This window comes from Micromonospora sp. CV4 (genome assembly GCF_003667455.1).
In the GTDB taxonomy this organism is placed as follows: Bacteria; Actinomycetota; Actinomycetes; order Mycobacteriales; family Micromonosporaceae; genus Micromonospora.
Genome location: NZ_RCVI01000265.1, coordinates 1 through 57671 on the forward strand (window position 1 = coordinate 1; position 57671 = coordinate 57671).

Consider the following 57671-nt stretch of genomic DNA (forward strand, 5'->3'; position numbering starts at 1 on the left):
CCACCGGGCGGGCCGGGCTGCGGCGCCCCGGGCGCGGGCGCGGCGAGCACGCGGGCGGCCAGGGGCACGGGCACCGGCGCGGCGTGTGCGGGGGCGGCGGCCAGTAGGGGGCCGGCAAGTATGGCCACCACCGACAGGGTCACGCCGCCGCGGGTCACTGTCACGATGCCCCCTCTCGACGCCGTGCGGCCGTGCCGGGAAGCGGACCACCCGGTCTGCCGTACCAGTTGGATCCTCTCATTCCCGGTCGCACATCACATCCGATCCGCCGACCGGGTCGCGTACGCTCGGGTCGCTGTGACCGCCACTGACCATGACCCCGCCGCCCCGCCCACGAGCCGGCCGATCCGCACCTTCCACCCCCGTCGGGGCCGGATGAGCGGTCGGCAGACCGATGCGCTGGATCGACTCTGGCCCGCGTACGGCCTGGACGTCTCGGACGAGCCCGTCGACCTGGCCGAGCTGTTCGGCCGCCGGGCGCCGGTGGTGCTGGAGATCGGCTCCGGCATGGGCGACAGCACCGCCGCGATGGCCGCCGCCGACCCGGACCGAGATTATCTGGCGGTGGAGGTGCACACGCCGGGAATCGCGAACCTGCTCGACCTGGTGGACCGGGGCGGCCTGAGCAACGTTCGGGTGGCTCAGGGCGATGCGTTGGACCTGGTCCGTGGCCTGCCCGACGGCGTCCTGGACGCCGTGCACGTCTTCTTCCCGGACCCGTGGCCGAAGGCCCGCCACCACAAGCGGCGGATCATCCAGCCGGCGCACGTGGCGCTGCTGCGCTCCCGCCTGGCCCCGGGCGGCACGCTGCACTGCGCGACCGACTGGGCCGAGTACGCCGAGGCGATGCGGCAGACCCTGGACGCGGACCCGGGGCTGGTGGACACGTACGGCGGGATCGCGCCGCGTCCGGCGCACCGCCCGGTGACGAAGTTCGAGCGACGGGCGCTCACGGCCGGTCGGCCGGTGGCCGACCTGATCTACCGCCGACGGTGATCCGGGCGTCCGCGGCGCCCGGACGGGGTCCCGGCGGGCGGCGGGTTGGCGCGCAGGGGCATGATCCAGGCACCATGGACGGGATATGACGCTCACCGCCGCGCTGCCGACCAGCGCCGACCCCGACACCCTCTTCGACGCGTTCGCCGGCTGGGCGAAGGAGCGCGGCCTCGACCTCTATCCCCATCAGGAGGAGGCGGTCATCGAGATCGTCTCCGGCGCCAACCTGATCATGAACACGCCCACCGGCTCGGGCAAGAGCCTGGTGGCGGTCGCCGCGCACTTCGCGGCACTGGCGGACAGCCGGACGACCTTCTACACCGCGCCGATCAAGGCGCTGGTGTCGGAGAAGTTCTTCGCCCTCTGCGAGGTGTTCGGGGCCGAGAACGTCGGCATGCTGACCGGCGACGCCAGCGTCAACGCCGACGCCCCGATCATCTGCTGCACGGCGGAGATCCTGGCCAACCTGGCGCTGCGCGAGGGCGACCGGGCCGACGTCGGCCAGGTGATCATGGACGAGTTCCACTTCTACGCCGAGCCCGACCGGGGCTGGGCGTGGCAGGTGCCGATCATCGAGTTGCCGCAGGCCCAGTTCATCCTGATGTCCGCCACCCTGGGGGACACCACCCGGTTCGTCGACGACCTGACCCGGCGTACCGGGCGGCCGACCGCCGTCGTCCGCTCGGCCGAGCGGCCCGTCCCGCTGATCTTCTCGTACGCCATGACGCCGCTGCACGAGACGCTCGAGGAGCTGCTGGAGACCAAGCAGGCCCCGGTGTACGTGGTGCACTTCACCCAGGCCGCCGCGCTGGAGCGGGCCCAGGCGCTGATGAGCGTCAACGTCTGCACCCGCGCCGAGAAGGACATGATCGCCCAGGCGATCGGCGGCTTCCGCTTCACCTCCGGCTTCGGCAAGACGCTGTCCCGGTTGGTCCGGCACGGCATCGGCGTCCACCACGCGGGCATGCTGCCCAAGTACCGCCGGCTGGTCGAGACCCTCGCCCAGGCCGGCCTGCTCAAGGTCATCTGCGGCACCGACACCCTCGGCGTCGGCATCAACGTGCCGATCCGCACCGTGCTGTTCACCGGCCTGTCGAAGTACGACGGGGTCCGTACCCGGCTGCTCAAGAACCGCGAGTTCCACCAGATCGCCGGGCGGGCCGGCCGGGCCGGCTTCGACACCATCGGTCGGGTGGTCGTACAGGCCCCCGAGCATGTGATCGACAACGAGAAGGCCCTCGCCAAGGCCGGCGACGACCCGAAGAAGCGGCGCAAGGTGGTCCGCAAGAAGCCGCCGGAGGGCTCGATCGGCTGGGGCCAACCCACCTTCGACCGGCTGGTCGACGCCGAGCCGGAGCCGCTGACCTCCAGCTTCCAGGTCAGCCACTCGATGCTGCTGAACGTCATCGGCCGACCCGGCGACGCGTTCACCGCGATGCGTCACCTGCTCACCGACAACCATGAGGACGCCGCCGCGCGGCGCCGGCACATCCGCCGGGCGATCGCCATCTACCGCGCGTTGCGGGCCGGCGGGGTGGTCGAGGAACTGCCCGAGCCGGACGAGACGGGCCGCCGGATCCGGCTCACCGTCGACCTCCAGCTCGACTTCGCGCTCAACCAGCCGCTCTCCCCCCTGGCCCTGGCCACCATCGAGCTGCTCGACGCCGAGTCCCCGTCGTACGCCCTCGACGTGCTGAGCGTGATCGAGTCGATCCTCGACGACCCCCGGCAGATCCTCTCCGCGCAGCAGTTCAAGGCGCGCGGCGAGGCGGTCGCCGCGATGAAGGCCGAGGGCATCGAGTACGAGGCCCGCCTCGAACTGCTCGACGAGGTGACCCACCCGAAGCCCCTCGCGGAGCTGCTCGAGGCCGCGTACGAGATGTACCGGCAGGGGCACCCCTGGGTCGCCGACCACCAGCTCTCCCCCAAGGCCGTGGTCCGCGACATGTACGAGCGCGCCATGACCTTCACCGAGTACGTGCAGTTCTACGGGCTGACCCGTTCGGAAGGTCTCGTCCTGCGCTACCTGGCCGACGCGTACAAGACGCTGCGGCAGACGGTGCCGGAGGACGCCAAGACCGAGGAGCTGATCGACCTCATCGAGTGGCTGGGCGAGCTGGTCCGCCAGGTCGACTCCAGCCTCATCGACGAGTGGGAGCGGCTGCGCAACCCGTCGGACGTGGCCGAGGTGGCCCAGGCGCACGCCGCCCTGACCGACCGGCCGCCGGCGGTGACCCGCAACGCGCGCGCGTTCCGGGTGCTGGTGCGCAACGCGCTGTTCCGCCGCGTCGAGCTGGCCGCGCTGCGCCGCTGGGACCTGCTCGCCGAGTTGGACGCCGAGGACGGCTGGGACTACGACGCGTGGGCCGACGCGCTGCGGCCGTACTTCGAGGCGTACGACTCGATCGGCGTCGGGCCGGACGCGCGTGGACCGGCGCTGCTCATGATCGAGCAGGGCCGGGACCGGTGGACCGTCCGGCAGATCTTCGACGATCCGGACGGCGACCACGACTGGGGTATCAGCGCCGAGGTCGACCTGATCGCGTCGGACGAGGTCGGCGCCGCCGTCATCCGGGTCACCGACGTCGGCCAGCTCTGACTCGACACCGAGCCGGAACTCCACTCATCGGGCCTCCGCCACCGCCTTGATCCGGCGTACCGCCTCGTGGACGTCTCCGTTCCACGGGGCGCCGTGGCCGGGGAGGATCCACGTCGCCCGCAGGTCCTCGATGCGGGCGAGGGAGGCGAGCGCCAGCGCCGGATCGTCGGTGAACGGCGCCGGCTGCGGACCCTGTCGGCCGGTCAGCACGTTCCGCGTGGTGAGCGCGTCCCCGACGAACACCGCGTCGGCGACCGGCACGTGCACGGCGATGCTGCCCGGCGAGTGGCCGGGCATCCCGATCACGCGCGGAGCGCCGGGCAGATCGAGCACCTGACCGTCCTCCACGGTGGTCACCTCGGTGAGGTGGGTCGTACGCAGTCCGCCCTTGCGGCTCGCGTACCAGAGGAAGCGCGCCGTCGCACCCACCTTGAACTTCCCGAAGGACGCCTCGGGCTTGACCTCGCCGCGGGCGCGGGCGGCGTCCGCGCTGTGCACGAAGACCGGCACGCCGTGGTCGCGTCGGAGCCGCTCGGCGAACCCGATGTGGTCGGTGTCGCCGTGGGTGAGGATGAGGCCGCGGATGTCGGCGAGCGAGCGGCCCATGCCGGACAGCTCGGCCACCAGTTCCGACCAGTGGCCGGAGAGCCCGGCGTCGACGACGGTCACACCCTCCTCAGTCTCGATCAGGTAGACGGCGACGATGTCGTTGCCGATGCGGTGCAGGTGTGGCCCGAGCTTCATGAGTGCCTCCCGAAGTGGCGTCGCGTTCTGATGGCTACGGTACATAGCCATGATGGCTAAAAGCTATAGCTATCATGGTGACGACCGTCGCCCTTCCCCAAAAGGAGCCCGCATGCCGACCCCCGACCGGACGTCCCTCGCCGACATCGTCGAGGCCGCCCGCGCCATCCTGGAGTCGGACGGACTCCCGCGCCTGACCATGCAGGCGGTCGCCGAGCGGGTCGGTGTGCGCGCCCCGTCGCTCTACAAGCGGGTCCGCAACCGCGACGCCCTGATCCGGCTCGTCGCCGAGGCCACCGTCCACGACCTGGGCGAGCAACTCAGCGCCGTCGCCAGCAGCAGCGACCCCGGCAGGGACCTCGGCGAGCTGGCCCGCGCCTTCCGCGCGTTCGCCCACGCACACCCGGCCGGCTATCAGCTGATCTTCGCCAACGGCCGCGAGGAGACCCGACCCAGCCTCGACGCCCTCACCCGGGCCAGCGCCCCCGCCCTGCGCGTCGCCGCAGACCTCGCCGGGCCCGAGCACGCCCTGGAAGCCGCCCGCATGTTCACCGCCTGGGCCAACGGCTTCGTCAGCATGGAGTTCGCGGGCGCCTTCAACCTCGGCGGCGACCTCGACGAGGCCTTCGAGTTCGGCATCAGCCGCCTGACTGCCGCCTTCACGGCCCCGGAACCGTCCCGGGCCGACTGACCGCCGGCAGCCGCATCCGGGCGCCCAAGGCGGCTCCTTCCGGTCCGGTCCGCAGATAGGTGGCCATCGGCCGTGGCGTCGGGTAGGACCGAGACAAAAGGGCGCCAACGACTTCGGCCCGTCCGTCCGGATCTAGTTGGCCTTTCCCTCGTCGGGCTTGCCCGGCGGAGGCCGCTTCCAGAACTGCCGTGCCGCGAACCCTTCGCGCCGCAGCCAGTGCTCGGTATAGACGATCCGGTTCGGCTCGATCACGACGAGTGTGTCGCTTGGCGGTTCGGCGAGTGGGCGGCCTCGTTCGGCGTGCTCGTTCTCCCACCGGAATGCGTCCCAGTAGTGGTCCCGTTCGGGATGGTCGGGAGGCAGCACCCGGGCTTCGCCGAACAGTTGAGCTCCTCGGCTGCTCGCCAGCCCGACCAACGGGGAGAAGATGCCCACGGAGACCCGTGGATCTGCGGCGATGTTGCGCATCTTCGGTGACCGGGGCGCGGCGGTGAACATGACCGCGAAGTCGAGCGAGTAGTAGCGGACCGGTGTTGCCAACGGGCCTTCGGGTCCGGTGGTGGCCAGCACGCACATGTTCTGCGAGGACAGCAGGTTGAGGACGCGCTCATCAAGCCGTTGTCGCGGCAGCCGGTTGGCCGGCATTGGCTCCGAGAGCCAGGGGTTCGTCAGTGGCATTCTGCTCCGCCCACGAGGTCACCGCTTCACTGCGAGGATCTGCAGCGCATTCGCCGAGTTGGCGTTCATCGTCTCGACCGTGACCTGCCGGGTGGTGTCGATGTTGAACCCGTCAAGCAGCAGGTTCTGCAGCCAGTCGGCAGTGTGGTGTCGGCAGATCGCGCCGTCGTCGGTCTCGAAGACGCCGTAGGTTCCGTAGGTTTCGGCATGCTGTTGGTATCGAGCCTGGTTGCGCTGGTCGGTTTGCAGGAGCAGGTCGCTGACATAGAGCAGCCCGCCTGGGCGGAGCACCCGAGTGAGCTCGGCGACGAGCTGCTGCTGCCCGGTGTCTGTCGGAATGCACGTGAGAACGGCGAAGAGAAGCACCGCGTCGACGCTGGCGTCCGAGTAGGGCAGCGTAGGCGGGTTGAGTAGCACTCGGAAGCTGACTGTGGGATGACTTTGACGGGCTCTGTCGATGAGCCGGGCGGACGTGTCGACGCCTTCGACGCTGGCGAAGCCCTGCTGCTGCGCCAGCCCCGTGATCCGCCCGTAGCCGCAGCCGTAGTCGATGATGCGGGCCGTGGAGGCCAGCCGCGACAACCATGCGAAGTCGATCGGATGGGTGAAGGTCTTCGCGGCGCCGGCGGTGTCCCAGAAGTGCCGCTGATTGTCCAGCTTCGACATGGTCTTGATCGTCTCACGCTCAGGCGGACCACCAGAGCTTGGCACCGCGCGCAGCATCCCGGCACGCTACCGCTGACCATCCTCAAACGGCCGCGGCCGCGGCCGCGGCCGTGCCGCCCGCCGTTGCTGGCACGCTCCAATGCGCCTGATGATGATCAAATGCTCGACCTGGCGGAGTTGACCAAAGCGTGGGCCCACGGCTGGTCTGTGTCCCGTGGCACAACGCCGCCCGTCGCGATCAGCGGTGGCCTGAAGATCGATATCGACCAGACCCGCAACACAGCCCGGTACATCCTCGAACCGTACGACTGGCAGCGAGCGGCCGACTTGGGACGCGAGCTGACCACCACTGGCACGGAAATCAAGATCGTTGGGGCTGCCGACTCCTTAAGAGAAGCGCTGAAGATCGGCTGGACGATGTACGACGTGCATCACCTGATGACCGTCGCCTTCACTCACGGCGTTGCCGAGACGCCGCCATCCTGCACCGCTCGGATAGTCAACGACGGTGCCGCGCTACTCGGGACGATCTGCGACAGCAACGGTGACATCGTCTCGCGAGCACGATTGGCCGCGAGCGGACGATACGGCGTTATCGACAGAGTCCGGACCCGTGCAGCCGATCAGCGACGAGGCATGGGTCGCGCCGTGATGACCATGCTCGGCAATCGAGCGCTCGACGAGGGCCTGACGACGGGCTGCTATCCGCCACCGCCGACGGGCGGGGGCTCTACTCCGCCCTGGGTTGGAGCATCCGCGGCGAAATGGCGGGAGCGTTCCGATCGAAATGATCAGCTCGGACAACGCCCATGCCAGCGAGCCAGCTTCCGCCGGTGCCGATCTTGAAGTCGGCTCTTACTTGAGCATCGCGCGCAGCATCCCGGGACGCTGCCGCTGGCCACCTTCAAGCGGACGCGGCCACGCCGCTGGCCACTTCGATCGGACTGGCCATCTGTCGGCGGACGGGACACTTCACGCCCCCGGTTTCGCTGGGCAATGTCAGACCCGTCGATTAGAATGTATGTACTAATCGAGATCCTGACCTGGGAGGACGCCCGTGACCGCGCCCGCCTCCACGCCCCTCACCCCCTACGCCACGCTGCTCGGCTTCACCCGCTACGTCGACCGCAACGGGCCCACCAAGGCGACCTTCGTGGGCGGCCTGCGCAAGCAGCGGGCCAGCCGCTCCGGCTTCAACCCGCACAGCCAGTTCGTCAAGGCCCTCAAGGCCGACATCGCCTTCCACACCGGCGGCACCCACCTCACCGGCGTGGTCGACGTGGTCAAGCCACGCTGGCGCCCGCTCTACCAGGCGCTGGTGCCCGGCGCCACGGCCTGGCTGCACTCCCTGGGCGAGCCGTCCGCCGTCGACCTGGCCCAGACCCGCGACGCCCTGGCCATGCTGGGCGACCTACCCGTCAAGATCAACCCTCATTTCGGGGTACGGCACGCCGACGGCCGGGCCGAGGCGATCCGGCTGCACTTCGACGAGACCCCGCCGAGTGCCGAGTCGGTGCTCGCCACCCTGCACCTGATGGCACGGCACATGGACGCCGTCCTGCCGCACGCCGAGCCGGTCCTGGTCGACGTCCGGCGCGGCCAGGCCCACCACATGCCCACCGACGCCAAGCCCGACCAGATCGAACGCTGGCTGGCCGGCGAAGCCGCCGCCTTCCGCGCCATCTGGTCCACCGCCGCCTGACAAACCCACCCACCCGCCTCCAACACAAGATCCGCGCAACTTCACTGTTCTTGCTGCCTTCGAACGATCGAAGGCAACAGCATCAGCGAAGTTGCGCGGATCTTGGGCGTCGCGCCGCGCGGGGCGCGGGGCGGGTCAGGCGGCGGGGAGGTACTTTGCCAGGTCGTCGAGGATCTTGTTGGCGGCGCCGACGCCGATGCCGGTCATCCAGACCTCGTCGGCGACCGGGTAGGCCTTGCCGGCCTTGACCGCGCCGAGGCCCTTCCAGAGGGTGCCGGCGGTCATCTTGGTCTGCTCGGCGGCGGCCTTGTCGCCGTAGGCGGTCACGAAGATGACGTCACCGTCGACCTCGTTGATCCGCTCGGGGCTGACCAGGTCGAAGCGCTTGTCCTCCTTGTTGGCGAGCAGCTGCCGCTCGGGGCGGCCCAGGCCGGTGTCGCCGATGACGATGCCGGAGAACGAGTCCGGCCCGTACACGCGGATGTTGCCGGGGAGGAACCGCACGATCGACACCTTGCGGGCGGCGGCGTCGCCGAGCGTCGTGCCGAAGTCCTTGGCCCGCTTCTCGTACGCGGCGAGCAGATCCTTGGCCTGCTGCTCCTGGCCGAGCGCCTTGCCATCGAGGAGGAAGTTCTCCTTCCAGGTGATGCCCACCTTGTCGGTGAACACCGTCGGCGCGATGGCGGCCAGCTCGTCGTAGAACTTCTCCTGGCGGAACTTGCTGCCGAGGATGAGGTCCGGCTTCAGGGCGTTGATCGCCTCCAGGTCGGGCTCGGTGAGCACCCCGACCTCCTTGATGCTGGCGAGCTTGTCCGCGCCGAAGTAGGTCGGCCAGCTCTTGGCCTCACCGGCGGTGGCGGCGCCGACCGGCGTGACGCCGAGCGAGAGCGCTGTGTCGATCTTGTCGGTGTCGAGCACGACGACGCGCTTGGGCTCCGCCGGGACCTTGGTGGTGCCCATGGCGTGGGTGATCTCCCGGGTCTCCCCGGTGGTGGAGCCGGCGACCGGGTCGCTCTCACCGCAGGCGGTGAGGCCGACGCCGAGGGCGACGGCCGCGGCGAGGGCGGCGACGAGACGACGCATCAGAGTCCTTTCGAAGGGTACGAGCCGGCGAGCGGGATGGTCCCGTCGTCGGCGGGTTGGGTCGAGGGGGTGACCGGGCGGGCGGTGGCGCCGCCGGTGTGCGCGGGCACCACCAGGGGCGCTCCGGTCACCGGGCAGGGCACGACCACGCAGGCCAGCCCGAAGACGTCACGGACCAGGTCCGCGGTGAGGATCTCCCGGGGCGGCCCCGCGGCCACCACGGTGCCGGCGCGCATGGCGACCAGGTGGTCGGCGTAGCGGGCGGCCTGGTTCAGGTCGTGCAGCACGGCGACCACGGTGCGGCCACGCTCGACGCGCAGCCGGTGCAGCAGGTCCAGCACCTCCACCTGGTGGGCCAGGTCAAGGAAGGTGGTCGGCTCGTCCAGCAGCAGGGCGTCGGTGTCCTGCGCGAGGGTCATGGCGATCCACACCCGTTGCCGCTGACCGCCGGAGAGGCTGTCGACCGGCCGGTCGGCCAGGCCGGCCACGTCGGCCAGGGTCATCGCCCGGTCCACCGCCGCGCCGTCCTCCGGTGACCACTGCCGCCACCACCGCTGGTACGGCTGCCGGCCGCGACCCACCAGGTCGGCCACGGTGACGCCCTCGGGCACCAGCGGGCTCTGCGGCAGCACGCCGAGCCGGCGGGCCACCTCCCGGGTCGGCAGGTCGCGGATCGCGCTGCCGTCCAGCAGCACCGTGCCGCGGCGGGGGGTGAGGAGCCGGGCCATGGTGCGCAGCAGGGTGGACTTGCCGCACGCGTTCGGCCCGACGATCACGGTGAACGCGTCGGTCGGCAGGTCCAGGTCGAGGCCGTCGAGCACCGTCCGCTCGTCGTAGCCGGCGACCAGGTCGCGGGTGGAGAGCATCACACGACTCCTTGAGGCGTCACGAGGACCGCCGCCGTCCGCGCAGCAGCAGGAAGATCAGGTACGGCCCGCCGATCGCGGCGGTCAGCACGCCGGCCGGCAGTTGGGTGGGTGCGAACAGGCGTCGACCGGCCAGGTCGGCCAGCACCAGCAGCAGCGCGCCGAGCAGCGCCGCGCAGACCAGCGGTGGCCGTTCGGCGCGTACCAGTCGCCGGGCCACCTGGGGCGCGACCAGGGCCACGAAGTCGACGGCGCCGACCTGGGCGGTGACCATCGCGGCGACGAGCACTCCGGTGCCGGCGAGGCCGATGCGGCGGGCCACCGGGCGCAGCCCGACCCCGCGTGCGGTGTCGTCGTCCAGCGCGGTGCTGTTGAGCGCCCAACCGGCCCAGGCCAGCACCGGCAGCAGCACCAGCAGGGTGCCGGCGATCCAGGCGGCCTCGGTCCAGCCCTTGCCGGCCAGGGTGCCGATCAGCCAGATCTGGGCGCGTAGCCCGTCGATCGGGTCGGCGGTGAGCATGACCACCTCGGTCAACGCCCGGAAGGCGAAGGCGACCGCCACGCCGGCGAGCACGAACCGCTGGGCGGCCAGGCCGTGCCGAGCACCGAGGGCGAACAGCAGCACCGCCGCGAGCAGCCCGCCCACCAGCGCGGTGGGGGCCACCAGCACCGCCGCGGCCCCGCTGGTCAGTGCCACCGTCGCGGCGAGCCCGGCGCCCTGGGTGATGCCGATGACGTCCGGGCTGGCCAGGGGGTTGCGCGCGACGCTCTGGATCAGCGTGCCGGCCACGCCGAAGGCCGCGCCGGCCACCGCGGCCAGCACGATCCGGGGCAACCGAAGATCAAAGACGACCAGGTCGTACGGGGTGCCCGCCCCGGAGAGCGCGCGCAGCACGTCCGCCGGGGCGACGTACGGGGTGCCCAGGGAGAGACTGAGCACCACGGCCAGCAGGAGCAGCACGGTCAGCACGACGGCCACCAGCACCGCGCGACGGCGGACCTGCAGACTGACCGGGCCGATCCGCAGCAGCGACCGTCCGGGCAGCCGCGCGGCACCCGGCGACCCGTCGGCTGGGATGGTGGCGGAGTCGGGGCGGCCGTCGACGGTGGTCACGCGGTCACCACCCGGGCGCGGCGGACCAGCACGGCCAGCAGCGGGGCGCCGATCAGGGCGGTGACGATCCCGGCCGGTATCTCGCCGGGCGGGGCGACGAGCCGGCCGACGACGTCGGCGCCGAGCAGCAGAGCCGGCCCGAGCAGGGCGGAGACGGCGAGGGTCCAGCGGTGGTCGGCGCCGACCAGGGCGCGTGCCAGGTGCGGCACGGCCAGTCCGACGAAGGCGACCGGCCCGGCCGCCGCCACCGCGGCCCCGGTCAGCAGCACCGCGGCGAGGCCGCCGCCGAGCCGGACCAGGCCGACCCGGTTGCCGAGGCCGCGAGCCACGTCGTCGCCGAGGGCCAACGCGTCCAGACCCCGGGCCACCAGGGCGGCCAGCAGCAGCCCGGCGAGGACGAAGGGCACCACCTGAGCGGTGACCGACAGGTCCCGCCCGGCCAGCCCGCCGACCACCCAGAACCGGTACTCCTCGAAGGTGCGGGCGTCGATGCTGAGCAGCGCGTACACCCCGGAGGCGAGGCTGGCGTCGAGCGCCGCGCCGACCAGCGCGAGGGTGACCGGGCTGGCGCCCTCGCGGGCCCGGCTGGCGATGGCGAAGACCAGCAGCCCGGCGAGCAGCGCGCCGGCGATGCCGAACCAGACGTACCCGGCGAGCGTGCCGACACCGAAGACGGAGATGGCCAGCACCACGCCGAACGACGCGCCGGCGCTGATGCCGAGGATGCGCGGCTCGGCGAGGGGATTTCGGGTGAGTGCCTGGAACAGCACGCCGGCCACGGCGAGCGCGAGCCCGACGGCGAGGCCGAGCGCGGTGCGCGGCACCCGCAGCTCGCGGACGATGGTGGTGGCGTCGCCGCCGTCCGGCGCGACGAGGGCGTGCCAGACCTGGTCGACGCCGAGTTGCCGGCTGCCGAGCGCGAAGCTGGCCAGCACGGTGAGCAGCAGCACCAGCGCGGCGGCGACGGTGACGGCCACCCGGCGGCCGGTGCGCGTGCCGGACCGGTTGCGGGCCGGAGCCGGCCGGGTGGCGAGGGTGGTCACGAGTCTCCTGCACGTTCGCGCTTAGGTTCGCCTTACCTTAGCCGACGTGCTGAGGGTCGCCTAACTCGCGCTCGTCGATCCCGGGGCGGATGACCAGGGCGGACGCCCGCGCCGAGGGGGCGGCGCGCCTAGGGTGGGAGGATGCGATTCGACCAGCACACGGTCGTGCTTCTGGTCCGGCCCGAGGACGCCCCGGAGCTGCCGCAGGACGCGATCGACCGGTTGCAGGACGCGCACCTGGCCCACCAGGCGGGGCTCGTGGAGCAGGGACTGGTGCTCGCGGCCGGTCCGTTCCTGCACGCCGACGACGACCGGCTGCGGGGCTTCGTGGTGCTCTCCATCGCCCCGGACGAGGCCCGCGAGCTGTATCACAACGATCCGGCGGTGCGGGCCGGGCGGCTGGCCGTACAGGTGATGAGCTGGCTGGTGCCGGAGGGCAACGTACGGTTCGAGAGCGTGCCGATGCCCCGGTCGATGCTGGAGTCGGCGGCCGGCGACTGATCCGGCGCCGACGGGCTCAGCCGGTGGCGCCGGTCCGGGCCACGGGCACCCCGCCGCCGGTCGTCGCCGCGTCGACCTGCTGGTCGGCCCGGACGTACGTCTCCGGCAGCAGGTCGGAGACCTCGACCACCCGCAGGGCGTCCGCCGGACCGACGATCACCCGCAGAGCGGGGAAGTAGTCCCGCAGCACCTGACGGCACCGTCCACACGGCGGAATGACGCCACGTCCCCGGTCCCCCACCGCGACGATGGTCTCCAGCTCGGTCACGCCCTGGGTCGCGGCGGCGCCGACCGCGACGATCTCGGCGCACGGGCCGCCGGTGAAGTGGTAGACGTTCACCCCGGTGAAGACCCGCCCGTCGGCGGTCCGAGCGGCGGCCGCGACGGTGTGGTTCGCGCTGCGGCAGCGCAGCTTCGCGACCGCTGTGGCGGCCTGTACCAGCGCGCGGTCGGTGTCCCGCAGCTCCATCCCGGCCCCCCAGCGCTCGACGTCGGCCGCCAACTCTAGACGCCGCGCGGCACCCGGAGAGCGGCGGCGCGGTAACCCAGGGGCGGTACGCGGCCGGGCTGCCTATCCTTGGGCACGACATGCAGAATCCAGCCGCCTCCGCCGCGACCGATCCCGTCCGCGAGCTGCACCGCCGCCTCACTCCCCTGATGTTCCGCGACCAACGCCGGCTCCAGCGACGACTGGACGGCGCCCGCAAGCTGCGCGACCCGCAGCGCCGGGACGCGGCGCTGGCCGAGATCACCACCGACCTGGTCCGGGCCGAGCAGCGGGTCGCCGCCCGGCGGGCGGCCGTACCCGTGATCACCTACCCCGCCGGGTTGCCGGTCAGCGAGCGCAAGGACGACATCGCCGCCGCCATCCGCGACCACCAGGTGGTGATCGTGGCCGGCGAGACCGGCTCCGGCAAGACCACCCAGATCCCGAAGATCTGTCTGGAGCTGGGGCGGGGGGTGCACGGGCTGATCGGGCACACGCAGCCCCGGCGGCTGGCCGCCCGGACGGTGGCCGATCGGATCGCCGACGAGCTGGGCACCGAGCTGGGTGACGTGGTCGGCTACAAGGTGCGTTTCACCGACCAGGTGAGCGAGCGCAGCCTGGTCAAGCTGATGACCGACGGCATCCTGCTCGCCGAGTTGCAGACCGACCGGATGCTGCGCCAGTACGACACGTTGATCATCGACGAGGCGCACGAGCGCAGCCTCAACATCGACTTCATCCTCGGGTACCTGCGGGAGCTGCTGCCCCGGCGACCCGACCTCAAGGTGATCATCACCTCGGCGACCATCGAGACCGACCGCTTCGCCCGGCACTTCGCCGGGCCGCCCACCGCCGACGAGCCGCAGGGCGTGCCGGCGCCGGTGGTCGAGGTCTCGGGCCGCACCTACCCGGTGGAGGTGCGCTACCGGCCGCTGGTCGAGGTCGCCGAGGGCGAGGAGGACGGCGACGGGGACGAGGAGACCGTCCGCGACCAGATCCAGGCGATCGGCGACGCCGTCGAGGAGCTGGCCGCCGAGGGCCCCGGCGACATCCTGGTCTTCCTCAGCGGGGAACGGGAGATCCGGGACACCGCCGACGCGCTGGGCAAGCTGGTGCAGAAGAAACGCTCGCTGCTCGGCACCGAGATCCTGCCGCTGTACGCCCGGCTCTCCTCCGCCGAGCAGCACCGGGTCTTCGCGGCGCACAGCTCGCGCCGGGTGGTGCTCGCCACCAACGTCGCGGAGACGTCGCTGACCGTGCCCGGCATCAAGTACGTGGTGGACCCGGGCACCGCCCGCATCTCCCGCTACTCCAGCCGACTCAAGGTGCAGCGGCTGCCGATCGAGCCGATCTCCCAGGCGTCGGCCAATCAGCGCAAGGGTCGCTGCGGCCGCACGTCGGACGGCATCTGCATCCGCCTCTACGACGAGCAGGACTTCCTGTCCCGGCCCGAGTTCACCGACCCGGAGATCCTGCGCACCAACCTGGCGTCGGTCATCCTCCAGATGACGGCGATCGGGCTCGGCGACCTCGCCGCGTTCCCGTTCATCGACCCACCGGACAAGCGCAACATCACCGACGGCGTCAACCTGCTGCACGAGCTGGGCGCGTTGGACCCGACCGAGGCCGACCCGGCGAAGCGGCTCACCACGCTGGGCCGGCGCCTGGCCCAGTTGCCCGTCGACCCGCGGCTGGCCCGGATGGTGGTCGAGGGCGAACGCAACGGCTGCGCCACCGAGATCCTGGTGATCGCCGCCGCGCTCTCCATCCAGGACCCGCGCGAGCGGCCGGCGGAGAAGCAGGCGCAGGCCGACCAGGCACACGCCCGGTTCGCCGACAAGGAGTCGGACTTCGTCGCCTACCTCAATCTGTGGCGCTACCTGCGCGAGCAGCAGCGGGAGCTGTCGTCCAGCGCGTTCCGCCGGATGTGCAAGGCGGAGTACCTGAACTACCTGCGGGTGCGCGAGTGGCAGGACATCGTGGGGCAACTGCGTCAGGTGCTGCGTACCCCGCCCGACGGCGACCGGCGCGGCGGGCGACCGGCGCGCGACACCTCCGACGACGCGGACGCCGGCCGGGGTGCGAGTCGCCGTGGCGGCGCGGACCTGCCGGAGGAGATCGACACCCCGAAGGTGCACCAGTCGCTGCTGCCCGGCCTGCTGTCGCACATCGGGCTCAAGGACGCCCAGAAGCACGAGTACCTGGGCGCGCGGGGCGCGAAGTTCGCGCTCTTCCCCGGCTCGGCGCTGTTCAAGAAGCCGCCGCGCTGGGTGATGGCCGCCGAGCTGGTGGAGACCTCCCGGCTCTGGGGCCGGATCGCCGGCCGGGTCGAGCCGGAGTGGGTCGAACCGCTGGCGCAGCACCTGGTCAAGCGCAGCTACAGCGAGCCGCACTGGGAGAAGAAGCAGGCCGCGGTGATGGCCTACGAGAAGGTCACCCTGTACGGCATCCCGCTGGTGACCTCCCGCAAGGTCAACTTCGGAAGGATCGACCCGACGCTGAGCCGGGAGCTGTTCATCCGGCACGCCCTCGTGGAGGGCGACTGGCAGACCCACCACCAGTTCTGGGCGGACAACAAGCGGCTGCTCGCCGAGATCGAGGAGTTGGAGAGCCGGGCCCGCCGACGCGACATCCTGGTCGACGACGAGACCATCTTCGGCTTCTACGACCAGCGGATCCCGGCCGACGTGTCCTCCGGGCGGCACTTCGACAGCTGGTGGAAGAAGACCCGCCGGGAGCAGCCGGACCTGCTCACCTTCACCCGCGACCTGCTGATCAACGATGGACGGCCGGGGGTGGACGAGGACGACTACCCGGACGAGTGGCAGACCCAGGGGGTGACCCTGCCGCTGACGTACCGCTTCGAGCCGGGCACGCCGACCGACGGCGTCACCGTCGACATCCCGCTGCCGCTGCTCAACCAGGTGCCGGCGGAGAGCTTCGACTGGCAGGTGCCCGGACTGCGCGAGGAGACGGTGATCGCGCTGATCCGTACGCTGCCCAAGGCGATCCGCCGCAACTTCGTCCCGGTGCCGGACTACGCCCGCGCCGCCCTCGCGGCCATCACCCCGGGCGAGGAGCCGCTGCTGGACGCGCTCACCCGGCAGCTGCGCCGGATGACCGGCGTCACCGTTCCGCGCGACGCCTGGGAGCCGGGGAAACTCCCCGCCCACCTGCGGGTCACCTTCCGGGTGCTCGACGCCGACGAGAAGCCCGTCGCCGAGGGCAAGGACCTGCCGGCCCTGCAACGCCAGCTCCGCCAGGAGGTACGCCAGGTCGTGGCGGCCGCCGCGCCGGAGGTGGCCCGCACCGGGCTGCGCGAGTGGAGCATCGGCGATCTTCCTCGCACCATCGAGCAGGTCCGCGCCGGCTACGCGGTGACCGCGTACCCGGCGCTGGTCGACGAGGGCGCCACGGTCGGGGTGCGGGTGTTCGACTCCCCCGCCGAGGCCGAGGCCGCGCACTGGGCCGGCACCCGCCGGCTGCTGCGGCTCACCGTGCCGTCCCCCGCGCGGTTCCTCCAGGGCCGGCTGAGCAACGAGGCGAAACTCGCGCTGAGCCGCAACCCGCACGGCAGCGTGCAGGAACTGATCGAGGACGCGGCGGGCGCCGCCATCGACCGGCTGATCGGCGAGGCCGGCGGGCCCGCCTGGGACGCCGACGGGTTCGCGGCGCTGCGCGAGAAGGTCCGCGCCGACCTCGTCGACACCGTGGTCGAGGTGATGGACCGGGTACGCAAGGTCCTCGCCGCCGCGTACGCCGTCGAGCAACGGCTCGGCGCCACCCGCAACCTCGCCGTCGTCGCCGCGCTCGCCGACATCCGCAACCAGCTCGCCGGTCTGGTGCACGCCGGCTTCATCACCGAGACCGGGTACGCACGCCTGCCCGACCTGCTGCGCTACCTCACCGCCATCGAACGCCGGCTGGACCGGCTGGGGGGCAACCCACAGCGGGACCGCCAGCAGCAGGACCGGATCGCGGCAGTGCAGAAGGAGTACGACGACCTGCTCGCCGCGCTGCCGCCGGCGCGCCGGCAGGAGACCGCAGTACGGCAGATCCGCTGGATGATCGAGGAGTTGCGGGTGAACGTGTTCGCCCAGGCGTTGGGCACCCCGTACCCCGTCTCCGAGCAGCGGATCTACCGGGCGATGGACGACGCCGAAGGCCGCTGACGGCGATCAGCGGGGGTCCACGCCCGGAGGTAGGTCGTCGCGGTCGATCGCGGACTGCACGTAGTCCAGCAGGATCCGGCGCAGCTCCCGGCCGGCGTGGGTCGGCACGACGTCCCGCCGGCGGGCCACCGCGATGGTCCGGCGGACCCCGGGTGGCGCCAGTGGGGTGATCCGCACCCCCGGCCGGCGCGCCAGCACGATGCCGGGCACCAGCGCGATGCCGAGCCCGGCCTCGACGAAGCTGAGGACGGCGTCCATCTCGCCGCCGTCCACCGCGAAGGTCGGCTCGAAGCCGGCCTCCCGGCACGCCTGGATGGTCGCGTCGCGCAGGTCGTAGCCCTCCCGGAACATCACCATCGGCTGGTCGCGCAGGTCGGTGATGTGCAGTTCCCCGGTCAGCGAGGCGGTCGGCACCTCCGCCACCGAGGCCACCACCAGGCTCTCGCGCAGGATCGGGTCGACGCGCAGGCCGGGGTCCGCGCCCTGGGCCGGCATGATGATCAGAGCCAGGTCGAGGTCGCCGCGGAGCAGGTCGCGCACCAGGTCCTGGGATCCGCCCTCCTCGACCTTGAGGTCGACGGTGGGGTGCGCGTCGCGGAACCGGCGCAGCACGGGCGGGGCGAGCGAGGTGGCGAGGCTCGGGGTGGCGCCGAGCCGGACCCGACCGCGACGCAGCCCGACCAGTTCCTGTACCTCCCGGGTCGCGGTGTCCACGTCGGCGAGGATCCGGGTGGCCAACGGCAGCAGCACCTCACCGGCCGCGGTGAGGGCGATGTTGCCCCGTACCCGTTCGAACAGGGGCGCTCCGAGGTCGGTCTCCAGGGCGTGAATTTGCTTACTGAGAGAAGGCTGAGTGATGCCGACGAGGTCGGCGGCTTGGGTGAAATGTCGTACTTCGGCCACCGCAACGAAGTACCGAAGCTGATGGAGCTGCATCTACATAGCCTACGGCTATCAACACTGCGAGTTTGATGCATTGGACGACTGATCCATGTGCTCCTAGCGTCGGATGCGTGGTAATGACGAAAACTCGGTCGCCCATCCGCTCCAACGTCGGCCTCAAGGCCGTCATGGCGGTGACGGGCATCTTGCTGGCGCTGTTCCTGATCGCGCACATGATCGGAAACCTGAAGGTGTTCACGGGGGAGACCTCGTTCGACCACTACGCGCACTGGCTGCGCGACATCGGCAAGCCGCTGCTGCCCGGCGTGTGGTTCCTCTGGATCCTGCGCTCCGTGCTGGTGGTGGCCGTCGTCGCCCACATCGTGGCCGCGACCGTGCTGGCCCGGCGGGCCCGCGCCGCCCGCCCGGTGAAGTACGCCCACCGCAAGAAGGTCAACGGCAGCTACGCGGCCCGCACCATGCGCTGGGGCGGCGTGATCATCCTGCTCTTCGTGATCTACCACCTCCTGGACCTGACCACCGGCACGCTGAACCCGGTCGGCAACGAGAGCAAGCCGTACGGCAACGTCGTCGCCGACTTCGCGCCGGAGCGCTGGTACGTGACGCTCTTCTACACCCTCGCCATCGTCGCGGTGGGCTTCCACCTGCGGCACGGCGCCTTCAGCGCGTTCCGCAGCCTCGGCCAGCAGACGCCGCGGGGCGAGCGCCGGGCGCGCACCGCCGCGCTGGTCTTCGCCGTGCTGCTCTGCGCCGGATACCTGGTGGTCCCGTTCGCCGTTCTCACCGGATTGGTGTCCTGACATGGAACTCTTCACCGAGGGCGACCCGATCGCCGACACCAAGGCTCCCGCCGGCCCGATCGAGAAGCGCTGGGACACCCGGCGCTTCGAGGCCAAGCTGGTCAACCCCGCCAACCGCCGCAAGATGACGGTGATCGTGGTCGGCACCGGCCTGGCCGGCGGCTCGGCCGCGGCCACCCTGGCCGAGCAGGGCTACCACGTCAAGTCCTACTGCTACCAGGACAGCCCGCGCCGGGCGCACTCGATCGCGGCGCAGGGCGGCATCAACGCCGCGAAGAACTACCGCAACGACGGCGACTCGGTGCACCGGCTGTTCTACGACACCGTCAAGGGCGGCGACTTCCGCTCCCGGGAGTCGAACGTGCACCGGCTGGCCGAGGTCTCGGTCAACATCATCGACCAGTGCGTCGCCCAGGGCGTGCCGTTCGCCCGCGAGTACGGCGGGCTGCTCGACACCCGATCCTTCGGCGGCGCCCAGGTGCAGCGCACCTTCTACGCCCGGGGACAGACGGGCCAGCAGCTGCTGCTCGGCGCGTACCAGGCCCTGGAGCGGCAGATCGGCCTCGGCAACGTGGAGATGAACGCCCGGCACGAGATGCTGGAGCTGGTCATCGTCGACGGCAAGGCCCGCGGCATCGTGGTCCGGGACCTGGTCACCGGAGAGATCAGCACCGAGATGGCCGACGCCGTCGTGCTCGCCTCGGGCGGCTACGGCAACGTCTTCTACCTTTCCACCAACGCCAAGGGCTGCAACGTCACCGCCACCTGGCGGGCGCACCGCAAGGGCGCGTACTTCGCCAACCCCTGCTACACGCAGATCCACCCCACCTGCATCCCAGTCTCCGGCGACCACCAGTCGAAGCTGACCCTGATGAGCGAGTCGCTGCGCAACGACGGCCGCGTCTGGGTGCCGAAGACCAAGGGCGACGACCGCAACCCCCGGGACATCCCGGAGGACGGGCGGGACTACTACCTGGAGCGGATCTACCCCTCCTTCGGCAACCTGGTCCCCCGCGACATCGCCTCCCGCGCCGCGAAGAACGTCTGCGACGAGGGCCGGGGCGTGGGGCCGACCAAGCTCGGCGTCTACCTCGACTTCGCCGACGCGATCGGCCGGCTGGGCCGCAAGGCCATCGAGGCCAAGTACGGCAACCTCTTCGAGATGTACGAGCGGATCACCGGCGAGGACCCGTACGAGGTGCCGATGCGGATCTACCCCGCCGTGCACTACACGATGGGTGGTCTCTGGGTCGACTACGACCTCCAGTCGAGCATCCCCGGCCTGTTCGTGATCGGCGAGGCGAACTTCTCCGACCACGGCGCGAACCGGCTCGGCGCCTCGGCGCTGATGCAGGGCCTGGCCGACGGCTACTTCGTGCTGCCGACCACGATCGCCAACTACCTGGCCTCGGGGCCGCTGGAGAAGGTCGACGCCAGCCACCCGGCGGCGGTCGAGGCGCGCGCCGACGTCGAGGACCGGATCCAGCGGCTGCTGGCGGTCAACGGCGACCGGACGGTGGACTCGTTCCACCGGGAGCTGGGCCAGATCATGTGGGAGCACTGCGGCATGGAGCGCAGCGAGGCCGGGCTGCGCAAGGCGATCGGCGAGATCCGCGACCTGCGCGACGCGTTCTGGCAGCGGGTCCGGGTGTCCGGCACGGGCGAGGAGCTCAACCAGTCGCTGGAGAAGGCCGGCCGGGTGGCCGACTTCTTCGAGCTGGCCGAGCTGATGTGCATCGACGCCCTGCACCGCGAGGAGTCCTGCGGCGGCCACTTCCGGGCCGAGCACCAGACCCCGGACGGTGAGGCGCAGCGCGACGACGACCGGTTCGCGTACGTGGCGGCCTGGGAGTTCACCGCCACCGGTGAGCCGTCGGTGCTGCACAAGGAAGACCTGAAGTTCGAATACGTCCACCCCACGCAGCGGAGCTACAAGTGAACCTGACCCTGCGCATCTGGCGCCAGAAGGGCCCTGAGGACAAGGGTCGGATGGTGACCTACAAGGTCGACGACGTGTCCCCGGACATGTCGTTCCTCGAAATGCTCGACGTGCTCAACGAGCGGCTGATCCTCGCCGGCGAGGACCCGGTGGCGTTCGACCATGACTGCCGCGAGGGCATCTGCGGCATGTGCGGCTTGATGATCAACGGCGACGCGCACGGGCCGCAGCGCGGCACCACCGCGTGCCAGCTGCACATGCGGCAGTTCACCGACGGCGAGACGATCGACATCGAGCCGTGGCGGGCCAGCGCCTTCCCGGTGATCAAGGACCTGGTGGTCAACCGGGGCGCCTTCGACAAGATCATCGCGGCCGGTGGCTACATCACCGCGCCGACCGGCAGCGCCCCCGAGGCGCACTCCACCCCGGTGGCCAAGGCCAACGCGGACGCCGCCTTCGAGTCGGCGGCCTGCATCGGCTGCGGCGCCTGCGTCGCGGCCTGCCCGAACGGCTCCGGCATGCTCTTCACCGCCGCCAAGCTCACCCAGCTCTCGCTGCTGCCGCAGGGCCAGCCGGAGCGGTACACCCGGGTGATCGGCATGGTCGACGCGCACGACGAGGCCGGCTTCGGCGGCTGCACCAACGCCGGCGAGTGCACCCCGGCCTGCCCGAAGGGCATCCCCCTGAACACCATCGGCCGGCTCAACCGCGACTACCTCGCGGCCACCGCGAAGGGCGCCGGCAACACCCCCGGTTCCTGATCAGCCCGCCACACCGGACCGCCGTACCCCGCGCGTTCCAGGGGGTACGGCGGTCTGGCTTTGGGGCCGCCGTGATGTGGCGGGTTGCGGTGGTGGGGCTGGGGCGACCGTCCCCGGCTCCGGGCGGTCAGGCTTGATCCCTCCGCCGGGGACGGTCGCCCCAGCCCTGACCTGGTCAGCGTCTCGTCCGTCTGTTGCGGCACGTCCTGGTACGCCCGCTGACTCCTGATCGCCGACCCGCCAGCCCAGCCCAGTTCAGCCCGCCCGGCCCGCCCGGCTCGGCCAGCCCGGCTCGGCCCGCCCATTGGGGGTGATCCACTCCGTATCGCCGATGTCGTGGTGTCGAGTCGCTCAGATACCGCCATGTCGGCCAAACGGAGTCGATCACGCCCATGGGTCGGGCCGGCGGCTAGATCGACTCGGTTTCCGGAAAACCGGCCTGTCACTGCGCCTGGGACACCCCGCCTTTTTGAAACGCGGGTCGATCAACAGGGCGGACCACCTCCTCGGGACGCACGGGCGCCGGATGACCACCGGGCTGGGGGGCGACCGTTCCCGGCGCAGGGATCAAGCCTGACCGCCCGGAGCCGGGGACGTCGCCCCCAGCCCCGCCGCAACCACCTCCGAGCCAGGACGTTCGCCCCCAGCCCTCCGAGGCAGCCACTCCGGACCGGTTCAAGTGCCGGAGCGCGGGTAGCAGTCCGGTAGGCGTACCGGAGAAGGGACGAGCGGCATGAAGGCACTGACCTGGCAAGGAAAGCGGGACGTACGGGTCGAGGAGGTCCCGGACCCCCGGATCGAGGAGCCGACCGACGCGATCGTGAAGATCACCTCAACGGCGATCTGCGGGTCTGACCTGCACCTGTACGAGGTGCTGGGGCCGTACCTGAAGCCGGGCGACATCCTCGGCCACGAGCCGATGGGCATCGTCGAGGAGGTTGGGCCGGAGGTGACCCGGCTCAAGCCCGGCGACCGGGTGGTGGTGCCGTTCAACATCTCCTGCGGCAGTTGCTGGATGTGTCAGCGCCAGCTGTACGCGCAGTGCGAGACCACCCAGGTCACCAGCGAGGGCAAGGGCGCGGCGCTGTTCGGCTACACCTCGCTCTACGGCTCGGTCCCGGGCGGGCAGGCCGAGTACCTGCGCGTTCCGCAGGCCCACTTCGGGCCGATCACCGTTCCGCAGACCGGCGCCGACGAGCGCTACCTCTACCTCTCCGACATCCTGCCCACCGCCTGGCAGGCGGTGAAGTACGCGGACACCCCGCCCGGCGGCACGCTGGCGGTGTTCGGGCTGGGCCCGGTCGGCCAGTTCTGCGCCCGGATCGGCCGTCATCTCGGCGCCGGTCGCGTGATCGGCCTGGACCTGGTGCCGGAGCGGCTGGAGCTGGCCCGCCGGCACGGCATCGAGGTGCTGGACGTCCGGGAGCTCGACGATGTGCCGGGCGCGCTGATCGACCTGGTCGACGGACGCGGCCCCGACGCGGTGATCGACGCCGTGGGCATGGAGGCGCACGGCTCACCGGTGGGCAAGTTGGCCCACGCCGCCGTCGGGCTGCTGCCGGACAAGCTGGCCCAGACGATGACCGACCGGGTGGGCATGGACCGGCTCTCGGTTCTGCACGCCGCGCTGAAGTCGGTCCGCCGTGGTGGCACCGTCTCGCTCTCCGGCGTCTACGGCGGCGAGGCGGACCCCATGCCGCTGATGGAGATGTTCGACCGGGGCATCCAGCTGCGGATGGGGCAGTGCCACGTGCGCCGGTGGACCGACGAGATCCTGCCGCTGCTCGCCGGTGACGACGATCCGCTGGGCGTGGAGGACCTGCGGACCCACCGGGTGCCGCTGGCCCGGGCGCCGGAGGCGTACGAGATGTTCCAGAAGAAGGAGGACGGCTGCATCAAGGTCGTGCTCGCTCCGTGAGCCGGGTCGTGGTGATCGCCGGTGCGACCAGCGGGATCGGCCGGGCGACGGCCCGGGCGTTCGCCGAGCGCGGCGACCGCGCCGCCCGCGCCACACAGACCCTGGCCGAGGTACGCGCGGAGTGCCCCGACGTCGACGTGCTGACCGTGCCCACCGATGTCACCGAGCCGGGCGCGTTGGAGGCGCTCGCGGGCGCCGCGACGCACCGGTTCGGCCGCATCGACGTCTGGGTGCACACGGCCGCCGTGATGGCCTACGGGCGCTTCGACGAACTGCCGGAACGGGTCTTCGACCAGGTGGTGCGGACCGATCTGCTGGCCGCGGCCGGATCGGCGCGGGTGGCATTGCGGCATTTCCGGGCGACCGGGGCCGGCACCCTGATCCTCACCGGTTCGGTGCTCGGGCACATCACCGCGCCGTACATGAGCGCCTACGTGGCCAGCAAGTGGGGCTTGCAGGGGTTGGTCCGGACCCTGCAGCAGGAGCTGCGCGACAGCCCGCGGATCCGGCTGTGCCTGGTCAACCCGGGCAGCGTGGACACCCCGGTGTACCAGCAGGCGGCCAACTACCTGGGTCGGGTCGGCCGGCCCCCACCGCCGGTCACCAGCCCGCAGCGGGTGGCCCGGGCCATCGTGGACTGCGTGGACCGGCCCCGTCGGGAGGTGTCCGTGGGCCGGTTGAACGTGGTGCTGCGTGCCGGTTTCACCATGCTGCCCGGCGTGTACGACGTCCTGGTCGGCCCGTTGATGCGGTTGGCGGGCCTGAGCGGGCGGCCGGTCGACGCGCACGACGGCACGGTCTTCGCCCCGAACCCGCTCGGCGAGGCGGTGCGCGGCGGTCACCTTCCTGACCTGCGGCAGCTCGCCCGCGGCGTGCCCGGGCCGGTGGGCGGCGTGCTGCGCCGCCGGCTCAGCTGAGCGGTCGGGGGGCACCTTGCATCGATCAACTCGCCTAGTGTGGTGGTCCGGCAAGCGCTCCGGCGCACCACGATGGGGGAGACGATTGACCATCCGACTGAACCGCAGGACCGCGCTCGGGCTGGGCACCGTGGCCACCGCCGGTACGGTGCTCGGCGCCGCCGGCCCGGCGAGCGCCGCCGCAACGACCGAACCGAGGCCGACCACCCCGGCCCAGGCCGCCCGCCGGGTCGCCGCCAGCTATTCCCGGCTCAGCACCGAGGCCGGCGGCAACTGGCAGGCGTACGTCAGCGTGGCTGACCCCGCCGGAGCGCCCGTGGTCGCGGTGTCGGCCGAGGCGGACCGGCGGATCGAGGCGTACAGCGTCAACAAGATCGCGGTCGCCACGGCGGTGCTCGACAAGATCGACCGGGGGCTGCTCACGCTGGACCAGCGGGTCGAGGTGACCGAGGCGATCGTCGTACCGGGCGGCGACGGCATCTTCAGCCTGGACGGCGCGTACCCGAGCAGCGTGACCCTCGGGCACGTGCTGGCCACCCTGTTGACCGTCTCCGACGACACGGCGGTGCGCCTGTGCGGGTCGGTGTGCCCGGCCGCCGAGCTGAACGCCATCCTGGTCGCCAAGGGCTTCCCGAACACGCAGGTCGAGCCGGTGGCCAACCCGAACCGGTTCTTCCTCGGCACCAGCACCCCCCGGGAGACGCACGACCTGCTGCGCGCCCTGGTCGCCGGCACCCTGCTCTCCCCCGCGTCGACGGCGTTCCTGCTCGGGCTTCTGCGCGCCCCGGTGGCGTTCACCGACGGCATCCGCCGCACCATGTCCTCCGAGGAGCGGGCCCGGATCGCCACCAAGGCGGGCTGGTTCGCCGACGCCCGGCACGAGGCCGGGATCATCTTCGACCGCTCCGGCGCCGCGGTGCTCACCTACGCGCTGTTCGCCGACGGGCAGGCCGACCCGGACGACTTCGGCGCCACCCACCCGGCGGTGCAGGCCCGGGCCGCCATGGGGCCCCGGTTCCTGGCCGCGGTGGACCGGCTCGCCGGCGCCGGCACGGCGTACCGGATCGCGACCCGGCGGCCCAGCAACGGCGGCTGAGCACGTTCCCGGGCCGGCCGCCGCGGCGGCGGCCGGCCCGGTGCGCCGACCGCCGGGGCACGAGCCGGCCCGGGTGACTACCGTGTAGTGCGGGACACGGCGGAGGGACGGCGATGGCACCAGCGGAACGCACGGAGGTCGAGCGGTCGCTCGGGCGACGGTTGGGCGGCGCGGCAGGGCTGGCCGCTCTGGCCGGCCTGGCCTGGGTGGCCCGGGACGTGCCGGCGGCACTGGGTGGCCGGCTCGCCGGCGTCCGGGCCGAGCGGGCGGCCCGTTCGCCCCAGTTCCGCGACGGCACCTTCCACAACCAGGCCGGCACCCGCACGATGGTCGCCGACCCGGGCCGCAACCTGCTCCGCGAGCTGATCTTCGGCAAGCAGAAGCGCCGCCCGAGCACCGCGGTGCCGCTGCTCCGTCCGGCCGAGGAGCCGGCCACCTCCGGCACCGACCGGGAACTCGGTGTCATCTGGTACGGCCACGCCTCCGCCCTGGTGGAGATCGAGGGCTACCGGGTGCTCATCGACCCGGTCTGGAGCGAACGCTGCTCCCCGTCGGCCCTGGTCGGTCCCCGTCGGTTGCACGAACCCCCGGTACGCCTCGACGAGCTGCCCCAGCTCGACGCGATCCTCATCTCCCACGACCACTACGACCACCTCGACATGGCCACCGTCCAGGAGCTGGTCACCCGGCAGTCCGCGCCGTTCCTGGTGCCGCTGGGGGTGGGGGCCCACCTGGACCGGTGGGGGGTGCCGGCCGACCGGATCATCGAGCTGGACTGGTCCGAGAGTCACCAGATCGACGGGCTGACGGTCATCGCGACGCCGGCCCAGCACTTCTCCGGCCGGGGGCTGCGCCGTGACGGCACGCTCTGGAGTTCCTGGGTGATCCAGGGGACGTCCCGCAAGGTCTTCTACACCGGCGACTCCGGCTACTTCGACGGGTACGCGGCGATCGGCGCGGAACACGGGCCGTTCGACGTGACGCTGATGCAGATCGGCGCGTACGACCGGGCCTGGCCGACCATCCACATGTTCCCCGAGGAGGCGGTCGACGCCCACCTCGACCTGCGCGGCGGGCTGTTCATCCCGGTGCACTGGGCGACGTTCAACCTGGCCCTGCACGACTGGTCCGAGCCGGTGAACCGGCTCTGGGCCGAGGCGAAGGCTCGTGACGTCCGGCTGGCCGTTCCCCGCCCCGGCGAGCGCGTGGTGGTCGACGACCCACCCGCCGTGGACGGCTGGTGGCAGGCCGTCGCCTGAGCTCAGAGCACGAAGGCGTCGGTCCAGAGCGCGCCGGAGCGGCCGGAGAGCGCGTCCAGCATGGCCACCGCCTGACCGTCGGTGAGCTGCGCGACGAAGTCCACGATGGCCCGGCCCCGGGCCCGGCCGATCCGGTCCGAGGTGCGCGGGTGCAGCTCCGCCTCGGCCAGCTCGACCAGGTCGTGCAGCCGCCGGGGCAACCGGGACTCCTCCTCCGGGTCGAGCAGCCACTCCCACAGCGCCTCGACCAGGGTGCCCAGCAGCCGGGCCTGGCCGCGCTGGTGCAGGGCGAGGTCGGGGCGGGCCAGCACGAACCGGTGGTGGACGAACTTGAGCACCTGCACCTCGTGCCACTGGGCGCAGCCGAGCAGCACGTACCCGGAGCGCACCGACGGCTGGTCGGTGACCGTGATCGCCTCGACGAAGCGGGTCGACCAGCGGGCGGAGAAGCGCGCCACGTACTGCTCGGCCTCGATCGAGCCGTCGAACGGCATCGCCAGCAGCCCGTCGACCAGTTCCTCGCGGACGTGCTCGACGGCGGCGGCGAACGCGTCGTCGTCGGCGATCCAGGCGTCCTTGCGGTGCAGTTGCCGGCGCAGCCGCTCGATCGCCGCTCCGGGTCGCCGGGCGGCGGTGGCCAGCGCCGCGTCGGTGATCGCCCGGAAGTGCCCGCTCTCCCGCTGCCAGGCCATCAGCTCGGCGGAGACCGAGCCCTGCTGGAGCACTCCGACCCGGTAGAAGTCCTCCACGTCGTGGATGGCGTACGCGATGTCGTCGGCGGTGTCCATCACGGACGCCTCCACGGTCTGCTGCCAGTCCGGGATGCGGCCGGCGAACGGCTCCCGGGCCTGGCGCAGGTCGTCGAGCTCGGTCCGGTAGGCGCCGAACTTCGACGAGCCGCTCGCCGGGTCGTCCGGCGGCGGGGTGGCGCCGCGCGGCGGCGGGTCCAGCAGGCGGGGGTGCGGGTCGGGGTGGTCCAGCCGGGTCCACGGGTACTTCAGCATCGCCGCGCGGACCGCGGCGGTCAGGTCCAGCCCGGTGGTGGCCGCGCCCCGGATCTCGGTGCTGGTGACGATCCGGTACGACTGGGCGTTGCCCTCGAAGCCGTCACTGAGGCCGAGGCGCTGCCGGGCCAGCCGGTCCAGCACCCGCTCCCCCAGGTGCCCGAACGGCGGGTGGCCCAGGTCGTGGGCGAGCGCCGCGGCCTCCACGACGTCCGGGTCGCAGCCGCCGAGCTTGTCCAGCAGGTCACGCCACCGCTCGTCGGATGTCAGCCGCTCGGCGATCGCCCGGGCCACCTGGGCGACCTTCAGGCTGTGGGTGAGCCGGTTGTGCACCAGCAGGCCGGAGCCGACCGGGCTGATCACCTGGGTGACGCCTCCGAGCCGGGCGAAGAACGGCGAGCCGACGATCCGGTCCCGGTCGGCGCGGAACGGGTTGGCCGTGAGGTCGCCGAGGGCCCGGGCGCTGCCGCCGAAGAGCCGCCGGGCGCGCGGCTCCGCAGCTGTTTCCATGATCGCCACGCTAGCGCAGGCACGGCGGGGCCGCCGCCGGGTCACCCCGGCCGGGCGCGGCGACAACGGCCGGGACCGCCCGGCACAATGCAGGCGGTACCCGCTCTTTGAAGGCGGATCGAGTCGAAGGCGGATCGAGATCGTGACCCAGTCTGTTCATCAGCGGATCGCCGACGAGCTCGGCGTGGCCGAGCGTCAGGTGCGGGCGGCCGTGGAGCTGCTCGACGGCGGCGCCACCGTGCCGTTCATCGCCCGCTACCGCAAGGAGGCCACCGGCCTGCTCGACGACACCCAGCTGCGCACCCTGGAGGAGCGGCTGCGCTACCTGCGCGAGCTGGACGAGCGGCGGGCCGCGGTCCTGGAGTCGATCCGGGGCCAGGGCAAGCTGGACGAGGCCCTGGAAGCGCAGATCATGGCCGCCGACTCGAAGTCCCGGCTGGAGGACATCTACCTGCCGTACAAGCCGAAGCGGCGGACCCGGGCGCAGATCGCCCGCGAGGCCGGGCTGGCGCCGCTGGCCGAGACGCTGCTGGCCGACCCCACCCAGGACCCGCGCGCCACCGCCGCCGGGTTCGTCGACGCGGAGAAGGGCGTCGCCGACGCCGCCGCCGCGCTGGAGGGCGCGCGGGCGATCCTGATCGAGACCTTCGCGGAGGACGCCGACCTGATCGGCACGCTGCGCGAGCAGATGTGGTCGCGGGGCCGGCTGGTGTCCCGGGTACGCGAGGGGCAGGAGACGGCCGGCGCCAAGTTCGCCGACTACTTCGACTTCTCCGAGCCGTACCCGAAGCTGCCCTCGCACCGGATCCTGGCCATGTTCCGGGGCGAGAAGGAGGGTGTGCTCGACCTGACCATGGAGCCGGAGGAGGCCGGCGAGGCGGACGCCGCGCCGACCGGCCCGAGCCGGTACGAGGAGGTGATCGCCGGCCGGTTCGGTGTGTCCGACGCCGGCCGCCCGGCCGACCGCTGGCTCGCCGACACGGTCCGCTGGGCGTGGCGCACCCGGATCCTCATCCACCTCGGCGCGGACCTGCGGATGCGGCTGTGGCAGGCCGCCGAGGAGGAGGCGGTACGCGTCTTCGCCATGAACCTGCGGGACCTGCTGCTCGCCGCGCCCGCCGGCACCCGCCCCACGATGGGGCTGGACCCGGGCCTGCGTACCGGCGTCAAGGTGGCCGTGGTGGACGCCACCGGCAAGGTGGTCGCCACCGACACCATCTACCCGCACGAGCCGCGCCGGCAGTGGGACGCGTCGATCGAGACCCTCGCCCGGCTGGCCGGCGCGCACGGCGTCGAGCTGGTGGCAATCGGCAACGGCACCGCCTCCCGGGAGACCGACAAGCTGGCCGGTGACCTGATCAAGAGGCACCCGCAGCTCAACCTGACGAAGGTGGTGGTCTCCGAGGCCGGCGCGTCGGTCTACTCGGCCTCCGCGTACGCCTCCCAGGAGCTGCCCGGGATGGACGTGTCGCTGCGCGGCGCGGTGTCCATCGCCCGCCGGCTCCAGGATCCGCTCGCCGAGCTGGTCAAGATCGACCCGCGGTCCATCGGGGTGGGCCAGTACCAGCACGACCTGTCCGAGGTGAAGCTGTCCCGGTCGCTGGACGCGGTCGTGGAGGACTGCGTCAACGCGGTCGGGGTGGACGTCAACACCGCCTCCGCGCCACTGCTGACCAGGGTCTCCGGCATCGGCGCCGGGCTGGCCGAGAACATCGTGCTGCACCGCGACGCCAACGGGCCGTTCCGGTCGCGTACCGAGCTGAAGAAGGTGGCGCGGCTCGGGCCCAAGGCGTTCGAGCAGTGCGCCGGGTTCCTGCGCATCCCCGACGGTGACGACCCGTTGGACTCCTCCAGTGTGCACCCCGAGGCGTACCCGGTGGTGCGCCGGATCCTCTCCAGCACCGGCCAGGACCTGCGCTCGGTGATCGGCAAGAGTGGGATCCTGCGCGGGCTGCGGGCGACCGACTTCGTCGACGACCGGTTCGGCCTGCCCACCGTCACCGACATCCTCGCCGAGCTGGAGAAGCCGGGGCGCGACCCTCGGCCGGAGTTCCGCACCGCCACCTTCGTGGAGGGCGTGGAGAAGATCGGCGACCTGACGCCGGGCATGGTGCTGGAGGGCGTGGTCACCAACGTGGCCGCGTTCGGCGCGTTCGTGGACGTCGGGGTGCACCAGGACGGCCTCGTGCACGTCTCGGCCATGTCCCGGACCTTCGTGAAGGACCCCCGCGAGGTGGTCAAGTCCGGCGACGTGGTCAAGGTCCGGGTGCTCGACGTGGACGTACCCCGCAAGCGGATCTCGCTGACCCTGCGCCTCGACGACGAGCCGGGCGCGGCGCCCGACGGCGCACGGGACGGGCAGGGTGCCCGCCCCGGCCGGACCGGCCAGGACGGACGCGGCGGCCCGGCCCAGCGCGGTTCGCAGGACGGACGAGGCGGCCCTGCCCAGCGCGGTTCGCAGGGCGGACGCGGCGGCCCCGACCAGCGCGGTTCGCAGGGCGGACGCGGCGGCCACGACCAGCGCGGTTCCCAGGGCGGACGCGGCGGCCCCGACCAGCGCGGTTCGCAGGCCGGACGCGGCGGCCCCGACCAGCGCGGTTCGCAGGCCGGACGCGGCGGTCAGCAGCGGCAGGGTCGGGGCGGCGGCGCGCCCGCGCCGGCCAACGACGCGATGGCCGAGGCCCTGCGCCGCGCCGGACTGGCCTGACCAACCAGGCACGGCGACACGCCCACCGCGACGCCGTCCGGGATGCCCGCCAGGTGGGCGGCCATCCCGGACGGCAGACACCGTGCCACCCGCGGTGACCGCCCGGCTATTTCCTCACCCGAACGCTGTCGAGCTGCCCCATGCGGCAGGCCCGCCGGCGCCCGACGTGCAGATCTTGGACAGTTTCCGTCAGGTCGGAACGGAAACTGTCCAAGATCTGCGGTCGCTCGCAGCGCGCTTGAAGATCTGGGGCAGGTCAGGACGGGCTTCGGGGCGTGGGCGGCCAGCGAACGAGGTCAGGTGGAGATCGGGCCCGGGTTGGGGTGAGGCCGCCGCCCGCGGTCAGGCGGCTGAGGGTCGGGCCGCCACAGGCGGGGATCGCCTGGAGAGGGGCCAGCCAGGATTGAAAGCGCCGGGACACGAGCGTCTAAGGCGGGAGCGCGGGACGCGGGACGTAGGGCGCGGGCGCGGGCGCGGGGCGCGGGAAATCGGATCGCTTGGCGGTGGGGTTCGGGGTGATGATCTCGCGGTGAGGATGCATACCGACCAGGTCGACGTCACCGCGGACGTGGTCGCCGCGTTGGTGGCCGAGCAGTTTCCCGAGTGGCGGGCCCTCCCGGTACGCCCGCTCCCGTCGTCCGGCACGGTGAACGCCCTCTTCCGGCTCGGCCCGGAGGTCGTCCTGCGGTTCCCACTGCAGCCCACCGGGGACCCCGAGTTGCGTGCCGAGCTGCGGCAGGAGCAGGAGTACGCGCGGCTGCTCGCCGCGCACCTGCCGATCGCGGTGCCCGAACCGCTCGGCCTCGGCGAGTCGGGCGAGGGGTATCCCGGGCCGTGGACGGCGTACCGCTGGATCCCCGGCGAGCCGGCGCGGCACGACCGGATCGACGACCTGGACGCCTTCGCCCGCGACCTGGCCGGCGTCGTCGCCGCGCTGCACGGCGTCGACACCGGCGGTCGGGCGTGGCCCGGGTTCGGCCGGGGCGGTCCGTTGGCCGCCCAGGACGCCGGCGTTCGGTCGTCCCTCGCCGACAGCACCCAGCTGACCGACACCGCCCGGCTCGCGGCCGTGTGGGACCGCTGCCGGGAGGCTCCCCGGCGCGACGATCGCGACGTGCGGATCCACGGTGACCTGATGCCGGGCAACCTGCTGGTTCGCGGCGGCCGGCTGGCCGCGGTCATCGACCTCGGCACGGTCGGCGTCGGCGATCCGGCGGTGGACCTGATGCCGGCGTGGAACCTGCTCGACGCCGGGTCGCGGGAGACGTACCGGCGGGCGCTCGGTGTGGACGACGCCAGGTGGGAGCGGGGGCGCGGCTGGGCCCTGATGCAGGCGATCAACGCGCTGCCGTACTACGTCGAGACCAACACGGTGATGGCCGACATCGCCCGGCACACCCTGCGGGCCGTACTCGACTGAGCCGCGCGGCGCTCGCGGGCGTACCGTCGGCGTCGTGAGTGAGCGGGACGGCCGGGAGTGGCGGGAGCGGCAGCGACAGGCGGTGCGGGCGCACGCCGACGCGGACGCGCGGCGGCGGGCCGCCGAGCAGGCCGAGGCGGCGGAGCTGGTGGCCTGGTTCGTGGCCGAGGCGACCCGGCGAGGGCTGCCCACCACCCGGCTGGTCGCCCGGGGCTACGACGGGCGCGGCCGCTACCGGACCCGGCTGACCGGCTGGTACGTCGACCGGGCCGAAACCCGGGCGGTGGACGTGGCCGGCCGGTTCCACCTGCTGACGGTGCCGGGCGGCGTGCGGGCGCGGCTGTTCGGCGTCGATCCACAACCCAGCCCGGCGCCGTTGATCATCGGGGCGGGGGGCCGCGACGGCGAGTCGATCCCGTTGCGAACGTTGCTCAACCGGCTGCTGGACGACGGGACCGGCGGGCCAGGTTCCACCACCACAGCTGCTGCACCGCGAGGGTGAGCAGCCCGGCCAGGACGATCGCGCAGAGGTTGATCACCAGCTGAAGGGCTGACCCGCCCGCCTCGTCCCACACCCCGTAGGCGGCGGCCACGGACACATTCGCGGCGGCCGGCACCGTGGTCACCGAGATCAGCACCCCGACCAGACTGCCCGACTTCTTCGACGTCAACGAGAGCATGCCGGCCACGCCGGCGAGCAGACCGACCACCCAGGACAACGCGTCCGGCCGCCAGATGAAGTCGGTGAGCGGACGGTCCGCGAGCAGCATCTCCCGACTGACCAGTCCGGCGGCGTTCAATGCCCAGGTGCTCGCCACGGTCACGACCATGGCCGCGAGGAAGCCAACCGTGAGGGCCTGCACCGACCGGACGATCACCCCGAGCCGGCGCCGCAGCAGCGCGACGCAGAGCGCGGCGAGAGGGCCGAACTCCGGCCCGACGACCATCGCGCCGACGATGAGGATCGGCTGGTCCAGCAGGACACCAATGCCGGCGATCATGGTGGCGATGGTGAGCAGCGCCAGGTAGGTGCCGGACAGTTCGGTCTGCTCGCCGGTCTTCGCCGCGATCTCGTCCCAGACCACCGCGTCGGCGCCGCTGCCGGGTGCCCGGTCGGCCGCCCGGTCGGCGGCCGCGGAGATCGTCAGCTCGACGTCGTCGGCGGCGATGCCGCCGCTCGCGTCCACACCGAGCTGTCGCAGGACCTGCAGGACGCGGTCGGCGCTCTCCCGGACGACGTCGCAGTGGATGAGGTCGCCGCGTGGCTGGCGGGCGACGCCGGGCAGCACCACGAGGTGGGTCACCCCCGGCTCGGCGGCCAGCAGGTCGGCCACCGCCGCCGACTGGTCCGACGGAGCGATCACCCTCAGATGCAGCACGGTCTCCCCCTCGCCCGACCGGCCAGTTCTCCCCTCGCCCGACCGGCCGGTCGCGACTCTACCGCTCGACCGCGGACGGCCCGAACCGCAGGAGGGCGCACGACGAGGCCGTGTCCCTCCGCGGCTTTTCGTGGTTGATCGGGACGAAGGAGGCTGACTGTCGGCATTCGGGTCCGCTGCCCGTCTTGTGACGGTAGAAACCTTAAGTAGCTACTGCGTCGCTTTCCTCGGAGGTCGGGCGGTGCCGGTGCCTGGTGGTCTCGCGAATGGCCCGGAACACCCCCTCCCGCACACCAAATACCGGGAACGGTCGTTTGTCCCTAGTAGCGACCTCCCAATATCGATTCATCCCCCTATAGCCGGTTCAATCCGAAGGTTCGATTGGTGAATCTCGCACACATTGAAAAGGATTTTCCACGGCCAGCGAGTCACACCTGGTCAGAGCCCACGCCCTTCGGCGCCGCCCCCGCCCGCCTCGTCTCGTCAGGAACCACGCCATGATGAGCCTTCCACTCGCTGGTGGAATCCTGCTCGCATTCGTCGTTGGCGCCGTGCTGCAGCCACTGATCCTCCGCCTGCTGAGAGCAGCCGCAGTCCTCGACATGCCGTCCGAGCGGTCCTCGCACAGCACACCAGTCCCGCGCGGAGGCGGCGTGGGGGTCGCCGCGGCGGCAGGGCTTGCACTTGTCCTGAACGAGCACGCACGACCTATTGCCATACCGCTGCTCTTCTTCGCGGTCATCGGGCTCCTGGAAGACCTCCGTGGGCTCCCGATCCGCATCCGGCTACTTCTGCAGTTGCTCGCCGGCCTGGCCACGGGCGTGGTCCTGGTGCCGAGCGGGCACGCGTTGTACGTCCAGGTGATCCTCGTACTCGCCCTGGCGGCGTGGCTGGCCTCGTATGTGAACGCCTTCAACTTCATGGACGGCATCAACGGCATCTCGGCGGTGCACGCAATCCTCGGCGGAACGGTGTACGCCGTACTCGGAGTGCTCACGGACCTTCCGCTACTGATCGCGGCCGGCAGTATGATCGCCGCCGCATCCCTGACATTCCTCCCCTGGAACGCGTGGGTCGCCAAAGTCTTCCTCGGTGATGTCGGGTCGTACGCCCTCGGCGGCGCGCTCGGCACGATCGCCGCGTACGCGATCGTTCGCGGCACGCCGCCGGAAGCTGCCGTGGCGCCACTCGCCCTCTATCTCGCCGACACAGGCTGGACGCTCCTGCGCCGCATCCGTAACGGCGAGGCCTGGTATCGCCCGCACCGGCACCATGCCTATCAGCGTCTGACCGACAGCGGGTGGTCACATCAGCGGGTCACAGTGGCCACCGCGCTCACCGGCGCGGTCGTGGCCGGCTGTCTGATCGCCGCGTCCTTCAGCGGACCGCTCGCCCGTGCCGCACTGGATGCCGTGGCCCTCGCCATCCTCGCCGTCTACCTCGCTGCCCCCCGGTGGCTCACCGCTCAGCGGCCCCAGCCTCAGTCGGAAGGAAGGACGATCCATGTCAGAACTGTCAGCCCAACGAGTCGCTGACCTCGCCGGACCCGGGAACCGGCCGATCAAGAGGATCGCGGTGCTCGGCAGCAGCGGCTTCGTCGGCCGAGCGGTTGTCGCCGAGCTGGGCTGCAAAGGAGCAGAGGTTCAGCCCGTGACCGCGCCGCGCTTGTCGTGGCCGCTCACTCAGGCTCTCACAGCCAATGCGGTGCCGGCAGATCTCCACGAAGGCGTTGTCGACGCACTAGCCAACCAGCTCGACGGCGCCCAAGTCGTGATCAACACCGCCGGCTTGCCGGACGGGTCCGCCCCGGACAGTCCCGCGTTGTACGGCGGAAACGCACTGCTGCCCACCCTGGTCGCCCGAGCCAGCGCTCTGGTCGGCGCCAACCGGATGGTCCACGTCAGTTCTGCCGCAGCACAGGGCCCGATGGCGCTCGACGAGACGCCACGGACGATGCCCTTCTCGCCGTACTCGCGCTCCAAGGCGATTGGCGAACGCCTGCTGCAGCGCGAGGACGGCATCGGCACTGTCATCTACCGGTCGACGTGGGTCCATGATGTGGATCGGCCGAACACCCGGGCGCTCATCCGGCTCGCACAGTCGCGCATGAGCTGCGTCGCCGGGGACGGCACCGCACCGACGCCCCAGGTGCTCATCGACGATGTCGCCAGGGCGATCGTCCATCTCGGGCTCACCCACGAACCGGTGCCGCCCATCGTGCTCCAGCCCTACAACGGCATGACGACAGGGCTCCTGCTCCGCCTCCTCGGAGGTCGCGAGCCGCTGCACGTCCCACCACGGGTGGCACGGTACGTGACGCGCGGCCTCACTGCGTACGGGAAGACGAGCCTGAGCGCCAATGCGCAAGCACGTCGGGTGGACATGCTCCTGTTCGGCAAGCGACAGACGCCGGGCTGGCTCGCCGACCAGGGGTTGGCACCCGAGCTGCGCCCCGAGGCATGGGAGCGGCTGAGGACGGCCGCGGCTGGATCGGTGTCTGCTCCGGCCGCGGTGGCAGCGCGGTGAAAATCGGGATCATCACGCAGTGGTACGACCCGGAGGGAGGCTCCGCCGTTCTCCCGGGGATCATCAGCCGGTCGCTCGTCGCACTGGGGCACGAGGTGCATGTGCTCACCGGCTTCCCGAACTATCCTTCCGGCCACCTGTCTCCGGGATACCGGCTTCGTCCGTACCAGTTCGAGATGATGAACGGAGTCTCGGTGCATCGGGTGCCGCTGGTGCCCAGTCACGACCGGTCGGCAGTCAGGCGGGCTGCCAACTACCTCAGCTTCGCGGTCTCGGCAGCGGTTCGACTGGACCTGCTCCGCACGGTCGACGTCTGGTTGGTCTACTCGTCACCGGCGACTGTGACACTGCCCGCGATGATGGCCCGTTGGCTACACGGACGCCCGTACGTGATCCTCATGGAGGATCTGTGGCCGGACACCCTGGCGGAGAGCGACTACGTGCGCCCTGGCCGTCGCACCGACCTCATAGTCCGGTTGCTCACCAGGTTCTGCGACGCGGCGCACCGCACGGCATCGTCGGTGGCCGTCATCGCGCCCGGTATGGCGGATATCCTGACCAGCCGCGGAGTCCCCCGGGACAAACTTTCGGTCGTCTACAACTGGGTCGACGAACGTGTCTTCCGCCCGAGGCCACCTGACCCGCAGTTGTCGGCCGCCCTCGGGCTGGACGGCTTCGTCGTCATGTATGCCGGCAGCATGGGCAATCTCCAAGGGCTCGATGTCGCCGTCGACGCACTGGAGCATCTCGCCGACATCCCGGACCTGACACTCGTCTTCGCCGGCAGCGGCGTAGAGGAGCGCCGCCTACGCGAGTCGGCCGCACGGTACGCCCCCGGCCGGGTGGTCTTCCTCGGCCAGCAGCCGGTCGAGCGGATGGTCCAGCTGATGCCACTCGGGGACGTCCAGTTGATTTCCTTGCGCGACCAGCCCTTCCTCCGGTCGATCATGCCCAGCAAGGTGCAGAGCACCCTCGCATGCGGGCGTCCCATCGTCGCCGCCCTGGCGGGTGACGCGGCCCGGCTCGTGGACGAGTCCGGTGCCGGATTCGTTGCTCCTCCCGGCGACGCCTACGGGTTGGCCGACGCCATCCGCCGGATGTACGAGTTGGGCGCTGAGAAGCGCGAAGAGCTGGGCCGCTGCGGCCGGCTGTTCTACCTGGAACGGCTCTCGGAGCGGGTGGGCAGCGTTGCCCTCGCGAAGCACCTGGAGAACGCCGTCCACAGCCACAAGGCCGTGCCACAGCCGCTCTGACAACTGCTCAGGGTCGCCAGCCACCGGGCCTCAGAGGTACGGAGTCTCCTCCGGCAACGCCTTCTCGCCGAGACGTACTCGTCGAGGGTGCCGGAGGACTGTTCGGCACATGCCACGGCCAACGGGACAACCGGAACTTCAGCTCATATAACCCAAAACCGGCCAACAGGGCCTCTTTGCCCTGTAACAAGGACAAAGAGCGTAACGCTCCTTCTGCCGGGCGGTGGAAGTACTCGGAACGGGACAGGGAGCCAGTACATGCCGCAGGACACGCAGCACGGGGAGCGGTCGGCCCAGCGGACACGGCGAGCCAGGGCCCGCCGCCGCGCCGCCGGATTTCTCGCGGCCGACACCACCGCCTGGGTCGGCGGTTCAGTCGCGGCCGCTTGGACCCGATTCGAGTTCCAGCTCCCCCCGGGCCAGCTCGCCCGAGCCGCAGCGGTCGGAATAGTCGCGGCAGTCATCCACGTGGCAGTCGCTGCGCTGCGCCGGCTCTACTCCGGACGACACCCGCTGGGCAGCCTGCAAGAGGTCCAGGGCCTCGCCGGCACCACCATCACGACGGCCTGCATCGTGCTGCTGGGCCTGCTGCCGTCCGGCGACCGGCCGGTTCCGGCGAGCACGCCTTTGGTCGGCGGTGCGCTCGCCCTGCTCTTCATGCTCGGCGCCCGGTTCGCGTACCGGCACCGGCGCGACCTCGCCATGCGACCAGACGTCCAGTCGTCGACGCCGGTGCTGCTGTTCGGGATGGGCGATGCCGGCCAGGGACTGCTTCGGGCCATGGTCAGCGACCCGCGCGGCCGGTATCTACCAGTAGGCGCGCTGGACGACGACCCGGACAAGCGCGACCTGCGCATCGGCGGGGTGCGTGTGCTGGGCGGACGGCACGACGTCGCCGCCTCGGTCCGGCGTACCGGCGCCAGCGCCGTCATCTTCTCGGTGGCCAACGCCGACGCCGCGCTGATCCGCCAGATCCGTGAGGCCACCCTTGAGGCCGGCGCGATGTTCAAGGTGCTGCCCCCGGTGCGGGACCTGGTCGATCACCGGATCACGGTCACCGATGTTCGGGACGTGCAGATCAGCGATCTACTCGGCCGCCGCCAGGTGATCGGTGATCTACCGCTGAGCACCAACAGCCTGACCGGGCGGCGGATCCTGGTCACCGGTGCCGGTGGGTCGATCGGCTCCGAGCTCTGCCGTCAGGTGATGAAGGCCAATCCGGGTGAGCTGATGATGCTGGACCGGGACGAGTCGGCCCTGCACAGCCTTCAGATGTCGCTCGCCGGGCGGGCCATGCTGGACGGTCCCGAGCTGATCCTCGCCGACCTGCGGGACGACGAGGGAATCCGGCGGATCATCCGGGAGCGTCGCCCGGAAATCATCTTTCACGCGGCGGCGCTCAAACACCTGACGCTGCTGCAGCGGCACCCGGGCGAGGCGATCAAGACCAATGTCTGGGGCACACTCTCGGTGCTGGACGCCTGTCAGGACGTGGCGAAGTTCGTCAACATCTCCACGGACAAGGCGGCGGACCCGATCAGCGTCCTCGGCTACTCGAAGCGGATCACGGAACGATTGACCGCGCACGCCGCGTCCCGATTCCCGGGAACCTTCCTCAGCGTCCGGTTCGGCAACGTGCTGAGCAGCCGCGGCTCGGTGGTGACGGCCTTCCAACGGCAGATCGAGGCCGGAAAGCCCCTGACGGTCACCCACCCGGACGTCAGCCGCTACCTGATGACCGTGCAGGAGGCTGTCCACCTGGTGCTCCAGGCCGCCGAAATCGGCCGGGACGGAGAGGCACTGGTGCTCGACATGGGCGAGCCGGTCCGGATCGTCGACCTGGCTCGCCAGATGGCTGAGCAGGCATCCAGCTCCGTGCCGATCGTCTACACGGGCCTCCGGCCCGGCGAGAAGCTGCACGAGGACCTGCTCGGGACGGGCGAGGTCGACACCCGGCCGTTCCATCCCCTCGTGTCCCACGTGGCCGTGCCGGCGCTCGATCCGATGGAGGTGAGCGGGCTCGACCCGTACGAGGATGCGGCGAAGGTCGTCGAGCATCTCGCGCTGCTCTGCACCCAGCCGACCGATCCGGTGGTGGATGGTCCGCTGGGCGTACCACTGCAGTCACGCTGATCAACCGGACCGCGACGAACGGGGTGACGCCACGCGGCGTCACCCCGTTCGTTCCACGGCGAGGCGTCTTCCCCGGGCGCTCTGATTAACGCGACTGCAACCAGATCCACCAACAGGGCCGGCGACCGCAGAGACGCGCTCGCCGGCCCTGTTGGCTACCTGGTTCAGGGGCGGATGCCGGCCCAGTCGTGGTGGCGGCGGACGGTGGAGAGAATGAAGTCGACCACCCGCCGGGAGGTGTCCGGCACCTGGTAGTCCACCGGGCAGGGCACCCCCTGCGCCGCGACCTGGGACACGGTCACCTCGACGGCCTCGACCACGCCCTGCGGGTCGAGGCCGGTCATGATGATGCCGCCGGCGTCGAGCGCCTCCGGTCGTTCGATCGACTCACGCAGGGTCACCGCGGGGAAGCCGAGGATGGCGGACTCCTCGCTGATCGTTCCGCTGTCCGACAGGGTGCAGAACGCCGTTGTCTGCAGGTGCACGTAGTCGAGCAGACCGAACGGCTCGTGGAACGCGATGCCGTCCAACGCGGTGGCGTCCGGGGCCAGCGCCTCCAGCCGTTTGCGGGTCCGCGGGTGGGTGGAAACCAGCACCGGCAGGCCCCACCGGTCGCGGACCGCCACCAGGCAGTCCAGCAGCCGACGGAGCCGGTCGGGCCGGTCCACATTCTCCTCTCGGTGCGCGCTGACCAGGAAGTACCCGCCCCGCTCCAGCTCCAGCTGGCGCAGGATGGTCGAGTTGGCGATCGGCGCCCGGTAGTGCTCCAGCACCTCCCGCATCGGCGAGCCGGTGTGCAGGATCCGACGCGGGTGCAGGCCCTCGGCGAGCAGGTTGCGACGGGCGTGCTCGGTGTAGACCAGGTTGAAGTCGGCCACGTGGTCGACCAGCCGCCGGTTGGTCTCCTCCGGCACATTCAGGTCGAAGCAGCGGTTCCCGGCCTCCATGTGGTAGACCGGCACCCGCATGCGCCGCGCCATCAGAGCGGCGATACAGCTGTTGGTGTCGCCGAGCACCAGCAAGGCGTCCGGTCGCACCTCCGCGATCGCCGCCTCCATGCCGACCAGCACCCCGCCGAGTACTCGGCCGAGCGATGACGTGTCGACGCGGAGAAACCGGTCCGGCTCCCGCAGGCGCAACTCCTTGAAGAACACGTCTGACAGGGTGCTGTCCCAGTTCTGTCCGGTGTGCACCAGCGTGTGATCCACCGTGTCGTCCAGTCGGGCGAGCACCCGGGAGAGCCTGATGATCTCGGGTCGCGTGCCGACCACCGTCATGATCCGAGTCATTCCCGTCCTCTTCCTGCTGCCACCTGAGTCAGTCCTCATCGAGCAGATTGGCGCCGAGCATCATGCGCTGACGGCGAGCGACGCCGACCGGGCCGCCTCCACGGGCTCGGGCCAGGTGTCCGGCCGGTTCGGGTCGAACAGCTCGTTGGTCCAGAACATCGTCACCAGCTCGTCCGCGCCGGTGTTCACCAGCTTGTGCACCCACATCGTGGGCATGTCCACGAGCACCGGCTCGTCGCCGCTGACCGGGAACCGCAGCACCTCGGCGTCGTCGACCCGGCGCAGACTGATCTCGGCCGAGCCGCGCAGCACCACGAACCGCTCCACCTTCGCTAGGTGGTAGTGCTCACCACGGGTGATTCCGGGACGGGTCGTGGAACAGAAGGTCTGTCCAGCACCCCCGTGCGCCTTGACCGTCTCGACCAGCTCACCGCGGGCATCAGCCCGGCGGGGCAGCGCGAGCGGATAGTGCGCGGGGAAGCAGTGCGACCGGTAGGTGTTGAACAGGCGTATGTCCTGCCGGTCGGGAAGGGACGGGATCTCGCCCGTCCGGTATGTGGCCGCCATCGCGGTGAGCCGGTCGGCGAGGGCCCGGACCCCGATCCGCAGCGCCGGCATGGCCGGGTCCCACGACCCACCGGTCGGCACGCCAATGAGCCGGGCTGCCGCATCGGTGACGTGCACCAGCCTCAACTCCCGGTCGGCGTGCACCTCCGGCCGGCCGCCCTCGGCGAGCACCCGACAGAACGTCGCCACCGCCGAGTTGTAGTACGGACGCCCGTGCTCGCCGTAGAGGTTCGGAAGCAACACGTCGTCGAGGTCGACACCAGCGCCCGCTAACAACCGCGCTGCGGTCGCCTTGGCGTCCCCGTACGGGGTGCCGTTGCCGGCCTGCACGGAGTTTGCGTAGACCACGCGCACCGGAGGGTCCGGACACTGCTTCAAACCCTCCGCGAGCTGCACGGCCAGCTGGACGTTTCCGGCAGCGACATCGGCCGGCTCACCTCGGTTGACTCCGGCCAGATGCAGCACCCGGTCGACCCCCCCGGTCAGCTTTGCCGCGACCAGGCGGGGATCGGCCAGGTCGCCACGGGTCAGCACTATCGGCTCCGGCCAACCCAACGCGCGCAGCAGCACGCGGACGTGCCAGCCGAGGAAACCCCCAGCGCCAGTGACCGCGAGCCTCAACACGCCAGCACCGGATCCCGCAGCGCCAGCTCCGCGCGCACCTCAGGCAGTGTCTTCAGCAGCTCGATGATCTCGGGTACGCCGAGCTGCGGCGCGTTCGCCGAGTTGAAGTCCTCGGTCAGCCCGTCACCAAGACCACCCTCAGAGACGTAGAGCGCGTAGTTTAGGTCGCGGCCGTCAAGCGGCACCCGGAGGAAGTCGCCGAAGTCCTCGGCATGAGCGAGCTCCTCTCGACTGGCCAGCGTCTCAGCCTGCTTCTCGCCGTGCCGTACGCCGATCACATCGAGCTTGGCGGGCACGTCGAAGAGTTGGCAGACCGCCTCGGCCAGGTCTCCTACGGTGCAGGCAGCGGCCTTGCGGACGAAGATGTCGCCGGGCCGGGCGTGCCGGAAGGCGTGCTCGACGAGCTCCACCGACTCGGCCAACGACATCAGGAACCGGGTCATCCCCGGGTCGGTCACCGTGGGCGCCCGACCCGCCTTGATCTGTTCGATGAAGAGCGGAATCACCGACCCACGGGAGTACATGACGTTTCCGTACCGGACGCAGGAAACCGTGGTGGCGCTGTTCGGGTTGTTCCGAGCGTGCGCCTGGGCAACCTTCTCCATCATGGCCTTGCTCATGCCCATCGCGTTCACCGGGTAGACGGCCTTGTCGGTGCTGAGTAGCACCACCGAGCCGACGCCGCCTCGCTCGGCAGCCTCGACGACGTTGCTGCTGCCCAGCACGTTCGTCCGGACTGCCTCGAGCGGGAAGAACTCGCATGACGGCACCTGCTTGAGGGCGGCCGCGTGGAAGATGTAGTCAATGCCACGGCTGGCCTTGAGCACGGAGTCATAGTCCCGAACGTCCCCGACGTAGTAGCGGACCCGCTCGTCGCCAAGCAGCCGACGCATCGCGTCCTGCTTGGCCTCGTCCCGGCTCAGCACCCGGACCTCGCCGACGCCACGGCTCAACAGTCGGCGGACCATGGTCTGGCCGAAGGAACCCGTACCGCCGGTGATGAGCACGCGGCGTCCGACTACTGGCTGGGTCACGGAAGCTCCTCTTTGGTCCTCACGGGTCGAGCGCGCCCGGAGGCGGTCGGGCGGGCAACATCTCGAGCAACGAGCGAGGCATCCGGGCAGACACGTCAAAAACGCTTCAAATCACTCGTCCGGCTAGAAAACCTCAACTTTGATCGACGATCTCGCTCATCAGGTCCAGGATGTTCACCCCGGCCATTTCGGCACGCCACCGCCTGTAGGCGTCGCCCGCCGCCAGCCTGGTGGCGCGGCGCTGTTCGGAGGTGAGCCCAGCCCACCGGTCGATCTCCGCTGCCCAGGCACCGGCCGTAAGTTCCGGGAGCACCGCGCCACCGCCGTCCCGCAGGATCGCGCTCCACGGCGTCCGATCGGAGCAGAGCACCGGGCAGGAGCCGGCAAGACTTTCCGCGATGACGTGACCGAAGTTCTCGCCGAGGGTCGGCAGCACCAGTGCGTCGTGGTGTGCGAGCAAGTCCACCACGGCTGACGGCGCGAGGCTCCCGTGATATCTCGCCCGGACGTTCGGCGGGAGCGCGGCCAGCAGCCCTTCGCACCGGCGCCAGTAGGCGGTATCCTCGATCGGACCATACACGTCCAGCAGCACCGGACGCCGTACGATAGCCAAGGCCTCCAGTGCGAGGGCCAGGTTCTTCATCGCTGCGACCCGACCGACGAAAACCAGCCGCAGCGGTCCCGGTGCGGAGGCGGGGATCGGTGCCGGCTCCGGCGGTAACGCCGTCTGGTTCGCGTTGATCCGGACGGTCGCCCACGGGAACATCCTGCGGACGTCAACCGCCTCCCGCTCGGTCGAGGCGTGAAACTCGACGGCGAGGCTACGGAGCACCCGTCGCCAGCCAGTGACGAACAGTCGCTTGCGGCCGGGCTTCAGGGACAGCGCGCCGGGCGAGCACTCACCCCGCGGGGCGACCATCACTCGTCTCGCGCGCAGCAGGCCGATTCGGACGGCGAGGACAGGTACCAGAGACATCGGCGCCCACAGGCTGTTCACGTAGAGCAGGTCGAAGCGCATCGCGCGCAACTGCCGCCAGAGTTGGTACCACTGCCGGGGCTGCCGCCGTGCCAGGTAGAACACTCTGGCCCGGCCGCGATCCACCCATCGACCGGACAACCCCGGGTACGCCTCCGCCGCACCCAGATCACGGTCCCGGGTCACCAGGACCGGGGCGACACGGGCCGAGGCAGCGTCGAGGATGTGCGCGACGGACCGGACCGGGCCGCCACCGCGGAAGCCCGGTTCGAAGAACGTGCACGTGACCAGCACCCGGAAAGGCGTCGGCTCTGACGATGTCTCCCGCCCACTCTGAGACGGCCGGGAAATCACATCGTACTCCTGCATCCGGGACCTCCCGCATCCGCCGCGTCGGGGAACGATTCTGCAAACGACACGGACGCGCGGCCGGTTACTGATTACGCGGCCCTGACGGCTGAGATATTCGTCTCCGCCGGCGATTGTCGCGCCTAACATGAAAGATCAGGTGTCCTTATCGATGGGCCGGTATAACAGTGGCATGACCACCGCCGAGGTCGCGCGGATTCCCGCTCCCGACCGCTCCGAGCTCGCCGGCTCGCCACTGGTCGTGCTCGGCACATCGGGACACGCGCGGGAGATTGCCTGGATCGCGGAGCAGGCCGGACGCCGACTGCTCGGCTGCGTCGGCCCGCTCCGGCCCGTGGAAGCGGCCCGCCTTCCCGTCGCCTGGCTGGGCGAGGACGACTGGTTGGACACTGCCGAACCTGGAGTGTGCTACCTCATCGGTGTCGGAGACGGTGCCGTGCGAGCGCGGATCGACGTCATGGCCAGCCGCAACGGTCGTCGCTCCGGGTCGTTGGTCTCTCCGGCGGCGACCGTCGGCGCCCGGTGCATGCTGGGAAACGGCACCGTCTTGTGGCCTGGCGCGATCCTCACCACGGATGTTCGACTCGGACGACACGTACATGTCGGAACTGGCGCGACGGTAAGTCACGACACCGAGATCGATGACTTCGCCACGCTGCTGCCGGGGTGCCGGGTGGCCGGCAGCAGCCGGGTCGGCCGGGGCGCGACCATCGCCGCGGGCGCGATCGTCGTTGACAACATTTCCATTGGACAGAACGCGGTGGTGGGTGCCGGCGCAGTGGTTGTCCGCGACGTTCCGGAGAACGTTGTAGTGGTAGGCGTTCCCGCACGGATTTTGCGATCACACCGCCCCGCAGAGCACTGATCGAAGATAATTCTCATCTTTTCGGAAAGGCGCGGCATGAGTCGAGTCGCACTGATCACCGGCATCACCGGGCAGGACGGCAGCTATCTGTCGGAAATCCTCCTCGACAAGGGCTACACGGTGCACGGGCTGAAGCGTCGGTCGTCGAGCTTCAACACTGAGCGGATCGACCGGATCGACGTACACCCGCGCAACCCCGACGCACGCCTATTCCTGCACTACAGCGACCTGTCGGATGCGGGCTCGCTGGTCGCCCTGCTCCGCGACATCCAGCCCGACGAGATCTACAACCTCGGCGCGCAGAGCCACGTGCGGGTCTCCTTCGACATCCCGAGCTATACAGCCGACGTGACCGGGATGGGTGCTCTGCGGCTGCTTGAGGCGGCACGGTTGGCCGGCGTGAGCAGCCGCTTCTATCAGGCATCCTCCTCTGAGATGTTCGGATCGACCCCGCCGCCGCAGCGCGAGGAGACACCGTTCCATCCACGCAGCCCGTACGCCTGCGCGAAGGTCTTCGCCTACTGGGCAGCAGTGAACTACCGGGAGTCGTACGGCATGCACTGCTCCAACGGCATCCTGTTCAACCACGAGAGCCCTCGGCGGGGCGAGAACTTCGTGACCCGGAAGATCAGCCGAGCGGTTGCCCGGATCGAGGCCGGAATCCAGGACAAGCTGTATCTGGGCAACCTCGACGCGGTTCGCGACTGGGGATACGCACCGGAGTACATGGAGGCGGTCTGGCTCACTCTCCAACAGGACAAGCCGGACGACTTCGTGGTCGCGACCGGTGAGGGACATACCGTCCGTGAGTTCGTGGATGCGGCGTTCGCCCACGTCGGACTGGAATGGCAGAAGTACATCGTCACGGACCCGGCCTACTTCCGCCCCGCCGAGGTGGACGCGCTGATCGGCGACTATGGCAAGGCCCGCCGCGAGCTGGGGTGGGCCCCCAAGACACACTTCACAGATCTGGTGCGGGTGATGGTGGATGCCGACCGACAGTTGCTCGAGGACGAGCGGATGGGCCGGCTCGTCCGGATCGACCGGTGAGGATCGGCATCGACGCAACCTCGGTTCGGCCGGGACATTCGGCGGGAATCGAGGCATTCACATACGGCCTGCTCAACGGGATGGCTGATGGTCCGCACGAGCTGACGGTCCACGTGCTCAACGGCACCGGCGACGAGTGGCGCCAGCAGGTCCCGTCCGAACGCATTCGCTGGTCCGAGGTCCGTACGCCCCTGCGCACGGACAACCGGCTCGGTCGTCTGCTGCGCCGGCACGCGCCCCGCAGCGCGGTGACGTCGGTAGCCCTGCGACGTACCGTCAACCGCGTCCGGCAGTGGAACCGCTCCCCCGCCGCTGGCGTCGATGTCACGGTCTATCCGTTCTCGGCCGTGCCGGTGCACGCGGATCCGTCGGTCATCGTGCTACACGACCTGCGCCAGCTCCAGCCAAGCCTCGGCTCCCCGGGCTTTGCGGAGGTCATCCGGCGGAATGTGGCCCAGGCGGCCGCCGTGGTGGTGTCCTGGCCGCACCCCTATGAGCAGGCACTGCAAGCGTTTCCTGAGGCACGAGACAAGATTGCGATGATTCCGCTTCCCGCCTTCCATGCCGCGCGGCCGCAACCGTCGACCGAACCCGAACCAGGTCTGCTGGTATATCCATCGTCAACCGCACCGCTGAAGAACCACGCCACGCTGCTCGAGGCGATGGCGCTGCTCCCGGAATGCCGCGTCGTGTGCCCAGGGCCCCTGGTGGAGCCTGAGGCTAGTCGGCTGCTCGCCCGCGCGAGTCGGCCCGACCTGCGGGGACGGGTCTCCTTCCCGGGATTCGTGAGCACCGAGGAACTGGCGTCGCTGTACGCCCGCGCCTCGGCGGTGGTCGTGCCGTCCCTGTGGGAGGCGGCAAGTGGGGCCATGCTGGAGGCGTTCAGCTGGGGTCTGCCCGTAGCCTGCGCCGATTCGGAACCTCTCCTGGCCCAGCTCGACTTCACCGGTGCCGACGCGGCCGTTTTCGCGGCACACGACCCGGCCGCCCTCGCCGCAGCCGTCCGGCGGCTACTGCAGGAGCGCGAGCACTACGCACGCGCCTCTCATGCAGCTGGGGCACTACTGGCGGCACGCACCTGGCCGAACACCTCTGCCGACTACCTAGCCGTGTTGGACTGGGTGGGAGCGGGCCGGCCAGGACCGATGCCTCGGTCGTCGTTCGCCGAGAAGTTGATCTCCGGAGGAGCCCGTTGAGCACACAAGATCGCTACCCGGTTGCCCGGCCCTGCCTGTCGGACCTCGAGGAACGGTACCTGCTTGACGCGTACCGGAGCGGCTGGATCTCCTCTCAGGGCCCATACCTCCAAAGGTTCGAGGAGCAGTTCGCGGTTAAGTGCGGGGCGGCGGCGGCAGTTGCCACCGGCAATGGCACCGTGGCGCTCCACCTCGTCCTCGCGGCCGCTGGAGTCGGTCCCGGCGACGAGGTGATCGTGCCGGCCCTGACCTACATCGCCACTGCGAACGCGGTGACCTACTGCGGGGCCCGGCCAGTCTTCGTTGACGTGTCACCCAACACCTGGTGCATTGACGTGGAACAGGTGGCGGCCTCCGTCGGCCCCCGTACCCGTGCCGTCGTGGCCGTGGACTTGTACGGCCACCCAGCCGACTACCCCGCGCTCCGGGCGCTTTGCGAGCGGCACGGGCTGCTCTTGGTCGCCGACGCCGCCGAGTCATTCGGCGCCTTCTTGAACGGACGCCCGACAGGCGACCTCGGCGACGCGACCACCTTCTCGTTCTTCGGCAACAAAGTGATCACCGCTGGTGAGGGCGGATGCGTAACCACCTCCGACCTGGCGCTGGCCGACCGGATGCGGCTGTTGCGGAACCAGGGCATGGACCCACGTCGGCGATACTTCTTCCCCGTCGTCGGCTTCAACTATCGGCTCACGAACCTGGCGGCGGCGCTGCTCTGCGCCCAACTCGAACGCGCCGACGAGATCATCAGCCGGCGGGAGGTGGTCATCAGCGCGTATGAGCGCGAATTGAGCAATCCTCCGCTGATCCATCGCCAGCCGGTTCTTCCCGGTGTTCGCCGCGCACCGTGGATGGCATCTTTCCTCGTCGGTCCCGCGGGTACGAAAGGGCTGCGCGACGATCTCGCCCGAACGCTCGACCTGCTCGGAGTCGAGACGCGCCCGTTCTTCGTCCCCATCCCGGACCTACCGCCGTACGCGGACGTCAACAATGACTACCCTGTAACCGCCGACCTGTCCCGGCGAGGCATCAACCTGCCAACCTACGCGGAGCTTTCCGACGTGGACCTGAAGGTTGTTGTGGACCGGGTGCGCGCCGCTCTCTCCAAGGTCACCGACCGCCGCTGACCCGCGGCCCGGAAAGCGTGGACCGGCTACCTCCGGCGCTTGAAGCGGCCGCCGACGTACCGATCGGCCGGCTGTCCACGGCCGGTAACCCACCGCCGCGCCCGCCACCGGTCGTCTGCAGATAACTGGCCCACCACGCCGCCGCACTGATCAACCCCATGAGCGCCAGGGCGACTCCGGCGCCGACCGCGCCCCACACCACGGCACAGACCACCACCACCGGGACTCTGAGCACGCCGAGTGCACCGCCGAGGAGTAGCGCACGCCGAGCGGCGCCCTGGACCCGGTGTGCCGCGAAGCCCACCATGGCCACCGCCCCGAGTAGGACCTCCAACGCGAGCAGCCACAACAGGGGCTCTGCGTGCCGCCAATTGTCGCCGAGGACCGCCTCGCCCACGCGGTCGGGCAACAGGAGGACGAACAGGCAGGCCGGCGCGGTGGCGAGCAGCAGGGCTACCGTGACCCGCGCGGCGGCGCGTCGCCGCGCGGGTCCCGTCTCCGCCCGGACGCGGGCTAGGTGAGGAATGACCAGCGAGGAGGCGCTCCCCACCAGGAGCGTCGCCGGACCAAGAACAGTACGTCCGGCGCTCAACGCGCCCACGACGGCCATGCCCACGGTCACGCTCAACGCCGTCAGGGCGAGTTGGGCCGATCCGGCGGTGAGCAGGAACTGGAGGCCGTAGCTGGCCGCCGCACGGCTGCCGGTACGGTCCAGGCGCCAGCCCGGCCTGATCTGATGACCCTGCAGGAGAGTCGTGGCGTACCCGAGCAGGGCACCGGCGCCCGCCCACAGGCCGAAGACGACCGACGGACCCACCACCCCGGCCAGGCCCAGTAGAGCGGCGAACGCGGTCAGCACGGTCCAGACCACCTCTCGCGCACACGGGGGGCGGGGCCGTCCCACCCCCACCCCAACGTTTCTGGCGTAGTCGTGTAGCAACAGACCGGGCAGTGCGATGCCAACGAAGATCAGGTAGCTGGAGCGGTCGGCGATCCCACCAGCGAGGAGCGGGACGGCGCACCCGACCCCGACGGCGGCCACACGGCGACTACCCGCCGCGACCGCGGGACCATTGGTCTTATCCATCGCCGCCTCGGCTAGGACCGCCTCGGTCACCACCGTCCGGGACAGGCCGGTGACGAGTACGTAGAGGGAGAAGGCCAGGGCGAACCGACCAAGATCGTCGATCGGCGCCAGCCGCGCGACGGTCAGCGAGAGCAGCAGGTTTCCCAGGCTCGATAGGGCGGTCGTCAGGACCGCCCACCGGGCACGACCGCCGATGAAGCCCAGGAAAAGGACACTGACGCGCTTCGGCCGCGCACGGGGACGGCGCGCAACCGAACCGGGTGGGCGGGTCATCCCTCGATCAGGCCCACCGCGTCGTCCGCAGGTCCGCAGCCAGCGACGACGGGACCCCCGGCTTCCGAGCCGCGGAGTGCCGGCCCCGCACCCGTCCCTTCAGTAGCAGCAACACCGCGAAGACGGGCAGCGCGGCAACCAGGTGCTGAAGGAAAGCGATCATGGCGTCCGGGTAGCCGCTGGACCAGAGCAGGGGGCCGGCCAGCACGAAACAAAAGAGGCTGAGCCGGATCGGCCCTGGCGCGGCGCGTGCTCGGAGCAGAAGCACGGCCAACGCCGTCCAGCCGGCGTAGTAGAGCGGCACACCCAGCCAGCCGACGAGAAAGTACACGTTGCCGAGCGCGAGAAAGCTGTACGACGAGGTCGCCGTGCCGCCGAGGTACTGGTTGATCAGGGCTCCGGTCGAGATGGCCGGTCGGTCGGGGTCGAGGATCCGTGGCACGAGGCCGTACCGGACGAACTCGGTCGGCCCGGGCTGCCCGACGTCCACCGGAGCGTCGTACTCGGCGGCGTGGGTGAGCTGCAAATCTAGCCGTAGCCTGTCGCCAGCGGTGACGTCGTAGGCCACGCTCACTCCGCCGTCCGCACGGATGTCGTTTCGCAGGGCAAACAGGGTCGGCCACGCCAACAGGATCACCGCACCGAGGAGCACCACCTCGCGTACACGGAACAGGCCGCAGATCGCGCCGGCGCCGGCGATGAACGACAGATAGCCGAACAGTGGCGATGTGATGCCGGTGAGCGCCGCAGTTGCAACCTGCCCAGCGACCAGGAGGCCGATCCAGCAGAGCACACGAACACGGTTGGCGCGTCCGCCGAGGAAGCTGGCGAGCAGCAGCGCGAAGGCCAGGTAGGACCAGCCGGCCGAGAGCGCGGCCACCCGGGCCACCGGGGACGCGGCTACCTCATCGCCCAGCTGGGTGAAAATGGTGCCCTGGCCGGCCTGGGCCGCGGTGATCGAAGCGGCGACGCTGATCACGGCGACGAGCCGAGCCACCACGTACAGGTGCCGATGGGAGGCGTTCACCGCAGTGATGCCGGGGCGCCAGCGGCGCTGGGGACGGGCCGCAAGGGCAGCCGTCTCGACGAGCAGCGTGCCGACGAGGGCCGCACCTAACAACTGGAGGATGAAGGTGCTCTTCGGATTGGCGTACACCACGGCCATCGGTACAAAGAGCAGCGCGTACGGCGCCAGTACCAGAATGGTGATCGGGTAGCGCCGCAGAATCCAGATCACCCGCTCGCCCGGGGTGCGCGCGGGTCGCTCGGAGTGTGGCACCCGATGCGGTGCAACTCCGATCGGAGACGAGAAGGCAGACTGAGGTGTCAGCACCACTGTCAAACGACCTTCACCCTGATGAGAGACGGACGGTAGTCCGATGGCCCCGTCGGCCTCATGAGACGAAGAGGGCATGCTTGCCGGCTCGGGTCCGGGCGGGGTCGGAGATCTGGGCGAAGCTGATTGAGTCCGCGAACAGCTCGGGATGGTCCTTCCGAAGTTCGCGTACGAAGTAGGCGCCCACATCCGACAGGTCGAGTCGCCGGTCGGCCTCAACGTGAATCCGCAGGGCGTCCGGACGCATCTGCTGGAACTGCACTCCGACGATACCGGGGTAGGACTTGAGGATGTGCACCGGAAGGATCGCGGACAGGTCAAGGAGTCCGCGCGCCGACCCGATCCTGACGATGTCCTGTTGCCGGCCAAGGATCGCCCGAAATGCCAGAGCGTTGCCATCGACCACATCGCTGGGCTCGACGCGGTCGCCGATGGCGTAGCGCACCAGGGGGAAGAGACGATTGGTGAGGGTCGTGACACTGAGTTCACCGTCGTCGTCGGCATGACAGACGAAGCTGTCCCAGATGACTCTGATGTCCCGTGTGCTTCGGCGCGACATGGCGAGCACACCGGTTTCGGCCGAGCCGTACTCGATCACCGCCGGGACCTTGAACACCCGCTCCACCATGACGATGTCCGCGTCGCTGGCCGTCTCGGCGCACATAACCACCGCCCGCAGCCGACGTGGTTCGCTCAATTCGAGCTGGTTCCGTTCGATGTAACGCGCCAGCTTGAACACCGCCGAGGTGTAGCCCGTGAGCGCAACCGGGTCACGCCTGCGCAACGCCAGGTAGTGCGCCCGCAGCGACAGTTCGCTGAGATCGTATGCGTTGAGCCGGGTGACATTCACGACCAGGTCGGCGAGCCTTCGCTTTGCCTGTGCCAGCTGGCCGGACAGGCCAGCGCCGAAGAGGTGGGAATGCCCCCACAGCAGCACGGCCGGATCGGTCGGGCGGATCCCAGCCCAGTGCCGGCCGAGGTACGCATCGATCCACCGCCCCTCAACCTCGCCGGCGCCACGGGGATAACGCGTCGGCTGCCCGGTGCTGCCGCCGGTGGTGTAGGCGTCACGGATACGCCCGTGCTGGAAGATCTCGTCCTGCCGGGCGATGAGGATCTCCTTGGTCAACGAGGGGAAGCGCCGCAGTTCCGCGAGCCGGTCGATCCGATCCGGAAGACCATGCTCCCGACGCCACGACCGGTAGAACGGCACCTTCGCGAGGCAGTACTCCCACACTTCGTTGAACCGTCGTACCTGGTGCCGTTCGATCCAGGTCCGGTCCCGGTCCTCGTCGTACAGTGCGATCTTCCGCGCCAGCGCCTGGTGACGGACACCCAGGACGGCGCGCCCAAGCCAGGAACGGTCCATCGGGCATGCACCTTTCAGTTGATGTCATGGTTTGTCGCGGGTCGCACGGCCCAGCCGTCAGCGGTCGAGGGGCTTGCGTCCGAGCAGGTAGATGTCCGAGCAGAGCGTGGGTCGGCTGCGCAGCACCCGGTCCACCACCGGGGACAACGTCCGGACGAGCGGATGGGCGTGGCCCCGACCGAGCCAATTGCGACCGATGATCCGCACGCTCGTCAACCTCATGTCCCGGGCGATGTACCGCAAGTCGTCGACGTCCGGTTCCCGGACGTGGCCACGAAAGTGCGGGCGCTCGTACCAGTCGGCCATGGACGACCACTTGCCACTGCCCAGAGGGATGGTGATCCGCTTGCGGAGGTTCACGCAGTTGGGCACGCCGAGGAGGAACCACCCGCCGGGACGCAGCGCCGTCGTCACCTCCGCGAACAAGCGCTTCGGGGAGCTGTGCCAATGCTCCATGCTGTCGAAGGTGGTGACAACGTCCATCGACTCGGGCGGTAGGCCCAGTCCCTCCCGGACGACGTCCCGGACCTCGATCTTGACGCCGAGACCGCGGTGCAGGTCAAGCAGTTCGTCGGTCCGGGACTCGTTCATCGGGTCGGCGAAGTCATCGATCAGGGTGACGGACAGACCCACGGCGGCACATCCGACCGAGAAGAGACCTGTCCCCCCTCCCACATCGGCGACCGTCCCGACGGACGCTAGCTCGGAAACCAACCCGACATGGAACGTCTGCCGCTCCACCTCATACTTGAGCCGTGCCTGCCACTCGGGCGGGTAGCGCGTGGCCAGCCTCCGCAGTTCCTCTCTGACGACGCCTGCCTGCATGCTGCTCCCTTCCTGACCTGCCACCTCTGCCGGTCAGCCGAAGCAGCATGAACACTGGCACCGCCGACACCGAATGCTGGATGAAGGCGATCATTGAATCGGGGTACGTGCTGGACCAGAGCAGAGGGCCGGCGAGCGTGAAGCAGAGCGTGGCAATGCGCACCGGACCAGGCGCTCCACCCGTACGCAGCAGCACCACCACAATGGCCGACCACAACCCGTAGAAGATGAAGACCGCCGACGGTCCACCGAGGAAGTACACATTGCCCAGAGCCAAAAAGCTGTAGGCCGAGGTGGCGGTGCTGCCCAGATACTGATTGATCTCCACCCCGGTGGAGATGGTGGGACGGTCGGCGTCCAGCATCCGGGGTACCAGCCCATACCGTAGGTAGTCCACCGGGCCGGGCAGTGGCAGGTCCACGGGCACCCGGTGGTGAGCGGCCGCCGACATCTGGAGGTCGAGCCGGAGGCGGTCGTCGGCCGTAACCTGCTCGGACACGCTGACCCCGCCACCCCGACGGATGTCGTTGCGCAACTCGAACAGGGCGGGCCAGGCGAGGGCGAGCACCACCGCAACCACCGCAACGTAGCGGGCCCGGACGACCCCCGAGATGGCGGTCGCCGCCGCCAGGAACGAAATAAACCCGAGCAGGGGCGCGGAGCGAGCCGTCATGACAACGAGAAGCACCTGGGTCAGCGCCAGCGCGAGCAGCCAGCCACCGACCCTCCGTCGACTGGCACGGCCGCCGAGGCTAGAGGCGATCAGCAGGGCGACGGCAAGCGCCGACCAGCCGGACACCAGGGCCGAGAAGCTGGCGAGCGGTGAGTTGGGCAGATTCCCGGACACCTGCGTGAAAATGGTCCCACGCCCGACCACGGCACCGATTAAGTCACCGACGATGCTGACCGTGGTGACGCCGCGGGCCACGGCGTAGATGCGCGGATGGTCGTTGGCCGCCCGTACGCCCCGATCCCAGCCATGAGCTGATCTACGGAGCAGCAAGGCGGCTGTCTCCACCAGCATGCTGCCCGCCAGCGCCATTCCGACCAGACGCACCAAAAACCCGAGGTCGGGGTTCTCGTACACCACCGCCACCGGAAGGACGAACAGCACGTAGGGCGCAAGCACCACCAGGCTGACCGGGTAGCAGCGAAAGAGCCGTGCGGCCAACGGCCCGACGACGCCGGAGCCGGCGTCCGGCCCGCCGGCTCGCCCACCCGACCGCCACACGTTGGCCTCGGGAGGGCTGAGCACTCCGCCACCCCTCACCGTTCCACCAAGCCGCGTCGCGATCTGATACTCATCTGCTGAGTAACGAATATTTCCGGCAGAAGACACACTCGAGCACCATAGCCGGCAAAGCGGGCAGAAGGGACGGAAGTGGCCGTCAACCCAAACAGCGAGCTTGCACCGCCGCAACGAGTCCGCCGTTCGCCCACTCCGAGGGAGGGGCCGGACCCGGCAAGGCGGCGCACCGTTGGACCCGCTTACAGGCGAGTGGTACCCGCACCGTGGACCTGGCCGAGGCGACGAGCCGCGAGCGGCTCTCTCATCTCGTTCGAGACAAGGAGAACTACGACTTCCTCTTTGTCGAGGCTCACGAGGTGGATAGCGACACGTGGCGACCCTGCGCTGACGGCACGTCCCTTCGGTGTACGCCCGGCGCGGCCGCCACCGATGTGGTGAGCTGTACGGGTGTCGGGGCTGGGTCTGGTACTGCACCCCACCCGGGATGTCACCGAGGTGGTCGGGATCATCGAACGGTGGGCCACTCGCCACCACAAATCGTTGATGGTGCGCGCGGAGGACAAGCACCGTGTGCCGGCCAGCGTCGAGCCTGTGCCGGAGGACGAGGTGGCCGTCCGCGCCGACGCCTTGATCAGCATCGGCGGTGACGGCACCATGCTGGGTGCGCTGCGCTCCGCCGTCCTCGACCCGAAGCCGGTGCTCGGCGTGCACCTGGGCCGCCTCGGCTTCCTGGTCGAGATCGAGCCGCCGAAGCTGCCCGAGGCGTTGAGCCGGTTGCTGTCGAAGGACTTCACGATCGAGTCGCACGCCTGCCTGGCCTGCGACGTGTGCGGCGACGACGTGGTGGCGTTCAACGACATCGCGCTGGTCCGCCAGCCGGGCTCCGGCTTCGTCACCGCCACACTCGCGGTGGACGGCCAGCAGTACGGCTACTACCGCGCCGATGCGGTGGTGGTCAGCACGCCGACCGGCTCGACGGCGTACAGCTACGCGGCGGGCGGCCCGCTGATCTCCCCGGCGGCGGACGTGGTGGTGGTGACGCCGTCGGCGCCGATGGCGGGCATCTCCCGGGCGGTGGTGCTCTCACCGGACGAGAAGATCCGGTTGGAGCTGGAGCCCAACTCGTCGTCCGTCGTGGTGGAGATGGACGGGTTGGTGTTCCGGGACGCGGCGACCGAGGGTGCCGTGGACATCAGCTACCGCCGCAACGCCGGCCTGGTGGTCCGCTTCGACCCGTTGCGCTATCAGGAACGCAACCAGTTGAAGATGACGCTGCTCGACCTGCCGTTCCTGCCTGAGCAGCTCAGTGAGCTGCTCCCCGACGAGCTGCGGCGGCGCCAGCGGGAGCTGCCGCCGCCCTGCTGACCGGGCCGCCGCCCACCCCGAGGGAGTGGGCGGCGTCAGCCGGGGCGGGGCGTGCTCAGGCCTGTTTGAGGACGTTGTCGACCAGGGATTTGGCTTCCTGCTGGATGCGGGACAGGTGCTCGGGGCCCTGGAACGACTCGGCGTAGATCTTGTAGACGTCCTCCGTGCCGGAGGGTCGGGCGGCGAACCAGCCGGACTTCGTGCTGACCTTGAGGCCGCCGATCGCCGCACCGTTGCCGGGCGCGGTGGTCAGCGTCGCGGTGATCCGTTCGCCGGCCAGCTCGGTGGCGGTGACCTGTTCCGGGGAGAGCTTGCCGAGCACGGCCTTCTGCTCCCGGGTGGCCGGGGCGTCGATCCGGGCGTACGAGGGCGCGCCGAACCGTTCCGCCAGCTCCGCCCAGTGCTCGCTCGGGCTGCGCCCGGTGCTGGCCAGGATCTCGGCGGCGAGCAGGCAGAGCAGGAGGCCGTCCTTGTCGGTGGTCCAGGTGGAGCCGTCGCGGCGCAGGAACGACGCGCCGGCGCTCTCCTCGCCGCCGAAGCCGACCGCGCCGTCCAGCAGCCCGGGCACGAACCACTTGAAGCCGACCGGCACCTCCAGCAGCGGCCGGCCCAGGTCGGCGGCGACGCGGTCGATCATCGACGAGGAGACCAGGGTCTTGCCCACCGCGGCGGCCGGGCCCCAGTCGCCGCGGGTGCGGAACAGGTGGTTGATCGCCACTGCCAGGAAGTGGTTGGGGTTCATCAGGCCGGCGTCCGGGGTGACGATGCCGTGCCGGTCGGCGTCGGCGTCGTTGCCGGTGGAGATCTGATAGTCGGCGCGGGCGGCGATCAGCGACGCCATCGCGTTCGGCGAGGAGCAGTCCATCCGGATCTTGCCGTCGCCGTCCAGCGTCATGAAGCGCCAGGTCGGGTCGACCGTCGGGTTGACCACGGTCAGGTCCAGCCGGTGTCGCTCGGCGATCTCGCCCCAGTACGCCACGCTCGCGCCGCCGAGCGGATCCGCGCCGATGCGGACCCCGGCGTCGCGGATGGCGTCGATGTCGATCGCCGCCTGCAGGTCGTCGACGTAGTTGGCGAGGAAGTCGTACTCCCCGGTGGTGTCGGCGGCCCGGGCCCGCGCGTAGGTGATCCGGCGGACCTCCTTGAGCCCGGCGGCGAGGATCGCGTTGGCCCGGTCCTGGATCCACCGGGTGACGTCGGTGT

At 70.6% G+C, this 57671-nt stretch carries 47 protein-coding genes (1 of these 47 running past the window's edge); 26 read left to right on the forward strand and 21 right to left on the reverse strand.

What is annotated here, in order from left to right; translation table 11 throughout:
- Window positions 1-297: 297 nt before the first annotated feature.
- Both trmB and EAD98_RS15925 read left to right on the forward strand, forming a co-directional pair.
- Window positions 298-996 (forward strand): tRNA (guanosine(46)-N7)-methyltransferase TrmB, encoded by a 699-nt coding sequence (gene trmB, locus EAD98_RS15920; protein ID WP_121654918.1) that lies wholly within the window; start codon window positions 298-300, stop codon window positions 994-996.
- 85 nt (window positions 997-1081) lie between these two features.
- Entirely contained in the window at window positions 1082-3595 is a 2514-nt protein-coding gene (locus tag EAD98_RS15925; RefSeq protein WP_121654847.1) for an RNA helicase, read from the forward strand.
- 24 nt (window positions 3596-3619) lie between these two features.
- Here EAD98_RS15925 and EAD98_RS15930 read toward each other — a convergent pair whose 3' ends face one another.
- Window positions 3620-4339, reverse strand: coding sequence for an MBL fold metallo-hydrolase (locus tag EAD98_RS15930; RefSeq protein WP_121654848.1), 720 nt, complete (start codon window positions 4337-4339; stop codon window positions 3620-3622).
- Between the two features lie 112 nt (window positions 4340-4451).
- Here EAD98_RS15930 and EAD98_RS15935 point away from each other — a divergent pair, with 112 nt between their 5' ends.
- Complete coding sequence (locus tag EAD98_RS15935) at window positions 4452-5030, forward strand: TetR/AcrR family transcriptional regulator (protein ID WP_121654849.1); 579 nt, start codon at window positions 4452-4454, stop codon at window positions 5028-5030.
- A gap of 132 nt (window positions 5031-5162) precedes the next feature.
- Here the strand turns inward: EAD98_RS15935 and EAD98_RS15940 are convergent, their stop codons facing one another.
- Together EAD98_RS15940 and EAD98_RS15945 are read right to left on the reverse strand one after the other, a co-directional pair.
- Window positions 5163-5708 carry a pyridoxamine 5'-phosphate oxidase family protein gene (locus EAD98_RS15940; protein ID WP_121654850.1) on the reverse strand — a complete coding sequence of 182 codons (546 nt, stop codon included), beginning with the start codon at window positions 5706-5708 and terminating at the stop codon, window positions 5163-5165.
- Between the two features lie 18 nt (window positions 5709-5726).
- Window positions 5727-6431, reverse strand: a complete 705-nt coding sequence (locus tag EAD98_RS15945; RefSeq protein ID WP_233583842.1) for a bifunctional 2-polyprenyl-6-hydroxyphenol methylase/3-demethylubiquinol 3-O-methyltransferase UbiG — start codon at window positions 6429-6431, stop codon at window positions 5727-5729.
- Window positions 6432-6533: 102 nt separating this feature from the next.
- Between EAD98_RS15945 and EAD98_RS30695 the strand changes: the two genes are divergently transcribed.
- Both EAD98_RS30695 and EAD98_RS15950 read left to right on the forward strand, forming a co-directional pair.
- The gene (locus EAD98_RS30695) at window positions 6534-7220 is read left to right on the forward strand and encodes a hypothetical protein (protein WP_147457402.1); all 687 of its coding nucleotides are present in this window, start codon (window positions 6534-6536) and stop codon (window positions 7218-7220) included.
- A gap of 211 nt (window positions 7221-7431) precedes the next feature.
- The gene (locus tag EAD98_RS15950) at window positions 7432-8076 is read left to right on the forward strand and encodes a hypothetical protein (protein WP_121654852.1); all 645 of its coding nucleotides are present in this window, start codon (window positions 7432-7434) and stop codon (window positions 8074-8076) included.
- 135 nt (window positions 8077-8211) lie between these two features.
- Here the strand turns inward: EAD98_RS15950 and EAD98_RS15955 are convergent, their stop codons facing one another.
- Genes EAD98_RS15955 through EAD98_RS15970 form a run of 4 tightly spaced genes read right to left on the reverse strand, consistent with a single transcriptional unit; the run spans window position 8212 to window position 12182 of the window.
- Window positions 8212-9159, reverse strand: coding sequence for an ABC transporter substrate-binding protein (locus EAD98_RS15955; RefSeq protein WP_121654853.1), 948 nt, complete (start codon window positions 9157-9159; stop codon window positions 8212-8214).
- A complete protein-coding gene (locus EAD98_RS15960) occupies window positions 9159-10025 on the reverse strand; it encodes an ABC transporter ATP-binding protein (RefSeq protein WP_121654854.1) in 867 nt (288 codons plus the stop codon). The genes EAD98_RS15955 and EAD98_RS15960 overlap by 1 nt, the downstream gene beginning before the upstream one ends.
- Window positions 10026-10044: 19 nt before the next feature.
- Window positions 10045-11139: an iron chelate uptake ABC transporter family permease subunit gene (locus EAD98_RS15965; protein WP_233583843.1), complete on the reverse strand. Its 1095-nt coding sequence runs from the start codon at window positions 11137-11139 to the stop codon at window positions 10045-10047.
- Entirely contained in the window at window positions 11136-12182 is a 1047-nt protein-coding gene (locus tag EAD98_RS15970) for an iron ABC transporter permease (RefSeq protein WP_121654855.1), read from the reverse strand. The genes EAD98_RS15965 and EAD98_RS15970 overlap by 4 nt, the downstream gene beginning before the upstream one ends.
- A gap of 141 nt (window positions 12183-12323) precedes the next feature.
- Here EAD98_RS15970 and EAD98_RS15975 point away from each other — a divergent pair, with 141 nt between their 5' ends.
- Window positions 12324-12683, forward strand: a complete 360-nt coding sequence (locus tag EAD98_RS15975) for a YciI family protein (RefSeq protein WP_121654856.1) — start codon at window positions 12324-12326, stop codon at window positions 12681-12683.
- A gap of 16 nt (window positions 12684-12699) precedes the next feature.
- Here EAD98_RS15975 and EAD98_RS15980 read toward each other — a convergent pair whose 3' ends face one another.
- Window positions 12700-13185, reverse strand: a complete 486-nt coding sequence (locus EAD98_RS15980; protein ID WP_233583844.1) for a cytidine deaminase — start codon at window positions 13183-13185, stop codon at window positions 12700-12702.
- Between the two features lie 86 nt (window positions 13186-13271).
- On the opposite strand from EAD98_RS15980, the gene hrpA reads away from it, so the two are divergent.
- Window positions 13272-17342 (forward strand): ATP-dependent RNA helicase HrpA, encoded by a 4071-nt coding sequence (hrpA, locus tag EAD98_RS15985; RefSeq protein ID WP_121654858.1) that lies wholly within the window; start codon window positions 13272-13274, stop codon window positions 17340-17342.
- Between the two features lie 6 nt (window positions 17343-17348).
- On the opposite strand, the gene EAD98_RS15990 is transcribed toward hrpA, so the two are convergent.
- Window positions 17349-18278: a LysR family transcriptional regulator gene (locus EAD98_RS15990; RefSeq protein ID WP_121654859.1), complete on the reverse strand. Its 930-nt coding sequence runs from the start codon at window positions 18276-18278 to the stop codon at window positions 17349-17351.
- An 83-nt stretch (window positions 18279-18361) separates the two neighbouring features.
- Here EAD98_RS15990 and EAD98_RS15995 point away from each other — a divergent pair, with 83 nt between their 5' ends.
- The 7 genes from EAD98_RS15995 to EAD98_RS16025 all read left to right on the forward strand — a co-directional run bounded on the left by EAD98_RS15995 (window position 18362) and on the right by EAD98_RS16025 (window position 26935).
- Window positions 18362-19045 carry a succinate dehydrogenase cytochrome b subunit gene (locus tag EAD98_RS15995; RefSeq protein WP_121654860.1) on the forward strand — a complete coding sequence of 228 codons (684 nt, stop codon included), beginning with the start codon at window positions 18362-18364 and terminating at the stop codon, window positions 19043-19045.
- Between the two features lies 1 nt (window position 19046).
- On the forward strand, window positions 19047-20984 hold the full coding sequence (locus EAD98_RS16000; protein ID WP_121654861.1) for a fumarate reductase/succinate dehydrogenase flavoprotein subunit: 1938 nt from the start codon (window positions 19047-19049) through the stop codon (window positions 20982-20984).
- Window positions 20981-21745, forward strand: coding sequence for a succinate dehydrogenase/fumarate reductase iron-sulfur subunit (locus tag EAD98_RS16005; RefSeq protein ID WP_121654862.1), 765 nt, complete (start codon window positions 20981-20983; stop codon window positions 21743-21745). The genes EAD98_RS16000 and EAD98_RS16005 overlap by 4 nt, the downstream gene beginning before the upstream one ends.
- A 733-nt stretch (window positions 21746-22478) precedes the next feature.
- Entirely contained in the window at window positions 22479-23663 is a 1185-nt protein-coding gene (locus EAD98_RS16010) for a zinc-dependent alcohol dehydrogenase (RefSeq protein ID WP_121654863.1), read from the forward strand.
- The gene (locus tag EAD98_RS31840) at window positions 23660-24580 is read left to right on the forward strand and encodes an SDR family NAD(P)-dependent oxidoreductase (protein WP_121654864.1); all 921 of its coding nucleotides are present in this window, start codon (window positions 23660-23662) and stop codon (window positions 24578-24580) included. Before EAD98_RS16010 ends, EAD98_RS31840 begins: the two co-directional genes overlap by 4 nt.
- A gap of 85 nt (window positions 24581-24665) precedes the next feature.
- Window positions 24666-25676, forward strand: a complete 1011-nt coding sequence (locus EAD98_RS16020; protein ID WP_121654865.1) for a serine hydrolase — start codon at window positions 24666-24668, stop codon at window positions 25674-25676.
- A 113-nt stretch (window positions 25677-25789) separates the two neighbouring features.
- Entirely contained in the window at window positions 25790-26935 is a 1146-nt protein-coding gene (locus EAD98_RS16025; RefSeq protein WP_121654866.1) for an MBL fold metallo-hydrolase, read from the forward strand.
- A gap of 2 nt (window positions 26936-26937) precedes the next feature.
- Here EAD98_RS16025 and EAD98_RS16030 read toward each other — a convergent pair whose 3' ends face one another.
- Entirely contained in the window at window positions 26938-28449 is a 1512-nt protein-coding gene (locus EAD98_RS16030; RefSeq protein WP_121654920.1) for a deoxyguanosinetriphosphate triphosphohydrolase family protein, read from the reverse strand.
- A gap of 142 nt (window positions 28450-28591) precedes the next feature.
- Between EAD98_RS16030 and EAD98_RS16035 the strand changes: the two genes are divergently transcribed.
- The 3 genes from EAD98_RS16035 (at window position 28592) to EAD98_RS16045 (ending at window position 33078) form a co-directional block, all read left to right on the forward strand.
- Window positions 28592-31156 carry a Tex family protein gene (locus EAD98_RS16035; RefSeq protein ID WP_121654867.1) on the forward strand — a complete coding sequence of 855 codons (2565 nt, stop codon included), beginning with the start codon at window positions 28592-28594 and terminating at the stop codon, window positions 31154-31156.
- Between the two features lie 535 nt (window positions 31157-31691).
- Complete coding sequence (locus EAD98_RS16040) at window positions 31692-32576, forward strand: aminoglycoside phosphotransferase family protein (protein WP_121654868.1); 885 nt, start codon at window positions 31692-31694, stop codon at window positions 32574-32576.
- 34 nt (window positions 32577-32610) lie between these two features.
- Window positions 32611-33078 (forward strand): hypothetical protein, encoded by a 468-nt coding sequence (locus tag EAD98_RS16045; RefSeq protein WP_121654869.1) that lies wholly within the window; start codon window positions 32611-32613, stop codon window positions 33076-33078.
- On the opposite strand, the gene EAD98_RS16050 is transcribed toward EAD98_RS16045, so the two are convergent.
- Complete coding sequence (locus EAD98_RS16050; RefSeq protein WP_121654870.1) at window positions 33008-33955, reverse strand: DUF389 domain-containing protein; 948 nt, start codon at window positions 33953-33955, stop codon at window positions 33008-33010. The two genes, EAD98_RS16045 and EAD98_RS16050, sit on opposite strands and share 71 nt — an antisense overlap.
- Window positions 33956-34452: 497 nt before the next feature.
- On the opposite strand from EAD98_RS16050, the gene EAD98_RS16055 reads away from it, so the two are divergent.
- From EAD98_RS16055 to EAD98_RS16070, 4 genes are all read left to right on the forward strand, one after another.
- Complete coding sequence (locus EAD98_RS16055) at window positions 34453-35490, forward strand: glycosyl transferase (protein WP_121654871.1); 1038 nt, start codon at window positions 34453-34455, stop codon at window positions 35488-35490.
- Complete coding sequence (locus tag EAD98_RS16060; protein WP_158609803.1) at window positions 35459-36481, forward strand: NAD(P)-dependent oxidoreductase; 1023 nt, start codon at window positions 35459-35461, stop codon at window positions 36479-36481. Before EAD98_RS16055 ends, EAD98_RS16060 begins: the two co-directional genes overlap by 32 nt.
- Window positions 36415-37734 carry a glycosyltransferase family 4 protein gene (locus tag EAD98_RS16065; RefSeq protein WP_121654872.1) on the forward strand — a complete coding sequence of 440 codons (1320 nt, stop codon included), beginning with the start codon at window positions 36415-36417 and terminating at the stop codon, window positions 37732-37734. Before EAD98_RS16060 ends, EAD98_RS16065 begins: the two co-directional genes overlap by 67 nt.
- A gap of 258 nt (window positions 37735-37992) precedes the next feature.
- Window positions 37993-39867 (forward strand): nucleoside-diphosphate sugar epimerase/dehydratase, encoded by a 1875-nt coding sequence (locus tag EAD98_RS16070; RefSeq protein WP_121654873.1) that lies wholly within the window; start codon window positions 37993-37995, stop codon window positions 39865-39867.
- A 164-nt stretch (window positions 39868-40031) separates the two neighbouring features.
- Here EAD98_RS16070 and wecB read toward each other — a convergent pair whose 3' ends face one another.
- The 4 genes from wecB to EAD98_RS16090 form a co-directional block, all read right to left on the reverse strand.
- On the reverse strand, window positions 40032-41156 hold the full coding sequence (gene wecB / locus EAD98_RS16075; protein ID WP_121654874.1) for a non-hydrolyzing UDP-N-acetylglucosamine 2-epimerase: 1125 nt from the start codon (window positions 41154-41156) through the stop codon (window positions 40032-40034).
- Window positions 41157-41216: 60 nt separating this feature from the next.
- Entirely contained in the window at window positions 41217-42347 is a 1131-nt protein-coding gene (locus tag EAD98_RS16080) for an NAD-dependent epimerase/dehydratase family protein (protein ID WP_121654875.1), read from the reverse strand.
- Complete coding sequence (locus EAD98_RS16085) at window positions 42341-43381, reverse strand: SDR family NAD(P)-dependent oxidoreductase (protein WP_121654876.1); 1041 nt, start codon at window positions 43379-43381, stop codon at window positions 42341-42343. The genes EAD98_RS16080 and EAD98_RS16085 overlap by 7 nt, the downstream gene beginning before the upstream one ends.
- 133 nt (window positions 43382-43514) lie before the next feature.
- Window positions 43515-44399: a glycosyltransferase gene (locus EAD98_RS16090; RefSeq protein WP_158609804.1), complete on the reverse strand. Its 885-nt coding sequence runs from the start codon at window positions 44397-44399 to the stop codon at window positions 43515-43517.
- Window positions 44400-44898: 499 nt separating this feature from the next.
- On the opposite strand from EAD98_RS16090, the gene EAD98_RS16095 reads away from it, so the two are divergent.
- From EAD98_RS16095 to EAD98_RS16110, 4 genes are read left to right on the forward strand one after another with little or no spacing between them, the layout of a single operon-like run.
- Window positions 44899-45591, forward strand: a complete 693-nt coding sequence (locus tag EAD98_RS16095) for a NeuD/PglB/VioB family sugar acetyltransferase (protein WP_158609805.1) — start codon at window positions 44899-44901, stop codon at window positions 45589-45591.
- Between the two features lie 36 nt (window positions 45592-45627).
- Window positions 45628-46641: a GDP-mannose 4,6-dehydratase gene (gene gmd, locus EAD98_RS16100; protein ID WP_121654879.1), complete on the forward strand. Its 1014-nt coding sequence runs from the start codon at window positions 45628-45630 to the stop codon at window positions 46639-46641.
- Entirely contained in the window at window positions 46638-47837 is a 1200-nt protein-coding gene (locus EAD98_RS16105) for a glycosyltransferase (protein WP_121654880.1), read from the forward strand. The genes gmd and EAD98_RS16105 overlap by 4 nt, the downstream gene beginning before the upstream one ends.
- Window positions 47834-48964, forward strand: a complete 1131-nt coding sequence (locus tag EAD98_RS16110; RefSeq protein WP_121654881.1) for a DegT/DnrJ/EryC1/StrS aminotransferase family protein — start codon at window positions 47834-47836, stop codon at window positions 48962-48964. Before EAD98_RS16105 ends, EAD98_RS16110 begins: the two co-directional genes overlap by 4 nt.
- Here EAD98_RS16110 and EAD98_RS16115 read toward each other — a convergent pair.
- The 5 genes from EAD98_RS16115 to EAD98_RS16135 all read right to left on the reverse strand — a co-directional run bounded on the left by EAD98_RS16115 (window position 48948) and on the right by EAD98_RS16135 (window position 55109).
- The gene (locus EAD98_RS16115) at window positions 48948-50324 is read right to left on the reverse strand and encodes a hypothetical protein (protein WP_121654882.1); all 1377 of its coding nucleotides are present in this window, start codon (window positions 50322-50324) and stop codon (window positions 48948-48950) included. The two genes, EAD98_RS16110 and EAD98_RS16115, sit on opposite strands and share 17 nt — an antisense overlap.
- Before the next feature lie 7 nt (window positions 50325-50331).
- Window positions 50332-51561, reverse strand: coding sequence for a hypothetical protein (locus EAD98_RS16120; protein ID WP_121654883.1), 1230 nt, complete (start codon window positions 51559-51561; stop codon window positions 50332-50334).
- 157 nt (window positions 51562-51718) lie between these two features.
- Complete coding sequence (locus EAD98_RS16125; RefSeq protein WP_121654884.1) at window positions 51719-53029, reverse strand: phenylacetate--CoA ligase family protein; 1311 nt, start codon at window positions 53027-53029, stop codon at window positions 51719-51721.
- Window positions 53030-53086: 57 nt separating this feature from the next.
- The gene (locus EAD98_RS16130; protein WP_121654885.1) at window positions 53087-53854 is read right to left on the reverse strand and encodes a bifunctional 2-polyprenyl-6-hydroxyphenol methylase/3-demethylubiquinol 3-O-methyltransferase UbiG; all 768 of its coding nucleotides are present in this window, start codon (window positions 53852-53854) and stop codon (window positions 53087-53089) included.
- Window positions 53772-55109, reverse strand: coding sequence for a hypothetical protein (locus EAD98_RS16135; RefSeq protein WP_121654886.1), 1338 nt, complete (start codon window positions 55107-55109; stop codon window positions 53772-53774). Before EAD98_RS16135 ends, EAD98_RS16130 begins: the two co-directional genes overlap by 83 nt.
- A 441-nt stretch (window positions 55110-55550) precedes the next feature.
- Between EAD98_RS16135 and EAD98_RS16140 the strand changes: the two genes are divergently transcribed.
- Window positions 55551-56468, forward strand: coding sequence for an NAD(+)/NADH kinase (locus EAD98_RS16140; RefSeq protein ID WP_121654887.1), 918 nt, complete (start codon window positions 55551-55553; stop codon window positions 56466-56468).
- A gap of 55 nt (window positions 56469-56523) precedes the next feature.
- Here the strand turns inward: EAD98_RS16140 and pgm are convergent, their stop codons facing one another.
- Window positions 56524-57671, reverse strand: the 3' portion of a protein-coding gene (pgm, locus tag EAD98_RS16145; RefSeq protein WP_121654888.1) for a phosphoglucomutase (alpha-D-glucose-1,6-bisphosphate-dependent). 496 nt of this gene lie beyond the right edge of the window; only the last 1148 of its 1644 coding nucleotides appear in the window; its start codon lies off the right edge, out of view; its stop codon occupies window positions 56524-56526.

Coding starts and splice junctions, on each gene's coding strand:
- EAD98_RS15925 (WP_121654847.1), top strand. CDS start 1,082: ATGACGCTCACCGCCGCGCTGCCGACCAGCGCCGACCCCGACACCCTC.
- EAD98_RS15930 (WP_121654848.1), bottom strand. CDS start 4,339: ATGAAGCTCGGGCCACACCTGCACCGCATCGGCAACGACATCGTCGCC.
- EAD98_RS15935 (WP_121654849.1), top strand. CDS start 4,452: ATGCCGACCCCCGACCGGACGTCCCTCGCCGACATCGTCGAGGCCGCC.
- EAD98_RS15940 (WP_121654850.1), bottom strand. CDS start 5,708: ATGCCACTGACGAACCCCTGGCTCTCGGAGCCAATGCCGGCCAACCGG.
- EAD98_RS15945 (WP_233583842.1), bottom strand. CDS start 6,431: ATGCTGCGCGCGGTGCCAAGCTCTGGTGGTCCGCCTGAGCGTGAGACG.
- EAD98_RS30695 (WP_147457402.1), top strand. CDS start 6,534: ATGCTCGACCTGGCGGAGTTGACCAAAGCGTGGGCCCACGGCTGGTCT.
- EAD98_RS15955 (WP_121654853.1), bottom strand. CDS start 9,159: ATGCGTCGTCTCGTCGCCGCCCTCGCCGCGGCCGTCGCCCTCGGCGTC.
- EAD98_RS15960 (WP_121654854.1), bottom strand. CDS start 10,025: ATGCTCTCCACCCGCGACCTGGTCGCCGGCTACGACGAGCGGACGGTG.
- EAD98_RS15975 (WP_121654856.1), top strand. CDS start 12,324: ATGCGATTCGACCAGCACACGGTCGTGCTTCTGGTCCGGCCCGAGGAC.
- hrpA (WP_121654858.1), top strand. CDS start 13,272: ATGCAGAATCCAGCCGCCTCCGCCGCGACCGATCCCGTCCGCGAGCTG.
- EAD98_RS15990 (WP_121654859.1), bottom strand. CDS start 18,278: ATGCAGCTCCATCAGCTTCGGTACTTCGTTGCGGTGGCCGAAGTACGA.
- EAD98_RS15995 (WP_121654860.1), top strand. CDS start 18,362: ATGACGAAAACTCGGTCGCCCATCCGCTCCAACGTCGGCCTCAAGGCC.
- EAD98_RS16000 (WP_121654861.1), top strand. CDS start 19,047: ATGGAACTCTTCACCGAGGGCGACCCGATCGCCGACACCAAGGCTCCC.
- EAD98_RS16010 (WP_121654863.1), top strand. CDS start 22,479: ATGAAGGCACTGACCTGGCAAGGAAAGCGGGACGTACGGGTCGAGGAG.
- EAD98_RS16025 (WP_121654866.1), top strand. CDS start 25,790: ATGGCACCAGCGGAACGCACGGAGGTCGAGCGGTCGCTCGGGCGACGG.
- EAD98_RS16030 (WP_121654920.1), bottom strand. CDS start 28,449: ATGGAAACAGCTGCGGAGCCGCGCGCCCGGCGGCTCTTCGGCGGCAGC.
- EAD98_RS16040 (WP_121654868.1), top strand. CDS start 31,692: ATGCATACCGACCAGGTCGACGTCACCGCGGACGTGGTCGCCGCGTTG.
- EAD98_RS16055 (WP_121654871.1), top strand. CDS start 34,453: ATGATGAGCCTTCCACTCGCTGGTGGAATCCTGCTCGCATTCGTCGTT.
- EAD98_RS16060 (WP_158609803.1), top strand. CDS start 35,459: ATGTCAGAACTGTCAGCCCAACGAGTCGCTGACCTCGCCGGACCCGGG.
- EAD98_RS16065 (WP_121654872.1), top strand. CDS start 36,415: ATGGGAGCGGCTGAGGACGGCCGCGGCTGGATCGGTGTCTGCTCCGGC.
- EAD98_RS16070 (WP_121654873.1), top strand. CDS start 37,993: ATGCCGCAGGACACGCAGCACGGGGAGCGGTCGGCCCAGCGGACACGG.
- wecB (WP_121654874.1), bottom strand. CDS start 41,156: ATGACTCGGATCATGACGGTGGTCGGCACGCGACCCGAGATCATCAGG.
- EAD98_RS16090 (WP_158609804.1), bottom strand. CDS start 44,399: ATGCGCTTCGACCTGCTCTACGTGAACAGCCTGTGGGCGCCGATGTCT.
- EAD98_RS16095 (WP_158609805.1), top strand. CDS start 44,899: ATGACCACCGCCGAGGTCGCGCGGATTCCCGCTCCCGACCGCTCCGAG.
- gmd (WP_121654879.1), top strand. CDS start 45,628: ATGAGTCGAGTCGCACTGATCACCGGCATCACCGGGCAGGACGGCAGC.
- EAD98_RS16115 (WP_121654882.1), bottom strand. CDS start 50,324: ATGACCCGCCCACCCGGTTCGGTTGCGCGCCGTCCCCGTGCGCGGCCG.
- EAD98_RS16125 (WP_121654884.1), bottom strand. CDS start 53,029: ATGGACCGTTCCTGGCTTGGGCGCGCCGTCCTGGGTGTCCGTCACCAG.
- EAD98_RS16130 (WP_121654885.1), bottom strand. CDS start 53,854: ATGCAGGCAGGCGTCGTCAGAGAGGAACTGCGGAGGCTGGCCACGCGC.